Annotated in this window: 64 protein-coding genes and 1 tRNA gene; 36 read left to right on the forward strand and 29 right to left on the reverse strand. The window is 58.4% G+C overall.

Features of this window, described 5'->3' with window-relative positions; all coding sequences use genetic code 11:
- The 5 genes from KQ296_RS03970 to KQ296_RS03990 form a co-directional block, all read left to right on the forward strand.
- Window positions 1-1228 (forward strand): MFS transporter (locus KQ296_RS03970; RefSeq protein WP_259726359.1); only part of this gene is annotated, 1228 nt, incomplete at its 5' end.
- A gap of 9 nt (window positions 1229-1237) precedes the next feature.
- Entirely contained in the window at window positions 1238-1915 is a 678-nt protein-coding gene (locus KQ296_RS03975) for a hypothetical protein (RefSeq protein WP_011933310.1), read from the forward strand.
- Between the two features lie 52 nt (window positions 1916-1967).
- Window positions 1968-3296 (forward strand): O-acetylhomoserine aminocarboxypropyltransferase/cysteine synthase family protein, encoded by a 1329-nt coding sequence (locus KQ296_RS03980; protein WP_011933311.1) that lies wholly within the window; start codon window positions 1968-1970, stop codon window positions 3294-3296.
- A 17-nt stretch (window positions 3297-3313) separates the two neighbouring features.
- The gene (locus tag KQ296_RS03985; RefSeq protein WP_011933312.1) at window positions 3314-4207 is read left to right on the forward strand and encodes a homoserine O-succinyltransferase; all 894 of its coding nucleotides are present in this window, start codon (window positions 3314-3316) and stop codon (window positions 4205-4207) included.
- A 19-nt stretch (window positions 4208-4226) separates the two neighbouring features.
- A complete protein-coding gene (locus tag KQ296_RS03990) occupies window positions 4227-4469 on the forward strand; it encodes a hypothetical protein (protein ID WP_011933313.1) in 243 nt (80 codons plus the stop codon).
- Here the strand turns inward: KQ296_RS03990 and KQ296_RS03995 are convergent.
- Window positions 4466-4762 (reverse strand): hypothetical protein, encoded by a 297-nt coding sequence (locus tag KQ296_RS03995; RefSeq protein WP_011933314.1) that lies wholly within the window; start codon window positions 4760-4762, stop codon window positions 4466-4468. The genes KQ296_RS03990 and KQ296_RS03995 overlap by 4 nt on opposite strands.
- Window positions 4763-4827: 65 nt before the next feature.
- Here KQ296_RS03995 and KQ296_RS04000 point away from each other — a divergent pair, with 65 nt between their 5' ends.
- A complete protein-coding gene (locus KQ296_RS04000; protein WP_041428524.1) occupies window positions 4828-5388 on the forward strand; it encodes an alpha-ketoglutarate-dependent dioxygenase AlkB in 561 nt (186 codons plus the stop codon).
- On the opposite strand, the gene KQ296_RS04005 is transcribed toward KQ296_RS04000, so the two are convergent.
- Window positions 5372-6256: an AEC family transporter gene (locus tag KQ296_RS04005; protein WP_011933316.1), complete on the reverse strand. Its 885-nt coding sequence runs from the start codon at window positions 6254-6256 to the stop codon at window positions 5372-5374. The two genes, KQ296_RS04000 and KQ296_RS04005, sit on opposite strands and share 17 nt — an antisense overlap.
- 98 nt (window positions 6257-6354) lie before the next feature.
- Here KQ296_RS04005 and KQ296_RS04010 point away from each other — a divergent pair, with 98 nt between their 5' ends.
- Complete coding sequence (locus KQ296_RS04010) at window positions 6355-6570, forward strand: hypothetical protein (RefSeq protein WP_011933317.1); 216 nt, start codon at window positions 6355-6357, stop codon at window positions 6568-6570.
- Here KQ296_RS04010 and KQ296_RS04015 read toward each other — a convergent pair.
- The 5 genes from KQ296_RS04015 to KQ296_RS04035 are packed head-to-tail and all read right to left on the reverse strand — an operon-like array spanning window position 6555 to window position 10809.
- The gene (locus KQ296_RS04015) at window positions 6555-7298 is read right to left on the reverse strand and encodes an amino acid ABC transporter ATP-binding protein (protein ID WP_011933318.1); all 744 of its coding nucleotides are present in this window, start codon (window positions 7296-7298) and stop codon (window positions 6555-6557) included. The two genes, KQ296_RS04010 and KQ296_RS04015, sit on opposite strands and share 16 nt — an antisense overlap.
- Window positions 7295-8305, reverse strand: a complete 1011-nt coding sequence (locus tag KQ296_RS04020; protein WP_083833638.1) for an amino acid ABC transporter permease — start codon at window positions 8303-8305, stop codon at window positions 7295-7297. The genes KQ296_RS04015 and KQ296_RS04020 overlap by 4 nt, the downstream gene beginning before the upstream one ends.
- Window positions 8306-8338: 33 nt before the next feature.
- Window positions 8339-8839 (reverse strand): HdeD family acid-resistance protein, encoded by a 501-nt coding sequence (locus KQ296_RS04025; protein ID WP_011933320.1) that lies wholly within the window; start codon window positions 8837-8839, stop codon window positions 8339-8341.
- 24 nt (window positions 8840-8863) lie between these two features.
- Entirely contained in the window at window positions 8864-9763 is a 900-nt protein-coding gene (locus KQ296_RS04030) for an ABC transporter permease subunit (protein WP_011933321.1), read from the reverse strand.
- Window positions 9760-10809 carry an amino acid ABC transporter substrate-binding protein gene (locus KQ296_RS04035; RefSeq protein ID WP_050815929.1) on the reverse strand — a complete coding sequence of 350 codons (1050 nt, stop codon included), beginning with the start codon at window positions 10807-10809 and terminating at the stop codon, window positions 9760-9762. The genes KQ296_RS04030 and KQ296_RS04035 overlap by 4 nt, the downstream gene beginning before the upstream one ends.
- Before the next feature lie 111 nt (window positions 10810-10920).
- On the opposite strand from KQ296_RS04035, the gene KQ296_RS04040 reads away from it, so the two are divergent.
- Window positions 10921-11250 (forward strand): hypothetical protein, encoded by a 330-nt coding sequence (locus KQ296_RS04040; RefSeq protein ID WP_011933323.1) that lies wholly within the window; start codon window positions 10921-10923, stop codon window positions 11248-11250.
- Between the two features lie 4 nt (window positions 11251-11254).
- On the opposite strand, the gene KQ296_RS04045 is transcribed toward KQ296_RS04040, so the two are convergent.
- Window positions 11255-12847, reverse strand: a complete 1593-nt coding sequence (locus tag KQ296_RS04045; protein WP_011933324.1) for a SulP family inorganic anion transporter — start codon at window positions 12845-12847, stop codon at window positions 11255-11257.
- A gap of 30 nt (window positions 12848-12877) precedes the next feature.
- Entirely contained in the window at window positions 12878-14107 is a 1230-nt protein-coding gene (locus KQ296_RS04050) for an FAD-binding oxidoreductase (RefSeq protein WP_011933325.1), read from the reverse strand.
- 50 nt (window positions 14108-14157) lie between these two features.
- Here KQ296_RS04050 and KQ296_RS04055 point away from each other — a divergent pair, with 50 nt between their 5' ends.
- Window positions 14158-15279 (forward strand): sirohydrochlorin chelatase, encoded by a 1122-nt coding sequence (locus tag KQ296_RS04055; protein WP_011933326.1) that lies wholly within the window; start codon window positions 14158-14160, stop codon window positions 15277-15279.
- A 388-nt stretch (window positions 15280-15667) separates the two neighbouring features.
- Window positions 15668-15934 (forward strand): DUF2811 domain-containing protein, encoded by a 267-nt coding sequence (locus KQ296_RS04060; protein ID WP_011933327.1) that lies wholly within the window; start codon window positions 15668-15670, stop codon window positions 15932-15934.
- Here the strand turns inward: KQ296_RS04060 and KQ296_RS04065 are convergent.
- From KQ296_RS04065 to KQ296_RS04090, 6 genes are all read right to left on the reverse strand, one after another.
- Window positions 15909-17570, reverse strand: coding sequence for a GMC oxidoreductase (locus tag KQ296_RS04065; protein ID WP_011933328.1), 1662 nt, complete (start codon window positions 17568-17570; stop codon window positions 15909-15911). The genes KQ296_RS04060 and KQ296_RS04065 overlap by 26 nt on opposite strands.
- A 171-nt stretch (window positions 17571-17741) precedes the next feature.
- A tRNA-Met gene (locus KQ296_RS04070) sits at window positions 17742-17818 on the reverse strand.
- A 53-nt stretch (window positions 17819-17871) separates the two neighbouring features.
- On the reverse strand, window positions 17872-18840 hold the full coding sequence (locus tag KQ296_RS04075; RefSeq protein ID WP_011933329.1) for an asparaginase: 969 nt from the start codon (window positions 18838-18840) through the stop codon (window positions 17872-17874).
- A gap of 22 nt (window positions 18841-18862) precedes the next feature.
- Window positions 18863-19357 (reverse strand): CGLD27 family protein, encoded by a 495-nt coding sequence (locus KQ296_RS04080; protein ID WP_011933330.1) that lies wholly within the window; start codon window positions 19355-19357, stop codon window positions 18863-18865.
- Between the two features lie 8 nt (window positions 19358-19365).
- Complete coding sequence (rsfS, locus tag KQ296_RS04085) at window positions 19366-19731, reverse strand: ribosome silencing factor (protein WP_011933331.1); 366 nt, start codon at window positions 19729-19731, stop codon at window positions 19366-19368.
- Window positions 19724-20359, reverse strand: a complete 636-nt coding sequence (locus KQ296_RS04090) for a DUF3318 domain-containing protein (RefSeq protein ID WP_011933332.1) — start codon at window positions 20357-20359, stop codon at window positions 19724-19726. Before KQ296_RS04090 ends, rsfS begins: the two co-directional genes overlap by 8 nt.
- A gap of 118 nt (window positions 20360-20477) precedes the next feature.
- On the opposite strand from KQ296_RS04090, the gene carB reads away from it, so the two are divergent.
- The 3 genes from carB to KQ296_RS04105 are packed head-to-tail and all read left to right on the forward strand — an operon-like array spanning window position 20478 to window position 25865.
- Entirely contained in the window at window positions 20478-23801 is a 3324-nt protein-coding gene (gene carB, locus KQ296_RS04095; protein WP_011933333.1) for a carbamoyl-phosphate synthase large subunit, read from the forward strand.
- 25 nt (window positions 23802-23826) lie between these two features.
- Window positions 23827-24498, forward strand: a complete 672-nt coding sequence (locus KQ296_RS04100; protein WP_011933334.1) for a DUF3386 domain-containing protein — start codon at window positions 23827-23829, stop codon at window positions 24496-24498.
- Window positions 24498-25865, forward strand: coding sequence for a sodium:alanine symporter family protein (locus tag KQ296_RS04105; RefSeq protein WP_011933335.1), 1368 nt, complete (start codon window positions 24498-24500; stop codon window positions 25863-25865). Before KQ296_RS04100 ends, KQ296_RS04105 begins: the two co-directional genes overlap by 1 nt.
- On the opposite strand, the gene KQ296_RS04110 is transcribed toward KQ296_RS04105, so the two are convergent.
- Both KQ296_RS04110 and KQ296_RS04115 read right to left on the reverse strand, forming a co-directional pair.
- Window positions 25840-26070: a DUF6447 family protein gene (locus tag KQ296_RS04110; protein ID WP_011933336.1), complete on the reverse strand. Its 231-nt coding sequence runs from the start codon at window positions 26068-26070 to the stop codon at window positions 25840-25842. The two genes, KQ296_RS04105 and KQ296_RS04110, sit on opposite strands and share 26 nt — an antisense overlap.
- 36 nt (window positions 26071-26106) lie before the next feature.
- Window positions 26107-27849, reverse strand: coding sequence for an ABC transporter ATP-binding protein (locus KQ296_RS04115; protein ID WP_011933337.1), 1743 nt, complete (start codon window positions 27847-27849; stop codon window positions 26107-26109).
- Window positions 27850-27864: 15 nt separating this feature from the next.
- On the opposite strand from KQ296_RS04115, the gene KQ296_RS04120 reads away from it, so the two are divergent.
- From KQ296_RS04120 to KQ296_RS04135, 4 genes are read left to right on the forward strand one after another with little or no spacing between them, the layout of a single operon-like run.
- On the forward strand, window positions 27865-28086 hold the full coding sequence (locus KQ296_RS04120) for an RNA-binding S4 domain-containing protein (RefSeq protein ID WP_041428527.1): 222 nt from the start codon (window positions 27865-27867) through the stop codon (window positions 28084-28086).
- 33 nt (window positions 28087-28119) lie between these two features.
- Complete coding sequence (gene tpiA, locus KQ296_RS04125) at window positions 28120-28851, forward strand: triose-phosphate isomerase (RefSeq protein ID WP_011933339.1); 732 nt, start codon at window positions 28120-28122, stop codon at window positions 28849-28851.
- Window positions 28852-28858: 7 nt separating this feature from the next.
- Window positions 28859-29692, forward strand: a complete 834-nt coding sequence (gene folP / locus KQ296_RS04130; RefSeq protein WP_011933340.1) for a dihydropteroate synthase — start codon at window positions 28859-28861, stop codon at window positions 29690-29692.
- A 43-nt stretch (window positions 29693-29735) separates the two neighbouring features.
- Window positions 29736-30143 (forward strand): thiol-disulfide oxidoreductase DCC family protein, encoded by a 408-nt coding sequence (locus KQ296_RS04135; RefSeq protein WP_011933341.1) that lies wholly within the window; start codon window positions 29736-29738, stop codon window positions 30141-30143.
- Window positions 30144-30166: 23 nt separating this feature from the next.
- Here the strand turns inward: KQ296_RS04135 and KQ296_RS04140 are convergent, their stop codons facing one another.
- Window positions 30167-34180, reverse strand: a complete 4014-nt coding sequence (locus KQ296_RS04140) for a magnesium chelatase subunit H (RefSeq protein WP_011933342.1) — start codon at window positions 34178-34180, stop codon at window positions 30167-30169.
- 121 nt (window positions 34181-34301) lie between these two features.
- On the opposite strand from KQ296_RS04140, the gene dapB reads away from it, so the two are divergent.
- The 5 genes from dapB (at window position 34302) to KQ296_RS04165 (ending at window position 37535) form a co-directional block, all read left to right on the forward strand.
- Entirely contained in the window at window positions 34302-35153 is an 852-nt protein-coding gene (dapB, locus tag KQ296_RS04145; RefSeq protein WP_011933343.1) for a 4-hydroxy-tetrahydrodipicolinate reductase, read from the forward strand.
- Between the two features lie 6 nt (window positions 35154-35159).
- The gene (locus tag KQ296_RS04150) at window positions 35160-35807 is read left to right on the forward strand and encodes a hypothetical protein (protein ID WP_011933344.1); all 648 of its coding nucleotides are present in this window, start codon (window positions 35160-35162) and stop codon (window positions 35805-35807) included.
- A gap of 64 nt (window positions 35808-35871) precedes the next feature.
- A complete protein-coding gene (locus tag KQ296_RS04155) occupies window positions 35872-36123 on the forward strand; it encodes a hypothetical protein (RefSeq protein ID WP_011933345.1) in 252 nt (83 codons plus the stop codon).
- 16 nt (window positions 36124-36139) lie between these two features.
- Window positions 36140-37402: an FAD-dependent monooxygenase gene (locus KQ296_RS04160; RefSeq protein ID WP_011933346.1), complete on the forward strand. Its 1263-nt coding sequence runs from the start codon at window positions 36140-36142 to the stop codon at window positions 37400-37402.
- Complete coding sequence (locus KQ296_RS04165) at window positions 37323-37535, forward strand: DUF2949 domain-containing protein (protein ID WP_041428529.1); 213 nt, start codon at window positions 37323-37325, stop codon at window positions 37533-37535. Before KQ296_RS04160 ends, KQ296_RS04165 begins: the two co-directional genes overlap by 80 nt.
- Before the next feature lie 4 nt (window positions 37536-37539).
- Here KQ296_RS04165 and KQ296_RS04170 read toward each other — a convergent pair whose 3' ends face one another.
- A complete protein-coding gene (locus KQ296_RS04170) occupies window positions 37540-38103 on the reverse strand; it encodes an adenine phosphoribosyltransferase (RefSeq protein WP_259726360.1) in 564 nt (187 codons plus the stop codon).
- Between KQ296_RS04170 and KQ296_RS04175 the strand changes: the two genes are divergently transcribed.
- Genes KQ296_RS04175 through KQ296_RS04190 form a run of 4 tightly spaced genes read left to right on the forward strand, consistent with a single transcriptional unit; the run spans window position 38102 to window position 40009 of the window.
- Window positions 38102-38659, forward strand: a complete 558-nt coding sequence (locus KQ296_RS04175; protein ID WP_011933349.1) for a DUF3038 domain-containing protein — start codon at window positions 38102-38104, stop codon at window positions 38657-38659. The genes KQ296_RS04170 and KQ296_RS04175 overlap by 2 nt on opposite strands.
- 5 nt (window positions 38660-38664) lie before the next feature.
- Window positions 38665-39300, forward strand: a complete 636-nt coding sequence (locus KQ296_RS04180) for a DUF4335 domain-containing protein (protein ID WP_011933350.1) — start codon at window positions 38665-38667, stop codon at window positions 39298-39300.
- Between the two features lie 56 nt (window positions 39301-39356).
- Window positions 39357-39602 carry a hypothetical protein gene (locus KQ296_RS04185; protein ID WP_259726361.1) on the forward strand — a complete coding sequence of 82 codons (246 nt, stop codon included), beginning with the start codon at window positions 39357-39359 and terminating at the stop codon, window positions 39600-39602.
- On the forward strand, window positions 39599-40009 hold the full coding sequence (locus KQ296_RS04190; protein ID WP_041428532.1) for a hypothetical protein: 411 nt from the start codon (window positions 39599-39601) through the stop codon (window positions 40007-40009). The genes KQ296_RS04185 and KQ296_RS04190 overlap by 4 nt, the downstream gene beginning before the upstream one ends.
- A gap of 13 nt (window positions 40010-40022) precedes the next feature.
- On the opposite strand, the gene KQ296_RS04195 is transcribed toward KQ296_RS04190, so the two are convergent.
- Window positions 40023-40490 carry an EF-hand domain-containing protein gene (locus KQ296_RS04195; protein ID WP_011933352.1) on the reverse strand — a complete coding sequence of 156 codons (468 nt, stop codon included), beginning with the start codon at window positions 40488-40490 and terminating at the stop codon, window positions 40023-40025.
- 156 nt (window positions 40491-40646) lie between these two features.
- Here KQ296_RS04195 and KQ296_RS04200 point away from each other — a divergent pair, with 156 nt between their 5' ends.
- The 5 genes from KQ296_RS04200 to KQ296_RS04220 all read left to right on the forward strand — a co-directional run bounded on the left by KQ296_RS04200 (window position 40647) and on the right by KQ296_RS04220 (window position 44245).
- Window positions 40647-41357, forward strand: a complete 711-nt coding sequence (locus KQ296_RS04200; RefSeq protein ID WP_041428534.1) for a response regulator — start codon at window positions 40647-40649, stop codon at window positions 41355-41357.
- Window positions 41358-41366: 9 nt separating this feature from the next.
- Window positions 41367-42716 carry an ATP-binding protein gene (locus KQ296_RS04205; protein ID WP_011933354.1) on the forward strand — a complete coding sequence of 450 codons (1350 nt, stop codon included), beginning with the start codon at window positions 41367-41369 and terminating at the stop codon, window positions 42714-42716.
- A 69-nt stretch (window positions 42717-42785) separates the two neighbouring features.
- Window positions 42786-43742, forward strand: a complete 957-nt coding sequence (ppk2, locus tag KQ296_RS04210) for a polyphosphate kinase 2 (RefSeq protein ID WP_011933355.1) — start codon at window positions 42786-42788, stop codon at window positions 43740-43742.
- Window positions 43743-43761: 19 nt separating this feature from the next.
- Window positions 43762-44007, forward strand: coding sequence for a hypothetical protein (locus tag KQ296_RS04215; protein WP_011933356.1), 246 nt, complete (start codon window positions 43762-43764; stop codon window positions 44005-44007).
- 10 nt (window positions 44008-44017) lie between these two features.
- Entirely contained in the window at window positions 44018-44245 is a 228-nt protein-coding gene (locus tag KQ296_RS04220; protein WP_011933357.1) for a hypothetical protein, read from the forward strand.
- Between the two features lie 196 nt (window positions 44246-44441).
- Here the strand turns inward: KQ296_RS04220 and KQ296_RS04225 are convergent, their stop codons facing one another.
- The 6 genes from KQ296_RS04225 to KQ296_RS04250 all read right to left on the reverse strand — a co-directional run bounded on the left by KQ296_RS04225 (window position 44442) and on the right by KQ296_RS04250 (window position 50451).
- Window positions 44442-44693: a hypothetical protein gene (locus KQ296_RS04225; RefSeq protein ID WP_370593909.1), complete on the reverse strand. Its 252-nt coding sequence runs from the start codon at window positions 44691-44693 to the stop codon at window positions 44442-44444.
- Between the two features lie 16 nt (window positions 44694-44709).
- Entirely contained in the window at window positions 44710-45255 is a 546-nt protein-coding gene (locus KQ296_RS04230) for a thermonuclease family protein (protein WP_011933360.1), read from the reverse strand.
- A complete protein-coding gene (locus KQ296_RS04235; RefSeq protein WP_259726362.1) occupies window positions 45255-45884 on the reverse strand; it encodes a hypothetical protein in 630 nt (209 codons plus the stop codon). The genes KQ296_RS04230 and KQ296_RS04235 overlap by 1 nt, the downstream gene beginning before the upstream one ends.
- Window positions 45885-45959: 75 nt before the next feature.
- A complete protein-coding gene (locus tag KQ296_RS04240) occupies window positions 45960-48131 on the reverse strand; it encodes a glutamine synthetase III (protein WP_011933362.1) in 2172 nt (723 codons plus the stop codon).
- 47 nt (window positions 48132-48178) lie between these two features.
- Window positions 48179-49432 carry an organoarsenical effux MFS transporter ArsJ gene (arsJ, locus tag KQ296_RS04245; protein WP_011933363.1) on the reverse strand — a complete coding sequence of 418 codons (1254 nt, stop codon included), beginning with the start codon at window positions 49430-49432 and terminating at the stop codon, window positions 48179-48181.
- Window positions 49429-50451 carry an ArsJ-associated glyceraldehyde-3-phosphate dehydrogenase gene (locus KQ296_RS04250; RefSeq protein WP_011933364.1) on the reverse strand — a complete coding sequence of 341 codons (1023 nt, stop codon included), beginning with the start codon at window positions 50449-50451 and terminating at the stop codon, window positions 49429-49431. The genes arsJ and KQ296_RS04250 overlap by 4 nt, the downstream gene beginning before the upstream one ends.
- Window positions 50452-50572: 121 nt before the next feature.
- On the opposite strand from KQ296_RS04250, the gene KQ296_RS04255 reads away from it, so the two are divergent.
- The 5 genes from KQ296_RS04255 to KQ296_RS04275 all read left to right on the forward strand — a co-directional run bounded on the left by KQ296_RS04255 (window position 50573) and on the right by KQ296_RS04275 (window position 53269).
- Window positions 50573-50905 carry a helix-turn-helix transcriptional regulator gene (locus KQ296_RS04255; protein WP_011933365.1) on the forward strand — a complete coding sequence of 111 codons (333 nt, stop codon included), beginning with the start codon at window positions 50573-50575 and terminating at the stop codon, window positions 50903-50905.
- Window positions 50906-50910: 5 nt separating this feature from the next.
- Window positions 50911-51534 (forward strand): DUF938 domain-containing protein, encoded by a 624-nt coding sequence (locus tag KQ296_RS04260; protein ID WP_011933366.1) that lies wholly within the window; start codon window positions 50911-50913, stop codon window positions 51532-51534.
- Between the two features lie 15 nt (window positions 51535-51549).
- The gene (locus KQ296_RS04265) at window positions 51550-52512 is read left to right on the forward strand and encodes a hypothetical protein (RefSeq protein WP_011933367.1); all 963 of its coding nucleotides are present in this window, start codon (window positions 51550-51552) and stop codon (window positions 52510-52512) included.
- 122 nt (window positions 52513-52634) lie between these two features.
- Window positions 52635-52871, forward strand: a complete 237-nt coding sequence (locus KQ296_RS04270; RefSeq protein ID WP_006041641.1) for a hypothetical protein — start codon at window positions 52635-52637, stop codon at window positions 52869-52871.
- Window positions 52868-53269 (forward strand): hypothetical protein, encoded by a 402-nt coding sequence (locus KQ296_RS04275; protein WP_011933368.1) that lies wholly within the window; start codon window positions 52868-52870, stop codon window positions 53267-53269. Before KQ296_RS04270 ends, KQ296_RS04275 begins: the two co-directional genes overlap by 4 nt.
- Here KQ296_RS04275 and KQ296_RS04280 read toward each other — a convergent pair.
- From KQ296_RS04280 to KQ296_RS04290, 3 genes are read right to left on the reverse strand one after another with little or no spacing between them, the layout of a single operon-like run.
- On the reverse strand, window positions 53266-53541 hold the full coding sequence (locus tag KQ296_RS04280; protein WP_011933369.1) for a hypothetical protein: 276 nt from the start codon (window positions 53539-53541) through the stop codon (window positions 53266-53268). The genes KQ296_RS04275 and KQ296_RS04280 overlap by 4 nt on opposite strands.
- A gap of 11 nt (window positions 53542-53552) precedes the next feature.
- Window positions 53553-53786, reverse strand: a complete 234-nt coding sequence (locus KQ296_RS04285; RefSeq protein WP_011933370.1) for a hypothetical protein — start codon at window positions 53784-53786, stop codon at window positions 53553-53555.
- A gap of 35 nt (window positions 53787-53821) precedes the next feature.
- Window positions 53822-54490 (reverse strand): GDSL-type esterase/lipase family protein, encoded by a 669-nt coding sequence (locus KQ296_RS04290; protein WP_011933371.1) that lies wholly within the window; start codon window positions 54488-54490, stop codon window positions 53822-53824.
- Window positions 54491-54510: the final 20 nt, after the last annotated feature.

The following is a 54510-nucleotide window of genomic DNA, read 5'->3' on the forward strand; positions in this document are numbered from 1 at the left end:
GATCGCTGCCGCGATCGGCAACACGGTGGAGTGGTTCGATTTCGCTGTGTATGGCTACTTCGCGGAGTCGATTGGATCAGCCTTCTTCCCACAGGATTCACCCACCCTGCAATTTCTGAGCGCCTTCGGGGTGTTTGCCGCCGGCTACCTGATGCGCCCAATCGGGGGTCTGTTGCTCGGCCCCATCGGCGACCTCTTCGGACGGCGAATTCTGCTACTGCTGAGTGTGGCCATCATGGGCAGCTGCAGCCTCTTGATCGCGCTGCTGCCCACAACAGACCAGATCGGTCCCATCGCAGCCGTGTTGTTGGTGCTCCTGCGGATGATTCAAGGTCTTTCTGTTGGTGCGGAGTACTCGAGCTCAATCGCCTGGAGTGTGGAGACATCTCCCCAACAAGCGCGTGGATTTCTCGCCAGCGTGACTGCAGCTGGGGCCACCGTGGGCTTCATCTCCGGCTCGCTGGTGGCCACCGTGATTGATCACTTCATCCCGATCACCGCCATGAATGCAGGGGGCTGGAGAATCCCATTCGTCATCGGCTCTCTGCTGTCCCTGCTAGCCCTGATGCTGCGCAGATCGATTCAGGACAGCCGGCCTGCCGGGGCTTCGCGTTCGATTGCCGGTCAATGGCGTCAAGTGATTGCGGACTGGCCAGCCATGCTGCGCCTGATGGGAACCGTGGGGGTCGCAACGGCGGTGTTCTACGCCGTTGGGGTGTACTACGTCGACGAGGCATCCAGGCTTGATCCAAGCAATGCATCGCTTTACAACGGTATTAATACGGTCGTTCAGATCGCTGGACTTGGCATGGCGCTCCTGGCAGGGCGCTGTGCCGATCGCTTTTCTCCCCTTCCTCTGGTGCGGCGCTCGCTGCTGATCAGCGTGGTGTTGATGATTCCTGGCCTGCTGATCCTCGCCAAAGGAGGAACGATTCACTTTGCGATCGGCCAGGCCATGGTTCTGCTTCCAATCTTTTTCTATTCCGGGGTGACTCCACTGCTTCACCCGCTGTTCTTCCCTGGGGGGTCGCGATGTGCAGCTTTCTCCTTTTCTTACAGCCTGGTGGTGGCCGTCATCGGAGGCACCGCACCGCTGATCTCCACCTGGCTGAAGGATCTCAGGGGCTGGCCCAACGGCCTCATTTTCTATTTGCTGATTCTGGCGATTCCTGCGTTCTGGGCCTGGTCGACAGGCCCCCGGCATTTACGCTTCGAGGAACAGGACTGAACAAGCTGCGTGGCCAAGGAACTCACCCATCGCGCCGATGAACTGGCTGCTCTCGGTTGGTCAGCGGAAGACGTAAACCGCTACGCCGAGCTGTGGGACTACAGGCAGCGCTGGGGTGCGATGAACCTCGAACGGGAAGACCGTCTGTTTTTGCGCAAGGCAGAAGCAGCGCTCCCAGAACTTGTCACTGGCAAGGCCGCGGCGAAGAAAAGCACCAAAGACAAGTCGTACTACCGCTGGCTTGCTTTCCATCTGGATGCCATGACAGCGTCGGAGGCACAGATGTCCCTTTCCGAAGGAGCCAGGGGGGCATGGCCGATCCTGCTCGAGGAGGAACTGCGGCTTCTTGACCACTATCAGCCCGTCCTTGGCCTGCCCGACACCCTGAAAGCCAAGGCCTTCGATGCATTCCGTGAGCTGATGGCTGAGCAGGCCGCTGCGCTGCCGGAGGAGAGCATGCAGATGGGCCGTTACGACTTCCAGAACGCTCTGCTTGAACTCAAGGAGAAAGAGAACAGCAAATGGCGCCACCTGCGCGAGCGCAGTGGGGAGCAGCCCTATCCGATTCTGTTGCAGGGTTCTGTCGACAACTTCCGCGCCGACGTGCGCAGTCAGTTCACCCCCCTGCTGCGTGAGACTCTTCCGTCGCTCAAGGACAGCGACAAGCCGGAACCAAGCGAAGATTGAGTCGGGGCAGCACCGCCTGTGGCTAAAACTGGAGAAAGACAGCAGTGACGTCGTGACGGATCAGCGATTCGAAACTCTCCAGCTCCATGCAGGTCAGGTTCCAGATCCCACTACGAACTCCAGGGCGGTTCCGATCTATCAGACCAGTTCCTACGTGTTCAACGACGCCGAGCACGGCGCCAATCTCTTCGGCCTGAAGGAATTCGGGAACATCTACACCCGGTTGATGAATCCCACCACCGACGTGTTCGAGAAGCGGGTGGCCGCACTGGAAGGGGGAGTCGCTGCCCTGGCGACCGCTTCAGGTCAGTCCGCTCAGTTTCTGGCCATCACCAACTGCATGCAGGCTGGAGATAATTTTGTCTCTACATCGTTTCTCTACGGAGGCACCTACAACCAGTTCAAAGTCCAGTTCCCTCGCTTGGGAATCAATGTGAAGTTCGCCGAAGGGGATGACGTCGACAGCTTTGCAGCACAGATCGACGAGAACACGAAGGCGATCTATGTGGAAGCCATGGGCAATCCACGCTTCAACATCCCCGATTTTGAGGGACTTTCAGCCCTTGCACGGCAAAACAACATCCCCCTGATCGTGGACAACACGCTCGGGGCTTGCGGTGCTCTGCTTCGGCCCATTGAGCATGGCGCGGATGTTGTGGTGGAAAGCGCCACCAAGTGGATCGGTGGCCATGGCACCAGCCTTGGCGGCGTGATTGTGGATGCCGGCACCTTCAACTGGGGCAACGGCAAGTTCCCTCTGATGAGCCAGCCGAGCGCCGCTTATCACGGACTCATCCACTGGGACGCCTTCGGCTTCGGCAGTGACATCTGCAAGATGCTGGGTCTCCCTGACAACCGCAACATCGCCTTTGCCCTGAGGGCACGTGTGGAGGGACTGCGGGACTGGGGGCCTGCAGTCAGCCCCTTCAACAGCTTTCTGCTTCTCCAGGGGCTCGAAACGCTGAGTTTGCGTGTGGAGCGCCATGCACAGAACGCCATGGCCCTTGCCTCTTGGTTGCAAGCCCATCCCCAGGTCTCGGACGTCAGCTATCCCGGACTGCCCGGTGATCCATACCATCCAGCGGCAAAGAAATACCTCACCGGTCGCGGCATGGGCTGCATGCTGATGTTCTCGCTCAAGGGCGGCTACGACGATGCTGTTCGTTTCATCAACAGCCTGAAACTGGCCAGTCATCTGGCCAACGTTGGCGACGCAAAGACCCTGGTGATCCATCCAGCTTCAACAACCCACCAACAGCTCAGCGAAAGTGAACAGGCTTCAGCCGGAGTCACCCCCACCATGGTGCGGGTCTCGGTGGGTTTGGAACACATCGACGACATCAAGGCTGACTTCGATCAGGCCCTTGCATCAGGTGATTGATGGAGAGGCGTAGCTGAATGGCGCTGATCCTCCCCCCCAACTATCACAAGATCACAGCGGTTGAACGCAACCGAATCTCATGGATCGAACCAAAGGAAGCTGAACGACAGGACATTCGTCCTTTGCGCATCGGCATTCTGAACATCATGCCGCTGGGAAAGCAGTATGAATTCAATCTGTTGCACCCCCTCGGTCTCTCAGTGCTCCAGATCGAGCCAATCTGGATCCGACTGCAAACCCATGCTTACAAAAGCTGGGACCAGTCCCATCTCAACGACCTGTATGTGAGCTGGGAGGAAGCCCTCTCCCAGGGACCTCTCGACGGTTTGATCATCACAGGTGCACCTGTGGAACATCTGGCCTTTGAGGATGTCACCTACTGGAAAGAATTGGTCGCCGTGGTCGAGGAGGCGCGCCAAACCTGCGCTAGCACTCTTGGGCTCTGCTGGGCCGGATTTGCTCTGGCCTATCTGGCCGGTGTGAACAAGACGGCTTTCAAGCGCAAGTTGTTCGGGGTCTATCCCCTGCGCAGCCTTGTTCCAGGTCACTCATTGATGGGAACGCAAGATGATCAATTCCTCTGTCCCCAGAGCCGCCATGCCGGCTTGCCCGACGCAGCCATGGAATCAGCACAACGGCAGGGACGGCTGCGCCTGCTCGCCCACGGTGAATCCGTCGGTTACACCATTTTCGAAACCCCGGATCAGAGGCAGCTGATGCATCTCGGCCATCCCGAATACAACGTCGGCCGGATCATTGCCGAGATGGAGAGGGACAAAGCCCGTGGCGACGTACCACCGCCTGAAAATTTCAATGCCGACCATCCCAGAACGCTGTGGCGATCCCATCGCAATTTGCTGTTCCAGCAGTGGCTCTGGTTTTGCTACCAGCGCGTTTCACTGCAGGGATAAGCAGCCTTTGAGCCTTCTGATGCATCCACTTGATCTCTATGACCAATGGCGACGACGCTTGCTTCGTTGGCTTCCTGTTCGCCAATCCTTTGACCGCTCTCCCGATGCTGTAGCGCCCCATGGCTCTGAGGATTGGTTGTTGGAGCCCATCGATGCCGAGGAAGCCTGTCGACTCTTTCCGCACCTTGAAAAGCAACGCGCTGTTGTGCAATATCAGAAGCTGCGTTTGCAGATGCGAGAGCAGGACGGGCGCGGGTTTTAAAGCGAAACCGTTTCTTTGGGTGACTGTTGGGCTTCCTTCGGTTTCGCCGCAGCCCGGTTTAACTCACGCTCCAGTGCTTCCACCCGCCGCTCGCGCAGGCAATGCCGACAGCCCCCTGTGGTTTGCAGATGCTTTTCGGGAGTAATGGTGATGGGCTGAACAGGATGCTTGCGGCAGCGGATTTTTATCGGGCTCTTGTAGCTGCGCCACTGGATCTCCGAATAATCGAAACGATCGCCGAAGCGCTGCTTCGCCCGCTCCAGAAAGAGTTCGAGGGTAATCCGTGCTGCCATGGCGGCAATCTATGGACGAATGGATTCAACGTTGCTCTGCTGTTATCCGTCTTCACGTCGACACCATGAATTGGTCCCTTCACTCCCGCTGGCTTCCGCCAGATCGTTCTCAGGAATGGATGGAGCGCTGCAATCGGGAAATCAACTGGGAGCAGACGGATGTCAGGGTTTACGGCCGATGGCACAAGGTGCCAAGACTCACCGCATTCCTGGCGGAACGGTCAGTGACCTACCGCTACAGCGGTGCCCTTCACCACGGAACTGGCTGGCCGCAGTGGTTCCTGCCTCTGCTCGAGACCATCTCAAGCCAATGCAACGCCCCATTCAACGGGTGCTTGTTCAATTGGTATCGAAACGGCGAAGACCGAATGGGCTGGCACGCCGATGACGAACCTGAGATCGACGCATCCTTTCCGATCGCCTCACTCTCGCTTGGAGCAACACGCGATCTTCACTTTCGCCATCGAGAAACGGGGCAGCGACACAATCTTCCCCTCTGCGATGGCGACTTGTTGCTGATGGATCCTGCATGCCAAAGCCTTTGGATGCACGCACTGCCAACGCGACGCAAGATCACAACGCCGCGATTGAATCTCACCTTTCGTGTTTTCAGAACAAACGATTGAGAACGAAACTCCAGAGAGGGACGCTGACCAAGGCAATGAGCGTGCTGCGCAGGATCAACTGGGCGGATGCGGAGGGATCGCATTGCTCAGATTCCGCCATCAACAACACGGAGATCGCTGTTGGAGCCGCTGCCTGAAGCACCAAGGCTTTCTTGGCAAGGAGGGACAGGGGCAGGGGCAGACAGATCAACAACATCAGAAGAGGAAACAGCAACAGCTTGCACACCAGAGGAGCGTGCAAACCGCTTGGCGACGTCGCGCGCGCGCGCGCTGCAATGCTTCCCAAGCGCATCCCCACCACAGCAAGTGCCAAAACGATCACCACCCGCGAAGGCAACCAAAGGCCTGCACTGATGACGTCATGCCATGGCGTGGCCATCACGATCAGAGCACCGATCAACCCCCGCGTCGCAGGGCTCGCCATGAGGTGACTGGCCAGTGCCCTCCAGTGGTCACCATGACCGTGATGGTTGCTCTGGTGCAACCAGAGAGGGCCCAGTCCCCAAGCCAGGAGCGTGGCTCCGACGTCGTAGCCGATGCTGACTGGAAGCGCCTCGGCTGGAAGCAATGCCAAAGCAGCGGGAATGCCGAAGTAGGCCGTATTGCCGATGCAACTGGCCAACTGTTGATCAGGCATGGCCAAGGCATCAGTGATGAAGCGGCAGCCCCGCAACAGAACCAGCATGAGCCCGATCGCTGTCACGGACAGCAACGCCATCAACAGAAGAGAGCGGTTGAGCCCACCGTGAAGGAGCAGCCCCATCAAGCTCACGGGAACGCCGTACCGCACCAAAGGTGTGGCCAGGGGAGTGATCCATTGCGGACGCCAACGGCCGATCAGAGCTCCGACCAACAGGCAGGGAACCATCTCCCAGAGCAGCCTCAGCACTGTGCACCTCCAGCAAGAACCAACCCGAACACCTGGCCCTGTGCCAAAATTCTCACCGTCCTTGCTTGACCGGCAGCATGACCGTGGCTGCGCCGTCCTGTTTGATCCAACAGCATCTCCTGCAACTCAGCACTGCGCTGATGGAACGCTGTGAGCAGCTGCAACTGCATCTGTCCGAACAGATCGACCAACTGCCCCTCGGCAATGAAAGCTGGCTGCAGACGGAGCGTGAGCTGGTCGCCGCTGAACGCGCTCTGGATCGCCTGCATCATGCGTCTCAGTGGGCCATCTGATTGAGAAAACGTTGAGAGCGTTCTTCCTTGGCATGGGTGAAGAACGTTTCGGCATCGGTTAGCTCAACAACCCGTCCTCCATCCATAAACAACACTCGGTCGGCCACCTCACGGGCGAAGCCGAGTTCATGGGTGACCACCACCATCGTCATTCCATCGTCAGCCAGTTGACGCATGGCATCGAGAACCTCTTTCACCCGTTCAGGGTCCAGGGCACTGGTGGGCTCATCGAACAGCATCAACTCTGGATCCAAGGCCAAAGCCCTGGCAATGGCGACGCGTTGCTGCTGTCCACCACTGAGCTGAGCTGGATACTTCAAGGCCTGATCGGCGATTCCCATCTGGTCGAGCAACGCGTGCGCTCGGCGTTCTGCCATGGGCTTTGGGACCGACTTCACTTGAATCGGCGCCAAGGTGATGTTCTGAAGAATGGTGAGGTGGGGAAACAGATTGAACTGCTGAAACACCATGCCCACACGACGACGGATTCGGCGGATCTGACGCTCGTCGTGATCGCAATCAAGGGGGATGCCCACCACATCCAGGGAACCGGAATCAATCGATTCCAAACCGTTAAACGTGCGAATGAGCGTGCTCTTCCCTGAGCCCGAAGGCCCCATCACCACGAGAACCTCGCCATGGCGAACGCTGAGACTGACATCATCGAGAGCGCGAGTCCCGGCAGCAAAGCTCTTGGTGACGGACTCTGCGCGAACAGCAACAGTCATGAACGGCGGGTTGCAATGAGATTGGAAGGGTCTTGGCGCTCAAACTGGCGCGCCATCAGTGCCATCGCTGTGCAGAGCAACCAATACAGGGCTGCCAACCAGACATAGACCTCAAGGTGCCGACCGATGTAAGCCGGATTGGCGAGCAAACTCTGGCTGATGCCCAGCAATTCCACTAAACCGAGAATCGCCATCAAGCTGGTGTTCTGAAGCAGTCCCACCGCCTGGTTGGTGAGTGCAGGGACGGCGATGCGTAGAGCCTGGGGAAGAATCACTAAGCGTTGAATCTGCCAGGGGCCAAGTCCGAGAGCTGCTGCTGCCTCGCTCTGCGTTGGCGGCACCGCCTGCAACCCCCCTCTCACATCCTCCGCCACATAGGCAGCTGCAAACAAGCCAAAGGCCACAACGGCACGCAGCAAACGGTTGATCTCAATCTGAACAGGAAGAAACAGCGGCAACAAAAGCTGGCCAAAAAAGAGAACAGCAATCAACGGAACAGCACGCATCCCGTCGATGTAAATCTTGGAGAGTTGGCGCGCTGTGGTCAGCTCGCTGCAGCGCCCTAGGGCGAGAAGAACACCGAGTGGAAGCGCGATCACTCCACTGAATACGGTCAGCAAAAGCGTCAGCACAAGGCCTCCCCAGAGACGGGAGGGCACGGGATCCAGCACACCACCACCAGCCAGAAGCCAGAGCCCGAGGGGCATCATCAACAACCAGCTCCAGGACAGGATCGTGCTGTTGAGGCCGATCCCTCGTCGCAGGAGTAGAGGCTGGGCCAACGTGAAGAGCGTGAGCAGCAGCAGCGAACCAAGCCAAAGAATTGGCCTCCATCGCGACGCCTCCGGGTAGCTGCCAATCGCAAAGAGCGGCAGATTCCCCGAAACCACCGACCAGTCTGCTCGCTGCACAAGCCAGAAGCCTGTTGACCAGAGAGCCCAGGCGATGAGTGCCAGGAGAACGACACTGAAACAACTTTGCAAGGGATGGCGACGAAAATGACGCAACCCAGCGCGAAGGGACGACGACCTCGTCAAATCTCAGACACCAGGCTGATTGGACGGAGACCGGAACAAATTCAGCGCTGAAAGGAACAGGGCGACACCGAAAAGGGTTCCAAGGGCCCAGAGGCTGTCGGAGGGCCACTCAAGAACCAACAGCAAACCCAAAATGGAGGTGACAACACCATCCACAACCGTCAAACCAGCCGCAGCTCCAGGGGTCGTCGCACCTGAGGCTAGTTCCATGACCCCTTCAATCAGAAGCAGAACACCTGCAAACAGCGTGAGGCTGATTTCACTTTCGATCGGATCGAGCAGGATGAATACGGCGCCTCCGATGTACAGAAGCGCAGACAGCACACGGAAGAGCTTGGCCTGTGTGGAGGCCTCAGAACCCAGACGAAGAAACTGTCCGATCCCAGCGGCGAAAGCAATGCCTCCGATGCCAATGGTCAGCAGCGTGGCGGAAACAAAGGGGAGAAGAATGGCAGCAACAGCCGCAACAACGAGAAGTACAGCAGCAATACGGCGTGAGGTCATGGCTCCAACCAGGGTCGCCGAATGTTAAGTGCGTTGACCCTTGTTGAGCACAGCGTGATTGAGGATCTGCATGCTTCCGTTGATCAGCAGGTTGAGCAGAAGAAAGCTCAACAACAAGAGCAGAAAGCCTTCGATGGCACGTCCGGTCTGGGTGATGGCCGTATCACTGACGGCATAAAGATCGGCGTAGCCCACCGCGATCGACAAGGTGCTGTTCTTGGCGAGGTTGAGGTATTGGCTGCTGAGAGCCGGGAGAATGGCTGGAAGGGCCTGAGGCAGAACCACACTTTTTAGCCCAAGCCCCTCACCGATTCCCAGGCTGCGAAACGCTTCCCACTGTCCCCGCGGCACGGCATCCAACCCCCCACGCACCACCTCAGCGATGGAAGCTCCAGTAAACACACTGAGCCCAACCAAAACAGCGGCAAATTCAACGCTGAGATTGAGACCCATCACGTTGATGGACTGGTTGGAAATCCGGATCAGTGCCCCAAGCGGAGCGAGCGGTTCGGATGGCAGACCCAGAAAAGCCACGAAATACCAAAAGAGCAGTTGCAGAAGCAGAGGGATCTGACGAATGAGCCCCACATAAAGACCAGCGAGCGCGCTGAACAGTGGGTTGTTGCTGCGAGAAGCAGCGCCTGCCACAACGCCCAGCACCGTGGCCAGAGCAATGCTGCAGGCGATCACCCGAAGACTGTTCAACCAGCCCATCAAGAGGGCCCAGGCCATGCTGTCGCTGGGTTGGAACGGCAGAAGATGCTCACTAATCGCAAATCCCGCTGGCCTGCTGAGCCAACGGAAACTCAACCCCAACCCTGTACGGATCAGATTGACGGTGAGGTTGTTGATCAGAATTCCAGCCAGCGTGAGCACGGCCGCCAACAGAAGAACCTGGATCCACCAGCGTTGACGCCGCGTCATTGGAATGGCGGAGCAATCAAGACACCACCGTCTCGGTGCAGCTGATTGAGTCCTCGCGGGATGGGCACAGCACTCTGCGGACCGAGATGGCGGTTATAAATCTCGCCGTAATTGCCGGTGGCCTTCAACACACTGACCACAAAATCATTCGGAAGACCCAGTTTGGATCCAAGCTCTCCCTCAACCCCCAAGAAACGCCTTAACGCTGTTTTGCTGGGATCGTTGATGGCCTCCTGAAGCTTGGCATCCACATTGTTTTGCGTGATCCCCATCTCCTCAGCGGTCACCAGGGCATACACAACCCAGCGCATGGCATCAGCCAGGCGCTGATCTCCACCGGAGGAGAGGGGAGCCAAGGGCTCTTTGCTGAGCACCTCAGGCAGGATTTGATGATTGCCCGGCTGTTCAAAGCCAGAGCGCGCTGAGGCCAGTTGCGAGCGGTCGGAAGTCATCGCTGCGCAACGTTTCTGCAAGTATCCCGCCACAAGCTGATTCAGATCCTGATATTTGACTGGCTTGTAAGGAATTCCCTTGGCCTGAAATACATCGTTGAGGTTCTGTTCTGTTGTGGTTCCAGAACCAACACAGATTGTTTGATTTCTGAGGTCCTCGAGCCTTTTGATGCCGGAATCCCGGCGTACCAGAAGACCCTGACCATCGTGAAAAACAACTGGGGCAAACGCAACGCCATTTCCCCCCGATGCATCACGGCTGAGATTGAAGGTGGTGTTCCTTGAAAGAAGATCAATTTCACCCGTTCTCAAAGCCGTGAAACGCTCAGGAGCCGTCAAAGGTCTGTACTCAACCTTATTGGCATCTCCCACAAAAGCCGCCGCAAAGGCTTTGCACATGTCCACATCCAAACCTGCATAGCGACCCTCTCGGTCGAGAAAACTGAATCCAGGAATTTTGCCGCTGACACCACAACGCAACTCCCCCCGTTGGCGAACCAGATCCAGGCGGGAAGCGCCCCCTTCTCCGAGCGTGGCACAAGCCTGCAAGCCGACCAGCAAGACTCCGAATGAAAGACAAAAACCCTGCTTCATGAAGACGCCCTGAGCCAGAGCCAGTGTGTCAGAGGTTGCACACAACGATGGCTGTGATTGCAAATCCCAACTGAAAGCAGATTGAATGAGCGCATCTTTTCATTCAATGGAATGCTCCGATCCCATCGGGGATCAGTTGCGGCAGTGATCCTTGGGGTCTGCCTCAGTGTTTCGCCCACTGCCGCCTGGGCCTGGGAGATGGGAGATCGCCAGGCCTACAACAACAAGATGGCCATTCTCAAGGTCATTCTCGAAAGTGCAAGGGAGCGAGCCATTGCCAGCGATGACCTTGAGACGATGTGTCTCATCATGAGCATCGGCAATGATGTAACCGAAACCTATTTGCGGGTTCGTGCTGACGACGCCTTGATCCAGAAGCGGCTCAAGGGCATGCGCAACGACCTCACCGCTTGCCTGGCACTGCTCTACAACCGTCGATGATCCTTCAGCCGTGGGAGGCTTCAGGTTGAGCACCGATACGCTCAAACAGGTCAAGGCTTTCGTTGTTGAGCCCCACCACTTCAACCTCTGAGCCACCTTGCCTGAGTTTCCTGATCAGCTGATTGAGTGCTCCCACACCGCTCTGGTCCCAGATGTGCGCTGAAGACATATCGATGATGATCTTTGCCGGGTGATCATGCACATCAAAGCCTTGAAGGAAATAGATCTTGCTCACAAAAAACAGCTGCCCCGTCACCACATAACGACGCAGATCTGGAGCCACATCCACCGGCTCCACGCGAATCACCTTGGCAACCTTTCTGCTGAAGAGAATGCCCGCCAGCGCCACTCCCGCCAACACACCCAGAGCCAGGTTGTGGGGGGTGGTGAGCATGGTCACAGCAAAGGTCATCAGCATCACGGCCGTATCGCTTTTGGGGATGGAGCGGATCCTGCGCAGGCCCGCCACATCAGCGGTACTGACAGCGATGCTGATCATCACGGCCACCAGCGCAGCCATCGGAATCTGCTGGAGCCAGGGTCTGGCCAGCAGGATCATCGCCAACAGGCTGATTCCTGAAAACAGCGTGGACAGTCGCGTTCGCCCTCCGTTGTCGATATTCATCACGGACTGCCCCACTAGAGCGCACCCCGCCATACCGCCAAAAAGCGACGACGCGATGTTGGCAATGCCTTGCCCCCGTGCTTCCACGTTCTTATTGGAGTTGCTGTCGGTGCGGTCATCCAAGATGTCCTGGGTGAGGAAGGTCTCCATCAGCCCCACCAGTGAAATGGCCAGGGCTGTGGGCAACACAATTCCCAGGGTTTCCAGGCTGAAGGGCACTTTCATGGTCTCCGGCGAACCGAAGGGCCAGCTCGGCATCGGCAGTCCTGTTGGCAGATCACCGAGGCTGCTAACGGTCGGGATACCGAAATTGTCCGCCAGGTTGAACACCACGGAAATGACCGTCAGCACAACAATCGCCACCAGCTGAGACGGCAAGACCCGCGTCAGCCGCGGCAGGCCGTAGATGATCACCAGACCCAGCAAAACCAGTCCCCAGATGATCGGCAGCTGCAATCCGCTGAACACCACGTCATGGGCATGATCAGCCGCCTTGGTTTCGCCGAAATGAAGATTGATGCCTAGTTGAGGCAACTGCGCCTGAAAGATCAGCAGGGCCAGAGCGTTGACGAAACCGCTCAACACAGCCAGCGGCACAAAGCGCATCTGATAAGCGAGCCGCATCCACCCCCAGAGGATCTGCAGAATGCCGGTCACCACGCCGGCAACCAGGAGATAAGCCAGGCCAAGGCCGGGTCCTCGTGCTTCGCCGGTCGCCACAAGCCCCGTCATCAAAAGAGCTGTGGAGCCCGTGGCGGACGTGATCATTGCCGAACGTCCACCCACGAAGGCGATGGTGATCGACAGGCAGAAGGCTCCAAACAAACCAACCTGAGGATCAACGCCTGCAATCCCGGAGAAGGCAATGGCTTCGGGAATCATGGCGAAAGCCACCACCAAACCGGAAAGAAGCTCCTTGCTGGGGTTACCGATGAAGGACTCCAACCGCAGCGCTGCGGGTCCGCTAGCCATAAATCAATCAGTACGTTCGGCGACCGTATCTCAAAGCGGGCACAGCCGCTGATCAGGATCAATCTCGGCCTTCAGGCGCTGTAGCGATGGCAACCAGGATCCGAATGCATCGCTCAACTCCTGGGCATGACCGGGAAGATGGTCATGGATCTGAGCGAGATGAACCCCGGGATTGAGGGCCCGCAACGCCGTGCTCACGCAATCCATCCAATCCAGAGCCCGCGCACGACCCTGCAGATCACCCGGTGCCCAGGCTGCGGTGATCCAGGGTTTCCACTCAGCGTTGCGATGGATGAATGATGTCGACGCTGGGGACACAGTCCTGGTTGCCCCACCCAGTTGCTGAGCGCTGATTCGGCAGGACGGATGGGGTCGTCGCAGCATCCACTCGCGCAGACAATCCACAACGGCCTCGGCGTGTTCACCCCAACGCCCTCCAAGCCGGCCAAGCACCTCACAGTGGGATGGCAAAGGGGCGTGATCACTGGTCAGCCTCCCGAAACCGGGCTGTGACAGCTGATCCGCGCAGCGTTCAGCGGCTTGCTCCGCCAAGGCCCCAAACCAATGGTCTGAGCCTCCATCGGCACCACTCTGCACGGCGTAAATCTCGAGTTGGTCACCCCAAGACCATTGGAGGCTGGCAGAGGAGGGCCATTCCTCAGCTGCTCGAATCCAATTCGGCAAGGCCTCAATAGCAATGCGCTGCTGCAGAACAGCAAGCGGCTCGATGGGGTGTGTCCTGAGCTCCACAGCTGTCACAACAGCCAGGAAAGGAGCGGCACCAAGCAGGCCCCTCCAGCAACACGCGGTGTGTTGATCACCGATGGTGTCATCACGGTGAATGTTGAACGGTTCACCATTGCCCCAAACCCCTTCAATCCGCTGGATGTGATCCATCGCCAGCCCTTGGGATCGGCTCAGGGGGCCCATGCCTCCTGTCAGGAGAAATCCAGAACCGGGTAAACCCGACAGCCCGATCGGCAGAGCGCGTTGCTCGCTGCGCAGGCCTTCGAGGACTTCAGCCATGGTCAATCCTGTTCCGATCCTCACCTCAGAAGCCCCCTCCTGGTAGCAGAACTCCCGGTAACGCTGTTTCAGATCAAGCGTCCAAAGTCCATCACCGGCACAACGACTGCTGGTGCCCCCTGAACTCACAAGCAGCGGAGTGGCATGCAGAGAATGCCCCAACACAGCTGACAGAAGCTCAGGGCCAAGATTGAGTCGTCCTTCCGACCGTGCATCCTTCGCCAAAGCATTCATGACCTCACTCCTCCAGGGACGAATAGGTTCGGTAGAGATGCCGACTCAGTGTGACCCTGGCGATAGATGCTTGTTCGGATCGGAAACATGGTGTTCTGATCTGCGGTCATGGGAGCCGGAACCGTCTCGCGGTTGAGGAATTTGAAGGCCTTGCCCGTGGATTGAAGGCCAGAATTCCCGACCTTCCCGTGGAGTACGGCTTTCTTGAATTTGCCCAGCCCATTCTCCGTGAAGCACTCGATCGCCTTCGGGCCCAGGGAGTTGAAAAGGTTCTGGCCATCCCAGCCATGCTCTTCGCTGCTGGGCACGCCAAAAACGACATCCCATCAGTTCTCAACACCTACAGCGCTGAAACGGGTCTGGAGATCGATTACGGACGGGAGCTGGGCGTTGATCGTTTGATGATTGCGGCAGCAGGCGCTCGCATTCGCGAGGCGCTCATGGCGGCGGAACCCTGCCCAGCAGCCGACACCCTGCTGGTGGTGGTGGGACGGGGATCATCGGATCCCGACGCCAATTCAAATGTGTCCAAAGTGACGCGGATGCTGGTGGAGGGCTTCGGCTTCGGTTGGGGTGAAACCGTGTATTCCGGCGTCACGTTTCCTTTGGTGGATCCTGGGCTGCGACACGTTGTGAAACTCGGGTTCAAACGCATCGTTGTCTTCCCCTATTTCTTGTTTTCGGGCGTGCTGGTGAGCCGTATTCGTCAACACACCCATGGTGTTGCCAATGACCATCCCAACGTCGAATTCATTGACGCTCCCTACCTCGGTGACCACAGCTACGTGCTGGACACGTTCCTTGAACGGGTGAACGAAGTGCTTGGAGGAGAAGCGGCCATGAACTGCTCGCTCTGCAAGTACAGAGCCCAAGTGCTGGGTTTCGAGCAGGAAGTGGGCTTGGAGCAGGCCAGTCACCACCACCATGTTGAGGGCCTTACTGAAGCCTGCAATCTGTGTGAGAGGGAGTGCACTGGCGCTTGCCAGCCTGATGGCGTCCCGATTCCGCTCGGCGGCGCTCATCACCACGACCACGACCACGGCCATGACCACGGCCACAGCCATGGGCATGAGCATGGACACCACCATCCCTATCCCCACGCAGAGCACCCCCTCGGCCCCAGCACACTGCGAGCCAGCTCACAAAAAGACACAACTGAGCCCAAAAGCTGAAGCAATTGAGACAAATTCCCATGCTCAGTCGTCTCTGTCTCAATGCGTCGCAAAAGACACGCAATCATTAGAGGGACTGATCAATGCCAGCGCCTGTGGAAAGAGCGGTCCCTTTTCCACAGGTTTGAGGCTGTTTTCCACGGCAAAGCCGCAAACGTTTAAGCGTTCACGGTGTGCCTGTGAATCATTCGGGTTCAAGCGCCAGGCGGTTGACAACTGAATCGTCGGCAGCCAAGAGGGGCACAACCTTCACAGAGCGCTGCCGGGAAGCAGGCAGGACCATGAGTCTCAATCAAGATCAGGATTCGATGGCATTCAGAAAGGCGCTTTGACGACAGGGGGTGAACTGTGGCTTCCTATCGGTGACTGAACACGCCTGAAAGGCTTGATGGACAGGAATCATCTCGAACGTTGCATCGACGCACAACCACCCAGCAGCGAGTCCGAATCGCCCTACGTGAGCCTTGAAGCAGAGATCCCTGAGGTTCTCTACGAAGGCATGAAGACGTTCATTGGCTCCAATCCCTCCTGGGACCAATACCAGGTGATGAGTTCAGCCTTGGCCCAGTTCCTCTTCCAGAACGGATGCTCGGAGAAAGCTGTGACGCAGCGGTACCTCGATGATCTCTTCAGCCGCAGTCGTTCGCAGGCCTGAGAGCCTCCAGGCAGGCACGACGGGTCACCGCCATCATCGTGAGTGTGGGGCTTTGCCACGCGGATGAAGGCCAGCAGGCTCCATCCACCACGAGCACATTCCTGCAGCGCCAGAGACGGTTGTAAGGGTCAACAACACTCGTGTCTTCACAAAGACCCATGGGTGCTCCGCCCACTTCATGGATGTAGTAACCCGGAGGCGGGGCGTCGTCTTGAACAGCGAGAGCGCCGCGAACGAAGGGTTCAACAAACGGAAAATGCAGCAAATCAGGGAGTGATGCGGGGGTTCCACCTGCCACACCGATGCAGTCCAAGATCGTGTCTTGCATGTGTGTCACCATCGCCTTTTCGTTAGCCCCCCAGCGGCAGCTGATCATGGGCATCGGCACCCCGAGCGGATCACAGCGATCAGACAATGTGACGCGATTGGTCTTGGAGGCCAACACCTCGCCATGGCCGATCAAAAACCCCAGGCGTTGATCCGGTTGCCGCTTGAGCCACCAGGGTGGATCAAAGCGATTGATCGCACCCCAGAGTCCATAGCCCCGTAGGAATGAGCGCCCCTTGCAATGGGCAGGATCATTGCCGAAAGGAAGAAAAAAGCTTCCCGCCCCGGACAGCACACTCGATGGATCGCGCTCCTGCATCGCCGTCCGCCCGGAGAGCGATGGCACTGAAAAGAAGCGGCAGCAAGACACATGATCCATCAGGCCTTGACCCAGCAAGCCAGAGGAATCATGGAAACCGCGGGAATTGTGGCTGTGCTCCGATTGCAGAAGCAACCGGAGGCTTGCGATGGTGGACGCGCACACCACGATCAGCTCAGCTTCGAGCAGGCGCTGTTCGCCACTGGAGCGGTCCACCACAACGACGGCTCTGGCTTTGTCCTGCCCGGGATGCAGCAGCAAATTCACAGCCATACAACCGCTGAGCACTTCCACCCGGCCTGTGGCCAGGGCTCGCCGCAGCGTTGAACCATTACTGCTGGACATGGGCCAGCGCGATGCGGAACCTGGAGGGCTGGCGGCAAAACCACGGGAGTGAATCAATGCAACATCCCGATCTCGAAGCAGGAGATTGCGGAAATGCTCTTCCTCCGGAAGAAAAGGCAAAGGCGACTCCAGTTGGCCATCGGGAAGATGCTGAAGACCGTCTCGGTTCCCTTTCACCTGAAACAAGCGCTCAAGAGCGCTGTAGTGAGGGTCGAGATCGCCGTGACCAATCGGCCAGCTTTGTCCGTACCCATCGAATTCAGCAGCCTTGAAGTCAAAGTCAGACAGGCGAAGGGTGATGCCTCCCCAGGTCAGGCTGCGGCCTCCCACCTGACGGCCCTGGGTCCAAAGAAAGGGTTGGTCCGCTGGCGTGCAGTAGGGATCTTGATATTCATCGGCGTACAGGGCCGGATTTTGCTTCCAGTACCCGGGATGTTGGGCTTGCCTTTGATGCCGGCCACTGAGCAGACCCTCCGCTCGACGCAGACTGTTCGCCGGTTCTGATCCGCGTGCCTGTTCAGGAGACCGGTCAGGGCCTGCTTCCACAACAAGCACGCGCACTCCTGCTTCGGCAAGGGTCATCGCAGCCACTCCCCCGGTGGCTCCGGAACCGATCACGATGGCCTCGAACGGATGGTGCGGCATTCGGTGAGAAGCAAACCATTTCTGGTCGCTTGATCGTTAGAAAAAAAACAGGGTTTGCGATTTTGGCTTCAACAACAAGCTGTACAAACGCTCTCCCTCGTGCAGAGACAATCGCACCACAATCGCAAGAAAGCAATAAAAAAACCCCACGACTGCGGGGCTTTTTGAAATTGGTGGCGGGGGGGAGATTTGAACTCCCGACCTTCGGGTTATGAGCCCGACGAGCTACCAGACTGCTCTACCCCGCGGTGACTCAATCACTATACAACTTGGTGTCGAACGACACCACGAATGTGATCGATCAACGCAGTTCCCCCTCCACCGCAAGGTGCACGCCAGGGTTGAGAACCAGCAATTGCTCTTCGAGCTCCTGAAGACCTGCTGGCGTGAGCCAATCCAATTGGCGCAACACGTGCAAAGCAACAGCTTGCTTGGCACGACGGGCTCCATCCACAACTTTGATGGCAACGCCGAGGCCGTCTCCTGTTCGGCTGAGGCACTGAACACCCTCGGCACCTCCCTTGCTGATGACCTGATTGTGGGAACGGCGCATCAGCTCGGTGTCGAAACGGCCCTCACCAGCCACAAGTTCGGGATGCGCCAGCATGGCGCGGCTGATTTGCTCCATTTCTGCATGGGTTGAGGCGCCCAGATGGGCATAGAGCAGGCCGATTTGAGCGAGTTGAAGCCTGAGGGTTGGCGCTCCACAGTCGTCCCGTTCTGCCACAAGCTCTTCCGCAGGCAAACCGAGCAGCTCAGCGACACGACGGTTGACTTCCTGCTGGACGGGATGATCGCCACGCAGGTAGGTGTCGAGAGGCCAACCCATCTTCTTGGCCGTGATTAAAAATCCGGCATGTTTCCCGGAACAGTTGTGTTCGAGAGGACTGCGAGCCCCAACGGGGATTGGGCATTGCAGATGGTCGCTCTCCAACTCGGCATTCCACAACAGCCGGAACGCCTCCCGAGCATGGGACGGGGTACCGGCATGAGAGGCACAGCTGATCGCGATTCCCCGCTCTCCACAGCTGTAAGCCTCCGATGCTCCACTGCTGAGCAGGGGCAACGCCTGAAAGGGCTTGAGCGCTGAACGCACGAATGTTTCATGGTCTGGCTCTCCGGCTCTCATCAGCACACGGCCGCGGCTGTCACAGACCACCACATGAACCCGATGACTGGATTCAATCGATGCACCTCGCCTGAGCTGCACGTTCAAAGGAGGGATGACGGGTGCGCGTGCTGAACCTCTGTATCCGGATGGAAGCGGCATAAAGAGACGAGTTCCCTCGAATTCAGAGAGCTTGACAGATGCTGGCGCCCCCGAGCATCAAGCCGGTGACCAGGGCCATGGCCCGAGCGAGGCGACCGAGAATTGGACGCACTTCGTGTTGAGCAAGCAGGAGATCACGCTCCCGCCAGGACAGAGGCTTCTCCCACACCTGACCGTCGTACCAGCCTGACTCTTCATATTCAACTTGCTCTGACAGCAAGCGTTTGTGCACATAACTCCATCCCAGCCATTGGCGCACCAACAGCAACATCGGCAAGACGAGTGCAGCAACACCCCCTGCCAAACAAAGCCGGATTGGATCGTGACGCAGAGTCCAGCTGCCACTCGCGACTAGAACGCTCACCGGTGAGATCAACAACCAGCTGATCAGAAGGGCCCGATCGAGATCATTCTGAGACTGGCATGGCCAAGTAAAAAACCAAGACCGGGTGAGCTCTGTGAATTCCTCCTGAGGACGCTGCTCAGGAGGCACAGGGCAGGACACGCTAGAGACCATTCCAGGACTCAGTCCTTTGAGGGATTTGAGGCTAAGTGGGGGCGACGCTGGCCGTGGCTCCAGAACGCCTCCAGGTCGTAATAACGGCGCTCGGTTGGCTGAAGAACATGAACAATCACCTCTCCGTAATCCAACAGGGCCCAACGTCCTTCGTTGATGCCCTCCTTGCGGAGCGGGAGGCGCTGCGCTTCGTCTTCGAGCCGATCTTCAACAGATCGGGCGATGGCGCGCACCTGAACATCGCTTTGCCCACCTGCAATCACCATCCAGTCGGCAAGGCTGGACACTTCATCAACGCGGATGAGCTGGATATCCACAGCCTTGCGGTCATCACAGGCCTCGGCTGCCAGTTCAGCCAGTTGCTCACTATCCATAGACGTTTTCACTCGTGACGGATTGACGGGACCCCTGCTGCTGAGCCATTTCAGCTCGAGCCTTGCTCGCACTCTTGCGCAGTGCCTCCAGGCGATCCTCGTAAAACCCCCTCTTCTTCTTTTTTCTGGTCTTCTCGACGAGATCCTTGAGGGCACCGCCGAGGCTTTTGTAGGCATTCGGAACGCTGTAACCGAAGCGGCAGGCGAGATCGATCGCACGCTCATCAGCAGCGATTGCATCACGCAAGCGCTTTTCAGCGTTGTTTTTGAGGTAGAGCCGGTATCCGGCAAATCCGGACAAGCCCAGGGCCATCACCAGCAACAACCCGTCTTGAACCCAGAGTTCACCGATGGCACCCCCGAGACCGATGGCAAGAGCAGCCATCTCCCAACCATCACGGGGAATGGTGTCGTTCTGAATCCGGCCCACCTCATGCCAGAAGAGCAAGTTGCGGTAGTCCAGCGCCAGGCTGTCCCAGGCATCGAGGTCAACCTGGATTTCCACTTCGTCGCGACCGATTTCCTCCAGCGTGATCAGAGCGGGATCCACCGCAGCAGCAGCCTCAACGAACACCCAGCTCTGCATCTCGGGGGGCAGCAGCCCCTTCAGGCGCTGGAGTTCGCTCATGATTGTCGTTGTTTCTCCTGACCCTCAAAGTTAGCGACTCGAGCGCACTAGGTGCCGGAATCTCAGCCTTGCCCATGGGCTGCGTGGGAGACTCATAAGGTTTGGCCAGTCACCATCTATGCCCAGGCGGAACGATCTGCAGCGCATTCTTCTGCTGGGTTCCGGGCCGATCGTGATTGGCCAGGCCTGTGAATTCGACTACTCAGGAACCCAGGCCTGCAAGGCCCTGAGAGCGGAAGGTTACGAAGTTGTTTTAGTCAATTCGAATCCCGCTTCGATCATGACCGATCCGGAAATGGCGGATCGGACCTACGTGGAACCTCTCACCCCTGAGGTCGTCACACGGGTGATCGAACGGGAGAGGCCGGATGCACTGCTTCCAACCATGGGGGGGCAGACAGCACTGAACTTGGCTGTTGCACTGGCAGAGAACGGCACGCTTGAGCGTTTCGGCATCGAGTTAATCGGTGCTGACCTCAAGGCCATCCGCAAAGCGGAGGATCGCCAGCTGTTCAAACAGGCGATGGAACGCATCGGCGTGAAGGTCTGCCCTTCAGGGATCGCATCCTCGATGGATGAAGCCAAGGCTGTGGGCGACTCCATCGGCTCATTCCCTCGCATCATTCGTCCGGCCTTCACGCTGGGAGGCAGCGGAGGAGGGATTGCCTACAACCCAGAGGAGTTTGATGCCATCTGCAAGAGCGGCCTTGATGCAAGCCCGGTTTCGCAAATTCTGATTGAGAAGTCACTGATCGGCTGGAAGGAGTTCGAACTCGAGGTGATGCGCGATCTCGCCGACAACGTCGTGATTGTGTGCAGCATCGAGAACCTCGATCCGATGGGAGTGCACACGGGGGACTCGATCACCGTGGCCCCCGCCCAGACGCTGACGGATCGGGAATACCAACGTCTCCGAGACCAGTCGATCGCAATCATCCGCGAAATCGGCGTAGCAACGGGCGGCAGCAACATTCAGTTTGCGATCAATCCAGCCGACGGCGAGGTGGTGGTCATTGAGATGAACCCCCGCGTCAGCCGATCATCAGCACTGGCCAGCAAGGCCACGGGGTTCCCGATCGCGAAGATCGCCGCAAAGTTAGCCGTCGGATACACCCTCGACGAAATTCTCAACGACATCACAGGCAAGACACCGGCCTGCTTTGAGCCAACGATCGACTACGTCGTTACCAAAGTCCCCCGCTTCGCCTTTGAGAAGTTCCGCGGATCGCCAGCTGTTCTGACCACAGCGATGAAATCCGTTGGCGAGGCCATGGCGATCGGACGATCGTTTGAGGAATCCTTCCAGAAAGCGCTGCGCTCCCTCGAGACAGGCCTTTCTGGTTGGGGAGGTGATCGACCGGAACCAACCGTTCAACCCGCTGAACTTGAGCGGTCCCTGCGCACTCCCTCCCCCGAGCGAATTCTCAGTGTGCGTGCCGCGATGATTGCCGGGCGGAGCGATACCGAGATCCATGCTCTCAGCAACATCGACCCCTGGTTCCTCGCCAAACTTCGCCAACTCATCGATGCTGAGAAACGACTCCTGCACGGCAAGCGTCTGGATCAGCTCTCAGGCGATGCCCTGCTCGAGTTGAAACAACTCGGTTTCTCTGATCGACAAATTGCCTGGCAGACCAGCAGCGATGAACTGGCAGTTCGCCAGCGGCGCAGCTCGCTCGCCGTTCTCCCCGTTTTCAAAACTGTCGACACCTGCGCTGCTGAATTCGCGTCCTCAACGCCTTATCACTACTCCACCTACGAAAGGCCCGTGGCTCAGATCACCGCCAGCGGAGATCTCACCATTCAGGCACCAGCTTCTGAAGTCACATCAGACCCGCGGCGCAAACTGATGATCCTTGGTGGTGGTCCGAACAGGATCGGCCAGGGCATCGAATTTGATTACTGCTGCTGTCATGCCTCCTTCTCCGCGCAGGCCCAGGGGTACTGCACCGTGATGGTGAACAGCAACCCGGAAACGGTTTCAACCGACTACGACAGCAGCGATCGTCTGTACTTCGAACCCCTCACTTTTGAGGATGTACTCAATGTGATTGAAGTCGAGCGGCCTGCAGGGGTGATCGTTCAATTCGGCGGTCAGACACCTCTCAAGCTTGCTCTTCCTCTTCTGAGATGGCTCAACACACCGGAGGGACAGTCCACCGGCACGCAAATTTGGGGAACAACGCCTGAATCGATCGATCTGGCCGAAGACCGTGAACAATTCGAAGCCATCTTGCGGCAGCTGGACATTCGTCAACCGCGCAATGGCCTGGCACGCAGTGAAGAGGAGGCCAGAACTGTTGCGGAAACGGTCGGCTACCCCGTGGTGGTTCGCCCTTCCTACGTTCTGGGCGGTCGCGCCATGGAGGTCGTCTACGACGAGCACGAACTCAATCGCTACATGAACGAAGCGGTTCAAGTTGAACCCGATCATCCAGTGCTCATCGACCAATACCTCCAAAACGCCATTGAGGTCGATGTGGATGCCCTGTGCGATCACGAGGGCACGGTCGTGATCGGGGGGCTGATGGAACATATCGAACCAGCAGGCATCCATTCCGGTGATTCAGCCTGCTGCCTCCCCTCCGTCTCCCTGGGGACTGAAGCGCTCAACACCATCAAAACCTGGACCAAAGCCCTGGCACTGCGTCTGAACGTGCGTGGACTGATCAATCTTCAGTTCGCCGTGCAACGAGCCGAAACCGGTACAGAAAAGGTGTTCATCATCGAAGCCAATCCGAGGGCGTCACGAACCGTTCCGTTCGTCGCCAAAGCGACGGGAGTGCCCCTTGCTCGCATTGCAACACGGCTGATGGCTGGAGAAAGTCTCAGCCGTGTTGGCGTGTTGGACGAACCATGTCCCCCCCTCCAAGCGGTCAAGGAAGCCGTTCTCCCCTTCAGACGTTTCCCAGGCGCAGACTCGCTTCTTGGCCCTGAGATGCGCTCCACAGGCGAAGTGATGGGCTGGGCTCCGAATTTCGGAATGGCTTACGCCAAGGCTGAGATCGCAGCGGGTGATGCTCTGCCCACGGAGGGGACGGTGTTTCTTTCAACGCACGATCGCGATAAACCGGCCTTGATACCGGTGGCAGAGCGTTTGATCGCACTTGGTTTTGAACTGATCGCCACCTCAGGGACCGCCCAGACCCTTGCCAAAGCAGGGCTGAAGGTCACCCCCGTCCTCAAAGTGCATGAAGGCAGGCCAAACATTGAAGACCAGATCCGCTCCGGAGGAGTTCAGTTGGTCATCAACACTCCCATTGGCCGCCAGGCAGCGCACGATGATCGCTATCTCAGGCGAGCCGCCCTCGACTATTCCGTGCCCACACTCACCACTCTTGCTGGTGCACGCTCTGCCGTTGAGGGGATCGAGGCACTGCAGTCCCATCAACTCGACATTCACGCCCTACAGGATGTTCATGCAGGGGGTGAGTCCCGGTAAGGTCACTGCAGCTTGACCAAATGCAGTGATCATCAGCACTCCCTCGCAAACATCACCAGGCAGCGACTGCCGCGAGGCTTTCAGGGCTGCCTATGAGAACCGCTACACCTGGGACCCTGGCTTTTCCGGTTACAGCGGGCGTTGCATCTGGCAACAGGGAGACCGCAGCGTCGAGGGACGCTTCGAGGTTGGTGCCGATCTGAAGGCCAAGGTGACTGGTATTGATGATGCGGAAGTGGAAAAGGCGATGGCGTCCCAGCTCTGGGAAGTGGCCATTCACAGGGTTCGACGATCCTTCGATCAGGTGCACGGCGACAACACATTCACCGCGGGCTCAACGACCGATGAAGGTCTCGAAGTTCTGATCGGTGGCAAGGGGGAAGGAGACCGCTACCGCATCAAAGACCGGGTCGTGACCATGGTTCATCGCCATATCCACGGCACCGTGGTCACCATCCACACCGGCAGCACAACCGACACAGGATCCGGATATCTCAGCCGCACTTACACCAGTCAGTACGCAGACCCATCCACTGGCGAAGCCCGTGGTGGACTGAGCCGTTTTGAAGACACCTTTGTGCCACTGGAGAACAAAGGTCCCTGGATTCTTGAGCAACGGGTGATCAGCACCGATGCCCAGGGCGACTCGCCAGCCAGCACGCAGACGTTCCGCTTTCTCGACTGCTCCAGCCTTTGATGTCTGCTCTGATCGCCGCCCTGGCGAGTCTCAGCCTCGCGGACATCAGTTCGTTTGTCTGGGGACCCGCAACCCTCGTGCTCATCGCTGGAACGGGGCTCTATCTCATGGTGGGCCTGCAAGGCATGCCGCTGCGTCGTTTGGGATTCGCCCTGAAGGCGATGGTGGCGTCCATTGGATCGGGGAAGACGTCGGATCAATCTGAGGACGGGGAGGTGAATGCCTTCCAGGGACTGATGACAGCACTCGCTGCAACGATCGGCACGGGAAACGTGGCAGGAGTCGCAGCGGCGATTGGGGCCGGTGGGCCGGGTGCCGTGTTCTGGATGTGGATCGCTGCACTCCTCGGTGTCGCCACCAAATACGCCGAGTGCATGGTGGCGGTGCAGTATCGCGAGATCGATGCCCTGAACACCGTTGTCGGAGGCCCGATGTACGCCATCCGCAATGGTCTCGGTCGCCGGTGGGGCTGGCTGGGAGTCGTTTTCGCCTTGTTTGGCACCCTGGCTGGATTTGGAATCGGCAATGGGGTTCAAGCCCATGAACTTGCAAGCGTTCTCAGCAGCTACGGCGTTCCGCCCCTGGCGACAGGAATCGGCATGGCACTGATCACCTTTGTGGTGATCGTGGGTGGAATCCGCCGCATCGGTCGCGTGGCCGGTGTGGTGGTGCCGGTGATGGCTGGGTTTTATGTGATCAGCGCCCTGGTGATTCTTCTTTTGCACATCAGCGAGATCCCAGCGGCACTTCAGCTGATTGTGCAAGATGCCTTCACAGGCAGGGCAGCAGCGGGAGGGGCCGTGGGCCTGGTGATCCAGAAAGGTATCGCACGAGGTGTGTTCTCCAATGAAGCTGGCCTCGGCACAGCTCCGATCGCACAGGCATCAGCACGTCCTGGAGACCCGGTGCTTCAGGGTGCCGTGGCCATGCTGGGAACTGTGATCGACACGCTGATTATTTGCACAATGACGGCGCTCGTGATTGTGATCAGTGGTCGCTATCTAGACAGTGAACAAGGTGTGATGTTGACCAAAAGCGCATTTGATTGGGCCCTGCCTGGAAGCGGCCATCTCGTGAGCTTTGCCACCGTCACGTTTACGGCTACCACCATTCTCGGCTGGAGCTTCTACAGCGAACGCTGTCTCGAATTCCTTGCGGGTGTGCGACCGATTCGCTGGTTCCGCCTGATCTGGGTGGCGGTGGTCGTGATTGGAGCCACCGCCAGCTTCGATGTTGTTTGGTTGATTGCCGACATCCTCAATGGATTGATGGCTATTCCCAATCTTCTGTCTTTGCTGCTTCTCTCCCCAGTGATCTTCAAGCTCACCAGGGATTACAACTTCAACCGTTCTCAGGCAGAGGAGTGACGTTTTTCAGACGATCATTCAGCTGCATCGCCATGGTCTGACGTCCGACGGCCAGAACCTTGAGGGTGTCTTCATGCATCCTCAACTGTGCGTCGGCCACTTGCATCCCCCTGACAAGCTCCTTGAGTTCGTCGGGCAAGGCATTGAGGTCATAACGCTTGCCTTCAAAGGTCAGAACGGGGTTGTCGTTCGGAGTAGTAGTCATCGCTGCTCTGGAAAATTCAGTCGAAACTTACGTAACTTAGCGCTGCCGATCACGAATCATCTGTCGTTCACACAGTTCGCGATAACGGCCGTTTTGCTGCATTAAGGCGTCATGGGTTCCCTGCTCGATGATCGAGCCATTCTCGAGAACAACGATCCGGTCGGCCTCCTGCACCGTTGCCAGTCGATGGGCGATCACTAGAACTGTGCGGCCGCGCATGGCCTGACGAAGCCCAACCTGTACAGCCGCTTCCGCTTCAGCATCCAGCGCACTGGTGGCTTCATCGAGGAGCATCACCGCGGGATCTCCAAGAACGGCGCGGGCGATGGCAATGCGCTGGAGCTGTCCCCCGGACACATTGGTTCCCCTCTCCTCCAGATGGGTCGCGTATCCCTGCGGGAGCTTGATGATGAAATCATGCGCATTGGCCAAACGGGCCGCTTCCATGACCTGCTCCTGGCTCGCTGCTCGACCGAAGCGAATCGCTTCAGCAATGGTTCCTGAAAACACGCTGCTCCGTTGCGGAACGAGAGCCACCTGCTGACGCAGGTCCCGAGCCTTGACCAGGGCGAGATTCTTGCCATCGAGCAAAACCTCACCCCGCTGTGCCGTGTTGAAGCGCAGCACCAATGAAAACAGTGTGCTCTTGCCAGCCCCCGATGGCCCCACCAAAGCGACAACAGTTCCCGCGTCAATCGTGAGGTTCAGGTCATGCAGAACGGGTTGATCGGGGCGATAACCGAACTGAACATGTTTGAAGACGAGATCACCACGCAAGCGGTCAAGAGCAAGAGCAGGGTTGGGATCGGCCGGTTCAGACGGCTCCTTCTCAATCGCCCGCAAACGGCGCAACGAAGCCTGGCCCTGCTGAAACTCGTTGTAGTTCGTGGTGAGGTGGGCAATGGGATCGATCAGCACCACTAAACCGGTCACGTAACTGGTCAGCCCTTTGCTGTCGAGATCTCCATTGCTCAGCCTGTAAGCCGCAAGCACGAGAACCACCGCAATACCCAGAACCTCGATGATGCCGACGACCGGATGTTGGAGAGCGACCAGCCGGTATGTGTTGTAGCGGGCCCGCCTGTGCTGATCGATCTCTTGTTCGAAGCGGCCCTGCAACCAAGGTTCGGCCGCGAAAGCGCGAACAAGAGGCAAGCCCTCAATCGCCTCACCCAGAAGTCCGGCCAACTCACTCACCTTTTTCTGACTGCGTTCAGTGGCGGCCATGACCCTTCCACCGAACAGACTGATCAACCACACGATCAACGGCGCCAGCAGAAGGATCGCGAGGGTGAGTTTCCAGTCGAGCCAAAGCATGTAGCCGAGCACAGCCACAAGCTGAAGGGCACTGGGGATCGTGTCGTGGAGAGTTTTGTAGATGACTTCGCTGACGCGGTCGGCGTCTTCAGTCAGGCGATAGGTGAGGTCCCCAGCGGAAAGCTTCTCGAGGGCACCGAGTTCCACCTGCTGCAGCTGCCGAAAGAGATCCCTGCGCAGGCTCTGGCTCACCTGCAGTGCCGGACCAGCCAGCAGAGAGTCTTGGGCGAATTGAGCAAGCTTCTGCAGCAGAAACACCACCAGAACCAGGCCGATCACCGGAAGCACAACCGCGAGATCGCCAGAGCCGAGAGCAGGAATCAGGCGTCCAACCAGATCCATCAGCAGCGGCCAGCTGCCGACGAAGAGGATCATGCTGATGGCCCCCCAAAGCAGCTGGATGGAGTGCGGGCGCAGAAGAGGAAGAAGTCTGCGGAATCCGGCTTCGGAAGGGTTCAGCATCAGTGCACACTATCAATGGCATCTGGACGAACTGCCGCAATGAAGCTCGATCAATTCCTCAAATGGCAGGGATGGGTTGCCACTGGCGGGGAAGCCAAGCTGCGCATCCGTGATGGGCAGGTGCAGGTCAACGGCAGTGTGGAATCCAGGCGAGGACGGCAACTGATGGCTGGAGATCGTGTTGAACTCGGTGGAGAAAGCGCCACTGTTCCCGAAAATCCTCAGGCTGGGCCGTAAGTTGGCTGCTGCTGAGCAGCAGAGGAAGCAAGCGTGCGCAAACCGGTGATCGCAGGAAACTGGAAGATGCACATGACCTGTGCCCAGACCCGGGATTGGATGGGCACCTTCCTACCCCTTATCTCCGAGACCCCGGATGACCGCCACTTGGTAATCGCTCCACCGTTTACGGCGATCAGCACGCTTGCGGATGTTGGAGCTGGCAGTCGGGTTGAAATCTCCAGCCAGAATGTTCACTGGGAAGGGCATGGGGCTTACACGGGTGAAATCTCGCCGGCCATGCTTCAAGAGCACGGCGTGCGCTACGCCATCGTTGGCCACAGCGAGCCACGCAAATACTTCAGCGAAAGCGACGAACAGATCAATCATCGGGCCCGTTCAGCACAGGCGCACGACTTGATTCCCATCGTCTGCGTCGGCGAAAGCGATGAGCAGCGCAGCCGCGGTGAAGCGGAACGGGTGATCCGTCGACAGGTGGAGCAGGGCCTGGAAGGTCTCGACCCGCAACGCCTGGTTGTGGCCTACGAACCGATCTGGGCCATCGGTACAGGAAAAACCTGTGAATCGGCGGAGGCGAATCGGATCTGTGGATTGATCCGCAGCTGGGTTGGTTCACCTGATCTGATCATTCAATACGGAGGATCGGTGAAGCCAGCCAACATCGATGAGCTCATGGGCATGAGCGACATTGATGGTGTGCTGGTTGGAGGCGCTTCGCTCGATCCAGAAGGTTTCGCCAGGATCGCGAATTACAAAAAAGGCTGATCCAACGATGCGCCATCCCACCTGCTGGGGCCGCAGACCAGCTGTCATGGGGGTGATCAACCTCACACCCGATTCCTTCAGCGATGGAGGACAGTTCAACAGTGCCAAGCAGGCCAGAAAAGAGGCTGATCGGCAGATCAACGATGGTGCCGACGTGCTCGATCTCGGTGCCCAGAGCACTCGACCTGGGGCCGAAGAAGTGGGAGAGGAGGAGGAGCTCAAACGTCTGATCCCGTGCCTCCAAGCCATCAGACGCGACCATCCCGATGTGATCATTTCTGTGGACACCTTTCTCGCTGCTGTGGCCACAGCAGCGCTTGAAGCAGGTGCTGACTGGATCAACGACGTGAGTGGAGGCCGGCGCGATGCAGGCATGCTTCCTTTGATCGCGGACGCGGGCTGTCCTTACGTGCTGATGCACAGCAGGGGAGACAGCGCTTCGATGGACACCTGCACCAATTACGGCAGCGAGGGTGTGGTGAACGCAGTCCGACGAGAACTGCGGGAGAGCACCGAGCGGGCCTTGAGGCAAGGAGTGAAAGCAACGCAACTCATCTGGGATCCAGGCTTGGGATTTGCCAAAGACAATGAACAAAACCTTGAACTGATTCGCCAGCTCGAAGAATTCCAACGGGATGGCATTCCCCTGCTGCTGGGGCCCTCTCGAAAACGTTTCATCGGCGCGGTTCTAAACCAGCCACGACCCAAAGCACGCATCTGGGGTACCGCAGCGGTCTGTGCCCGTGCCCAGGCTGCAGGCGTTCATGTGTTGCGGGTTCATGATGTCGGTCCAATCCATCAGGTGGTGAGCATGGGCGAAGCCGTGGCTCGGAACACCTGATTGGCTCCGCTAGAACAGAGCTCCTTTCGAGTTTCAGACACCCATGACAGCGGAGCATGCGCTCACCCTTCTTTACGACGGCGGATGCCCACTTTGTGTGCGGGAGGTTGAGTTCCTACGCCGAAAAGATCAAGGCCAAACAATGCAGTTCGTAGACATTAATGCTGCTGATTATTGTCCTGAAACTTGGAGCGGGATCACTTACCGCCAGGCCATGGCCCGAATTCATGCCATCGATGCCGAGGGAACGGTTCTCAAAGATGTCGCTGTGTTTCGCGCTGCTTATCGCTTGATTGGTCTGGGCTGGATCTACGCACCAACCAAGTGGCCGCTCATTGGTCCGGTCATCGATGCCGTCTACACGGTTTGGGCCCGCTACCGACTGCTGATCACCAGACGACCTTCATTGGATCAGCTATGCAACGAACGTTGTGAACGAACCGGGGCATGAACCCCGGTTCGATTTGACGGCCCTCACGCTGCAGGAGTAACTCCTTCGATCCGATCCTCAACCTCCTGATAAAGCTCTTGGAGTTGTTGGATGTTTTCGTCAGACGTTTCCCAGTATCCGCGGCCATTAACCTCGAGGAGTGTACCGACGATACGCCGGAAACTGTGAGGATTCAACTCCAACAAACGCTTACGCATCTCCGGATCGTTGATGAACGTTTCGTTCGCTTCCTCATAGACGAAGTTATCAACAGCTCCACTGGTGGCACTCCATCCGAGGGTGAAGTTAAGACGCTTGGCCACTTCACGAACGCCCTCATAACCAGAATCGAGCATGCCTTCATACCACTTGGGGTTGAGGAGCTTGGTCCTTGAATCCAGGCGAATGGTCTCACTCAAAGAGCGCACCTGAGCATTGGCAGTTGTCGTGTCAGCGATGTAGCTGGTCGGAGCTTTGCCGTCGTCACGCAGACCCTTGATCAGTTTTGTTGGGTCACTATCGAAATAGTGGCTCACGTCCGTCAGTGAAATCTCTGCTGAGTCGAGGTTCTGGAACGTGACATCAGCTGTTTTCATCACATTTTCAAAGACGTCACGCTTCTGATTCATCTCGCCAGGATTGTCTGCGTTGAATGCAAACGTTTTCCTGGAAAGATACATCTCCTGCAACTCACCTTCTTCTTCCCAGGTGCTGTTTTCAACAGCAAGGTTGACATTCGAGCTGTAACTTCCGCTGGCATTCGAGAAGACCCTGCAAGCAGCATCTCGGAGTGACGTGCCTTCCTTCTCAGCTTGCTCCAAAGCATGGCGACGGACAAAATTCTGCTCAAGAGGCTCATCAGCCTCAGCAGCCATCTTCACAGCCTGGTCGATCAACGCCATCTGATTGATGAACAGATCACGGAAAACACCGGAACAGTTCACCACCACATCAATCCGAGGGCGACCCAACTCTTCAAGGGGAATCAACTCAAGCTTGTTGACCCTGCCCACGGAATCAGGCATTGGCTTGACACCAACGAACCAGAGAATCTGCGCAAGAGATTCACCATAGGTTTTGATGTTATCCGTACCCCAAAGAACACAGGCAATCGTTTCTGGCCACGTGCCCTGTTCTTCGCGCTGACGCTCAATCAGCTTATCGACCACACCTTTTGCTGCTGCAACAGCTGCACGGGTTGGGATGGCCTGAGGATCAAGGGCATGGATGTTCTTACCGCTGGGAAGAACACCTGGGTTACGGATTGGATCACCACCAGGCCCCGGAAGCACATATTCACCGTCGAGAGCCTTCAGCAGACTTTCCATCTCCATATCGGCACAGATCTGTCCCAGACAGAAGCGCAAATAGGCGAAAAGCTTGTCGAGTTCTGTGGAATCAATGCTGGTGAAGCCGGCTGCACAACAGGCTCTCAACCAGGGGGTCGGCAGCTTGAAGCCGAACTTGGTCAGCAGATCAAGAAGCCATCCGAAATTACCGCGCATATTCACTCGACCATCGAGCCCTGTGAGGGAGCGAACCATCGAGCCAATCGCAGCACGCGATGTTTCGGTGATCGTTCGGTTCAGCTCGACATCGGAGAGAACACCTTCATCATTTCCCCGATAGATGTCCTCGATGCTGCGCCCCATCGCTTCGGCCAACAGTCCTGGCAGTGAGCGAAGGCCATCTTCCTCACGCTCCAGCGCAGCGATATTCACAAGGGTGGCCACCGCTTCTTCGGCGGTGGGGGGCTTGCCGATGGTGTGAAGACCGCAGGGAAGCAGGCGGCTCTCAATCTCCATCAACTGGCGATAAACAGCACCAACAAGAGCATCCCGACCTTCAAGCTCAAGGGATGCCGCATCCTCCTCAGGAAGATCAACATCTTTATCGAGGTTGCACTGACGGGCCGTTTCAACAATCGTGTTCACGATCTGCACGCCGCGACCGCCTTCACGCAGTTGCTGATAAGAGCCAACCAGCTCGCCAAGTTCCTTGAGGCCTTTATATAAACCAGCGTTTTCAGCTGGCGGCGTGAGGTAGCTGATCGTGGAGGCATAGCCCCGACGCTTGGCGATCGTGGCCTCAGAAGGGTTGTTTGCCGCGTAGTAATAGAGATTCGGCAGAGACCCGATCAATGAATCCGGATAACAGGTTTCACTCATGCCCATCTGCTTACCGGGCATGAACTCGAGCGAACCATGGGTCCCGAAATGGAGCACAGCATCAGCGCCCCAAACCTTCTCGAGATAGGTGTAGTAGGCAGCGAAGCCATGGTGAGGACTCGCACTGCGGGAGTAAAGCAGGCGCATCGGATCGCCTTCGTAACCGAATGTGGGCTGCACCCCCACAAACACGTTGCCGAAGTGACGGCCGTAAATCAGCAGGTTCTGCCCGTCGCTGTTCAGATTTCCGGGAGGCTTGCCCCAGTTCTCTTCCAAACGCTCGGAGTAAGGAGTGAGCCGCTCATACTCCTCAACACTCATGCGGTGGGCGATTGAAAGCTCCGGTGCCCCCTGCATGGCTTCAGGGTCATTGATCACCGCTTCCATCAGGGTTTTGGAATCACGCGGTAGATCCTGAATGTCATATCCCTTCGCCTTCATCTCTTCGAGAACGCGATGAATGGATCCGAACACGTTGAGATACGCGGCGGTTCCAACATTTCCCTTGTCTGGAGGAAAGCTGAACACAGTGATCGCCAGTTTCTTCTGCTGACGCGGCTTGATGCGCAGAGATGACCAGCGGATCGCCCGTTCAGCGATGGCGTCAACCCGATCTTGGAGGGTGTGGGCCTTGCCGGTTGCATCATCACGGCCGGAAAGAACAATGGGCTCGATGGCACCATCCAGCTCAGGAATCGCGATCTGCAAGGCCACCTGCACGGGGTGGAGGCCAAGATCACTCTCCTCCCACTCTTGCGTGGTCTGGAAGACCAACGGCAACGCCACCATGTAGGGACGGTTGAGCTTTTTGAGCGACTCAATCGCCTTCGGGTGATCTTGGCGGGCCGGACCACCAACCAGGGCGAAGCCAGTCAGCGACACAATGCCGTCGACCAAAGGCTGCTCTTGGTTGAGGGGGTCATAGAAAAAGGCGTTGACCGGCTTGGAGAAATCGAGACCACCGCAGAAGATCGGAATCACTCTTGCGCCCCGAAACTCAAGTTCCTGGATGACGGCGACGTAGTGCGCGTCATCGCCGGTCACGATGTGACTGCGCTGCAACACCAAACCGATCACCGGTCCCTTGCGGGCCTCATCAGACAGATCAGGCCGGCTCGAGGTCCAGTTGAGGTATTCCTTGAGGTCCTCAAACATCGTGGGGGCCAGGGGATGCCAGATGCCCAGATCGGGGAACACCTCGGGCTCCGCCACCTCCATGACCGGACGCTCCTCGCCCTCAGCTGCTGGGAAGACGTACTTGTCGGCCAGCATCAGCAGGAAATTCCTGAGGTTTTCGGGCGTACCTCCCAACCAGTACTGAAAACTGAGCATGAAGCTGCGTGCATCCTGCGCCTTCTCCACGGGGAGGTATTTGAGGACCGTCGGAAGCGTGTTGAGGAGCTTGAGCATGGCGTCCTGAAAACCAGCACCACCGGCTTCCTTCCGCTTTTTCATGAAGCCGGCAATGGCGCTCTTGCTCTGCCCAAGCTGCGCCATTGAAAAGGAGCCAAGCTTGTTGAGGCGCATCACCTCTGGCATCGAGGGGAAGACCACAGCAGCCTTGAGTCGATCGCGATGGGGAGCGACAGCCTCAACCACTTTCTGCGCTAGGTCCTCAATGAAAATGAGGGAGGCGATGAACACATCGGCCTCGCTGACATCACGCTTGAAATTCTCGTAGTTGTCGGGATCGCGGAGTTCCTCGATCAGATATCCACAAAGGTCGATGCCCAGATCTCCCTCCGCAGCATTCAATGCGGTGGCGGCCTGGGTCAGTGCGTTCTGGTACTGGGGCTCAAGAACCACGTACACCGCCTTCATGACGGACTTGTGGTTTTGACCCTCCACAGGAGCAACGCGACGATCAGCGGAGCGGACCTGTGTGAACATCTGCACTCTTTGAGCAATGTGAAGAACATTACGGTGAGGTGAGCTCGCGGTGCGAGTGTTTAAGCGCTGGTGTTACAAGTCGCCCTCGAGCCCATAGGCTCAAGCCAGTGATTGCAGTGCCATGAGTTCAGCGGCGGGTGGATCGATCCCGGTGGTGGTCACCGGAGCCCTCGGAAGGATGGGTGCTGAAGTGATCCGTGCCGTCCAAGCCGCGGAAGACTGTCGTCTCGTGGGTGCTGTGGACACCACGCCCGGCACCGAGGGGCAGGATGTGGGCGAGCAGCTTGGGCTCGGCCCCCTCGATGTGGCCGTGACCGCTGATTTGGAAGGGTGCCTGTGTGCCTGCAGCCAAGCCGTTCGCGATGACGGTCGAGGCCAGGGAGCCGTGATGGTGGACTTCACGCATCCCTCGGTTGTCTACGCCAATACCCGCGCAGCGATTGCCTATGGCGTGCACCCCGTGATTGGCACGACTGGGCTCTCACCGCAGCAAATGAATGACTTGAGCGACTTCGCGCGCAAAGCATCCATCGGCGGCGCTGTGATCCCCAATTTTTCGGTGGGTATGGTTTTGCTGCAGCAGGCTGCTGCTGCTGCGGCACGTTTTTATGACCATGCCGAGCTCACGGAGCTTCATCACAACCGCAAGGCCGATGCACCCAGCGGTACGTGCATCAAAACGGCTGAACTCATGGAGGAGCTCGGCAAAACCTTCAACCCTGAAGAGGTCGAAGAGCATGAATCCCTGGAAGGGAGCCGCGGTGGTCGCCGCCCCAGCGGACTCCGCCTCCATTCCCTCCGCCTGCCGGGTTTGGTCGCGCACCAGGAGGTGATGTTTGGAGCACCAGGCGAAACGTATACCCTGCGCCACGACACGATCGATCGCTCGGCTTACATGCCAGGGGTTCTGTTGTGTGTGCGTCGGGTGCGTCAACTCGAAGGGCTGGTGTACGGCCTGGAACGCTTGATCTGATCGACGATGCTTCTGCCTCTGCGACCGGGAGAACTGCAGCGTCTGATTCCGGCAGTCGCCACGGGAACGCAGTTCAAAGCAACTCTTGGCAACCCCCGCAAAATCCTTCAGCGCTTGCTGATCTCAGGGATTGGCGGAGTTATCACCCTTCTTATCAGCCAAAGCCTGTCGTTCAACCGCTGGGGGTCGGTCTGGCTGATCGCAGGGGTGGTCCTTCTCCTCTACATCCTCTGGGGGCCCATTATTGAAGCGGGGCGCCGCAATGCTGAGCTGCGTCGCTACCCGGCAGCGGCTCTCTTCGAAGGCGAAGTTGCGGAGGCGTTCACCGAGGAACGCGTGGAGAACCAGCGTGAACAGGCCGATGCCAATGGACGCCTTGAACTGGTTGAAAGCAGACGAACCTGGATGGTCCTCGAGCTTGCCGATGAGGATGGTTATCTCGGAAGGATCAGCTTCCCGATGACCAAGTCCCACGGCCTGATCCGGGCAGGACTGGTGATCAGATGCATCGTGCTCAGTGATCGCAAGGATTTCAGTCGCTTGGGTGCGCTCTCGGATGCCTGGTTGCCCGAGGTCCGTCTCTGGATTGGCGACTACCCGTTCTTGCTGAGGCCTGCATTCGAAGACCTTTGCCGACTGCGCCTACGCCGATGAGCTGGCAGCTGAAATCAGAAGTTCTGAAAAGATGCGTTACGCTATGTAAAGACGCCTGAGACACATGTCTGAAGTACCTGCCAACGCTCCTGTCATTCGCGGCGCCACTGTGACCACCGAAGACGGCGGTCGTTTGAATGCGTTTGCCACTGAGCCCAGAATGGAAGTGGTGGACACCGAAAGTGGTTGGGGCTTTCACGAGCGCGCCGAAAAGCTGAACGGACGCATGGCCATGCTCGGCTTCATTGCTCTGCTTGCAACTGAGCTCGCCCTCGGCGGCGAAGCCTTCACCCGCGGCCTTCTGGGCATCGGCTGATTCCTTGCCAGTTCCGATGGCAACGGACCGGATTCTGATCGTGGGAGCCGGTCCTACCGGTTCCCTTCTCGCTTTGGGTCTTGCCCAACAGGGCTTTCAAGTCTTGTTGATCGATCAACAAGCGCGTCCTGATCTTGTTGAACGGAGCCGGGCCTATGCCCTGACCCATTCCTCGAGACGTTTGTTGCAACGTCTCAATCTCTGGGAACAACTCCACCAATTTTCCTCTCCCTTCGACTCTCTTCGCCTCGACGACAGAGTTCTGGGATTAACGGCCTGGTTCCGCCGCGGTGATCTCAGAAGCGGTAATCGAAGGTTTGAATCAATCGGCTGGATCCTGGATCACAAGCCGCTGATGGCGGAACTCCTGGATCAGTTGGACTCCAACGCGTTGGTTGAGCTTCATTTCAACGCTGATGAAGTCAGCTGCCGCCACTTTCAGCAACAGGCTGATTGGATTGTCGCCGCTGATGGTGCTTATTCAACACTGCGGAAATCCAGAGCCATGACTTTCTGGACGCATGCCTATCAACAGGGGTGCATGACCGCCAAGGTCTCCCTCGAAGGTGCGCAGGAACGCTGCGCCTACGAATTGTTCCGGGCTGAAGGACCCATGGCTGTCTTGCCCCTCGGAGGCAGCGATTATCAGGTGGTTTGGAGTGCACCTCTTCAGCACTGCCGCCAACGGACGCAGCTTCAACCGCAACAACTGCTGCAGCAACTGGCAGCGATCCTTCCTTCGGGGCTCCGTCCAACAGCTCTTTTGGATCGACCTGGGGCATTCCCCCTGGAACTCAGCCTCGCACCCCGACTCAACAGTTCGAATCTGCTGTTGGTGGGTGAGTCAGGCCATCGCTGCCACCCCGTTGGTGGACAGGGTTTGAACCTCTGCTGGCGCGATGTGAGCGATCTGCTCGATCTCACGGCATCGAAAAGGATCAATGGTTCCCTGCCAGCGCATCTGGGGCGCCTCTACAGCTGGCGACGGCTCACGGATCTAATCGGTGTGTTGATCTCCACAGACCTTCTGATCCGCCTGTTCTCCAATCGTCAGCCGCTGATGCTGCCGATGCGGTTTCTGATCATCAAGCTCCTAGCGCACGCACGGTGGATTCGTCGCATCAGCCTGTCGGCCATGACGGATGGTCCTGGCACATTGTGGTCCCGCTTGCCAGAGTATGAGCAAAGGATTGCCCGCCATGGTGATCAGCAGCGATCCCCAACCCCAGCCGAGCCCCGCTCTACTCAGTTTTCTTCAGCAAAAAATGGGGCTGAGTGACAACGCAATCAATCTGGGACTGCGCCAAGCAGCCCTGGAGCAGGCTCCTCTCCCTGTGGTGCTTTGGAGCTTCGGCCTGCTCAACCTCAACCAATATCAGGATGTTCTGAACTGGCAATACCAGCACGAGTGAGCGATCACCCGTAAATAATGAGGGATTCCACTGGAACCCCCTCAGGCAGTTTCGCCCGGCCAGCAAGATCCGCGAGTTCGATCACGAATCCACACCCCACAAGCTCTCCGCCGGCCTTGGTCACCAATTCAGCCGATGCCGAGGCCGTGCCACCGGTCGCCAGCAGGTCGTCCACAAGCAACACCTTCGGGTGATCAGACAGAGCATCAGCGTGGATCTCCAATCGATCACTGCCGTACTCCAAGGTGTAGTCGATACCGATCACCTCTCCAGGCAATTTGCCTGGCTTTCGAACCGGCACGAACCCCTTGCCTAATTGCGTTGCCAGCGCAGTTCCAACGATGAACCCCCTGGATTCGATGCCCACGATCAGATCCGGTTGCCATCGATCACACACAGCAACCAGGCGTTGGATCACCTCATGCCAACCAGCGGGGTCCCGAAGCAGGGGGGTGATGTCACGGAACAGGATTCCAGGCTTCGGAAAGTCGGGAATATCGCGAACGTACTGACGAAGATCCAAGAGGTGGTGACGGAAAGGCCTCAACCCTGGCATCATCGCAGCCATGACCGATGTTTCAGTTCCGGCGGTGTCCGATCCGTCTCAACCCGAAGCCGTTCTGGGCCGACGGGCTCTCGAGCGCCTGGATCTTCTGTTGCTGACCTTGGAGTCCCTGGATCTCAATGGTGGGGAATCCACGCTGTGGGCAACCCGTCAACTGGGGTTTGAGACGGTCTTTCCCAATCGCGTCGAACTCTGGAAGCGACGTTGCCACAACCCCCTGAGGCGATCACCACGCCGTGGATCCCTCGCAGCTGTTGAAACGGAAGCCCTGATCCGTATTCTCTGCACCATGGCGGATCGGCTCTACCCGTTCCTCCATCAACTGCTGTCGAGCAGGGAACCTGCAGAGCTCACAGACCAACGCTGGGCCCTGCTGAATCAGCGCCTTAAAGACCTGATTGAAGAGCGTATGAACCTTCGCAGGGGAGCGATTCAGCGCCTTCTTGATGGTCAACAGGCCATGCCCCTGCAGCGCCAACTCGTGCTCACCCTGGCCCTCGCGGCCGGTCCTGGTGGAGTCGATCGGCTCCGCGCCAGCCTTCTCGATCCGACCCCCTGATGGTGATGCTGAAACAGTCCTTTCGCTACGACCAATCCGCCGCACGCTTGGAGGTTGAAGGTCTTCCAGACTTTTCCGCCGACCATGGCAGCAACGCGATCGGCATTCTCTCCAGTTGGCGACTCACCATGATTGGCCACTCGGAAATGCAAGGCAAGCGGGAGCACCTCGAAGCTCTCATGGCTGCAGTCATCCCGTATGCCCGTCTTCGACTCTCGGGGGTGTCCAGAGCGCAAGGGCAGGATGGGGATCCGGTGCGAATTCTCCCTCTCGAGCAAGGGCATCAACTGGAATTGGTCAGCAGCCGCAGTGACGTTCCTCCCCTAACGCTGCAACTCGATGATGCGGATCTTGCCGACCTGGTGCGCTGTCTCGATGCCCTGCGTCACGACGCAAGAGTGCGTATCGAGTGGCCTGCGATCAGCCATGTCCCCCTGCCGAAACGGGATTTGGCAGAACGAACACCGCTGGTTCAACGCTTGGCAGCACCGGTGCTGGGCACCGGCACCTTTTTGATTCTCGGACTGGTCGGCCTGCTTGTGCCGCTCCCCAATCCTGAACCCACCCAGACCACCTCTCCGGTCGAACAGCAGGACGAGCGACGGGAACCACCGATTAGCAATCCTTCACAAGCTGATTGAGAGCATTGACCTCAGCGCAGAGGTCCTCAGAATGATCCAATCAGATCAACGTGGGAATGGCTTCAAGCTGGTCAGATCTCCGGCGCCGGGTTGCACGCATCGGAGCTTCGCTTGATGTCGTCGTCCGGAGCGATCCGGAAGTCTGCGGCCTCAGTGGTTCTGGATATCACATCACCCTTCATCACAGTGGTTACGGGGATTGCACTGTTGGCGATCTCAGCTTGATCGACTGTCCCAACGAACTTGTTGTCACGGAATTTGAGCGATGGATGCGCGGGGCAGGCCACCCAGACATGTCATGAACGCTGACAAAATCCGTCCTCTTCGCGGGAGACAGGCCAAGAGAAAAGTGTTCAGCAAGGGACGTGCATCCCAACCGATGTCCATTGGTAGGCAATGTCTCGACGGCTTTCTACTGCTGAGCTTTGGTGCTGGTGCCTTCATCTTCCTGAGTTGGCTCCCTCAGAAACTCGACGCCATGGTGGTCGTGAGCGAAGCCATCGCCGACCTGATCCGCGGTCTCAGTCAGCTTCTTGAAGCAGCTTTGGGGCTGACGGCCGTGATCCTGATCGCCCTGCTGCTCGTGCTAGCGATCGTGGCGATCGTGGCAGGAACCAATCGCCTGTTCAGAGGATGCAACCGGCTGATGCGCAAAGCCGCCAATCAGCAGATAAGAACCAATCGCTCCAGGTCGAGGATCAGGCGTTGAAAGCCTGCTTTCCTCAGGGAGTGGGCACGCGCGGGGCCAGTGAACGCTGAACAATCCAAAGCTCCTCAAGGGTCAAGCCACCATCCGCATCCAGATCGAAGCTGGTGAAGTTGCGGTTGAGCCAGGGCAAAGCACGACATTCACTGCGATCCAACTGGCCATCGCCATTCCGATCCGCCTGACGGAAGCGTTGCTGAAGACGCCTTCCACTGGGATGGGGCGTTGAGGGTCTGAGATCCTCCAGGAGCAGGAAGCCCCGGGAATCACGCCGTTGCAGTCTGCGTTCGAGGTAAGGGTCACCCTTCACTTCACCAGTTTCCAGGCGACCATCGCCATTCACATCCATGCGAATAAACAGCGCTTCCATGCGCTGCCCATAGGTGTGAACGGGTCTGGACTCAGCCCACCCAGGAAGAACCGTGAGTGGAGTCATCAGGAGCCCAAACGCCCCGACCCTCAACGATGGCAGCGGAATGACCATCCGCTCAGGTTATGGGCAACCAGAGACCAAAGGGTGTCTAAGTGGTGACAGGACCCTGATCAGCTGTGACAGGGTCAGTCCCTGGGCGACAGGACGCGGTTGCATCCATACGATCAGGTCATCCTTACAGGACTGGACACAGTGGGACGCTCCTCGATGATCTGGGTGGTGGACGACGATCCTGAGCTGCGCCAGATGGTGGGCACCTATCTGATCGATCAGGGCTACGACGTCCGCAGCCTCAGTGACGTCAAACAGCTCGAGGCGAGGCTCGAGTTCCAGAGGCCCGACCTGATCGTTCTCGATCTGATGATGCCTGGAGACGACGGTCTCACAGCCCTTCGCCGTCTACGCGACGCGGGAGACGACCTGCCAGTGGTGATGCTGACAGCCCGGGGCGAGGGCGTTGACCGCATCATCGGACTCGAACAAGGAGCTGATGACTACCTCGCCAAACCCTTTCTGCCGAGGGAACTCTCCGCGCGGATCGAAGCCGTTCTACGGCGCCGCAGTTCCCTGCCGGCCGGAACCCCCCTGGCGGAGGGTGGCGATGTGGTGTTTGGCGAGAACGTGCTCGACCTTGCAGCCCGGACGCTCACCCGCGAGGGGAAACCGGTGGTGATCACCAGCGGGGAATTCAGTCTGCTGGCATCGTTTGTTCAGCACCCACACCGTCCGTTATCAAGAGAACGGCTGATCGAGCTGGCGCGAGGGCCCGGTTGTGACACGGATAGCCGAAGCATGGACGTTCAGGTCTCGCGCGTGCGCAAACTGGTGGAACCTGACCCCACACGTCCCCGCTATCTGCAGACCGTCTGGGGCTACGGATACGTGTTTGTGCCCGATGGTCAACCCCGCTCTCGCTGACTTTCTCCCATGCCGTCTCCGTCCTGGCAGAAGCGCATCAGCTCACTGCTGGGATGGGGAAGCCTGGCGCTCGGCAGCTCGGCCTTCTGTCTGCTTGTATTCCAGGCACTGTTTGGACGCCAGTTAGAGCAACTTCAGACCATTCAGCTTGGGCGCGACCTCGCCCTCAACGTCCGGCTCACAGAACTGGCCCTTGAGCGCTACCCACCCCATCTGGTGGGGGAACTGACTGGCTTGGATCTGGTCGTTACCGTGCGACCCAAAGCATCGACCTTGAATCCTTCCCCAGGCTTCAAGCGTCAGGCTGATGCACTGCAGAAGGAACTGTGTCAGCGGTTGTCCCACTGCCCGATGGTGTATCCCCAACGCGCTGCTGGGGATGAACGCAGCATCTGGATTGAGCTGATATCCCCCTTGGAGCCCATCTGGTTGAAGGTGGATGTGCCCTCGATGATGCGTTGGCCCCCAGAGCCCACCCTGCTGGGTCTGTCACTGGTTGGAGCGGGCATCATCTGCGGTGGGCTGTTCCTGCTCGTGGAGGTTGAGGCGCCTCTGAGAAGCCTGGAGAAGGCTCTCGCCAGGGTCGGAGACGGGGGTGGACCGGATGCTGTACCGGCTCGCGGTGCACCGGAAGTGCAACGTCTCACCAAACGCTTCAACGCCATGGTGCAGCGCCTGGCCACGAGTCGCCAAGAGCGAGCCACCATGCTGGCCGGTATTGCCCATGATCTGAGGGCACCGATCACGCGCCTTCAGTTCCGCCTCTCCATGCCCCAGCTCACGGCGGAAGACAGGGAGCGCTGCGCTGGAGATCTTCAATCCCTCGAGCGGATCACGGGGCAATTTTTATTATTTGCAGGAGGTGGTGACGGTGAAGCCTCCGTTGAGGTTCCGCTTGAGCAGCTGCTGGCGGAAGTGGCCAGCAGTCATCCAGCCGATCAACTGCACCTCGACCTCACGCCCTGTTCTCTGGCGGTGAAACCGGTGGCCCTCAGCAGGGCGGTCGCCAATCTCATCGACAATGCCTTCTCCTATGGGAAAGCCCCGGTGGTTCTGCGCCTGCGGGAGTTGAACGCACGCTGCAGCATCGAGATCTGGGACCAGGGTGAAGGCATGCCTGCCCACGAATGGGAGCAGGCGCTTCAGCCGTTTCACCGCCTTGATTCCTCACGCGGTCAACAAGGCCACTGCGGGCTCGGACTCGCCATCGTCTCCCATGTGGCGACTCTTCACGGAGGGCGCCTGGAGTGTCTGCAGGGACATCTCCATCCGGAAGAGCATCCACCAGGGCACTTCGCCATTCGTCTCAGCCTTCCTTGGCCTGGGGCTCGCAACGCCCCAGCCGCACCACAAAGCTGAGAAAAACATTGGCCCTGAAGAGGTGGCCCTCGATCTCAGTCACCAATGGATGAGAGGCTTTGCCAGACCATGGCGCACAAGGACAAAGACAAGGGAAAGCACAAGGGCCACGACAAGAAAAAAGACGGTGGAGACAAGCTTCCCGATCGTGTGTTGAACAGCCTTGCCGGTAGCGAGCACGACCTTGACAGTCCGGCGGAACTCCTCGACGACTTGCTGGAAGGTCGCAATCACAAGATCGAGCGGCTGAACAAAAAGCTGTACGAAGCGGATCTGGTGAAACTCCAGACCCAGCTTGTGAAAATGCAGTATTGGATCAAAGACACCGGTTACCGGATGATCGTTCTCTTCGAAGGTCGCGATGCGGCTGGAAAAGGCGGCACGATCAAACGGCTCACAGAACCCCTGAATCCCCGAGGCTGCCGTGTCGTCGCTCTGGGAACGCCAACCGAGCGCCAGAAAACGCAATGGTATTTCCAGCGCTACGTGGAACATTTCCCGGCAGCCGGAGAAATTGTGGTGTTCGATCGGAGCTGGTACAACCGTGCCGGCGTGGAACGGGTGATGGGCTTTGCCACTCCTGAACAGGTGGAGCAATTTCTTGATGATGTGCCTGAATTCGAACGCATGTTGGTGCGGAGCGGAATCCTGCTGCTGAAGTATTGGTTTTCGGTGAGCGACACGGAACAGGAGGCCCGTTTCCAATCGCGGATCGACGACCCGACCCGACGCTGGAAACTGAGCCCCATGGACCTGGAGGCCCGCAATCGTTGGGTGGAATTCTCCCAGGCGAAAGACGCCATGTTTAACCGCACCAACATTCCGGAGGCTCCCTGGTTCACCGTTGAAGCCGACGACAAGCGCAGAGCACGCCTCAACTGCCTGCGACATGTGCTGAGCAAGGTGCCCTGGGAAGACATGACCCCACCGGCGATCGAACTTCCACCGCGGCCGGAGCAGGGCAACTACAGCCGCCCACCGATCAACGAACAGTTCTTCGTGCCCAATGCCTACCCCTACACCTAAGGAATGGAGAGGCCGTTGCATGCCCCAAGACATCCCCGCGCAGGAACAGACACGCAAATGGTTCCGCAGCCATTTGCTCGGACGGGAGGTGGAGTTGCAGGATCTCTACGAACTCCCGCAGGGAGATCTCGATCTGTTGATGGCCGAAACGGCTGAAATCCGTTCAGACCCTGAAAACAGAGCCCGAAGCCATGGACGCTGGTGCACAGCCGGCTATGTACTGGAACTCTCCCGGATCATCGATGCACGACGTCTCAATCAGTAAGGGTCCCCCCATGAACGCTGCACAACGACTGCTGCCCCTCACGACGCTCTTGGTTCTCTTCAGTGGCACGGCCGCTCAGGCAGGGTCGGTGACCGTTGGCGGCGTCAGCGAGGCCATTGCCACCAACCGTGCCCTTGCCAAGGTTCCATCAGGCAAAACCGTGACGGACACAACCTGCGAAGAGATTGGAACCGCAGGGAATTCGAGCACTTATCGCTGCACGGTCACCTGGGAGTGAGCCCGCAACGCTGAGGTCCGGCGTTGTGTTCACGGTCAGCCCCCACCGCGGAGCTGGGCAAACCAGAATCCCGCGAGCTGCCAACTGGACCACAGGAAGATTCCAAGGAAGAGCCAATTCACCCACGCGGGGCGGTTCTTGTTCTCAAACATCGACAAGCTGATCAGCTCCCCCATTCTGTGCAAACACCGCCGGTTCAGACGGGGGAGTGAAGGGGTTGTTTGCGCTTGAGATCGTGCATCCCCTCGAGCTGCTGATGCACGGCTTTGAGCTGACGCTGAATGTGATCGCTTTGTGGCAGCGAACTCAGGGATGCCAAGGCATGCTCCACGTGGTGCTTGGCATCAATCAGCAAACGGCAGTCGAGGCTTCCAGGCTCGTAACTCATGGCACTCGCGAAACTCCTTTTATTCAGGCGCAGCCTGTTGAGATCGACTGTGTCAACCACAACGCTTTCGACCTGATCAAGGCTCCAGTCGCCCTCCAGATGCCTCGATCAGATTCCATGGGCGTTCAAGGCCTCCCTCAACACTCCAAACCCCAAGCTGGGCTGCTTTGGCTTCACGCTCAAAACGGGGGTAATCGAGGTCATTGCACTGCCCCAGATAACCGTCGTAGGCAAAGACAGCACCTTGCGTGAGAAGAGGTGTGGCGACATCGGCGCCAGCCTTGATCAATCGAGCCACAACCCTGCCGTACACATCCCTGGCACGCAGTTCCAGAACAACGCGGTTTCCAGGCTGAAGGGAGCGACGAAGCTGATCCGTGGCGTTTTGCGCCCAAGGTCTCTGCTCGGCGAGCGGTGCCTGAATGCAGGCCAGCCTGACAGCACGACCCTCACCGTCAAGCTCAACAAGCACTTCCTGGCCGTTGTTCACCGTTAGAACCGTGACCTCCTGACGGGGATGCGGGTCTGCGGCAACCGTCGTGGTGGGGAGCAGCGAACAGAGCGTCGCTGCAGCACCAAGAAGAATGGAATCCCGGATGCGCCCTCGTCGCGAACGTGCCATCAGCTCGGTACCGCCTCAACGTCAATGAACTCTCCCGACTCCATGGCCTGTGCTGTGAGGTATCGGAGTGTTCGGTTACGGATCAACTGAACCTCAATCGCATTCCAGGTGCCACCGATCACGCACCCCACCAGCGGAACCGTTTTGGTGACCAAAGCACGTTGACTCACCCTGCGCCCGAAGACTCGCGTCATCACCCCATTGATCAAGGCGAGACTGCGCTTGTTGATCAGCTTCAACACCATCTCACGGGTGGCCGTGTGAGCGGCCTTCAACCCAAGCTCCACACCCACTTGGCTGATCACACTGGAGCCGAAAATCGGGAACAGCAACTCATGGCGGGCGTTCTCACTCTCGAGGAAACCAGGAATTAAAAGCTCGGCAGCGCAGGCTGCAGCAAACAACTGGGTCCGCGTTGTGACCGACAGGTCTGCGAGGGCCCCAGCCACACTGAGCACTGGATTCGCGGCCAATCCCATCGCCGCTCCTGCTGAAATCACACGCAAGCGTGCGTCGCTGAACGCGTGTTCAGCGAGTTCGTAGGTCGTGGCATTCGGATAACGGCGACGCAGGTGATCCACTTCGCAACGAACTTTCTGGGCATCAAAACTGATGACCCAGTCGAGCAAGTCAGCAACTGAATTCAGCGCCAAAGAGACAGGCCCCCCGTCTCACAACCGATCGGGATCGACAAGGTTCAATCCTCAACGAACGAAGAGCATTTCCCGGTACGAGGGCAGGGGCCAGCGATCGTCGTCAACAAGATTCTCGAGGGCATCCACGGTCTCGCGAATCTGCTGCAGGCGGGGCAGCAGAACATCCGCACAGTGCGTCATGGCGGCGGCGGTGTCGCCGTTGTGCAACTGGTGTAACTCTCCGGCCAGCGCCGTTGCATGGTCATCCATACGCCCGTGCAGCTCAGCGATCTGATGGAGTACGCGGGTTTCGGGTTGAAGTCCGATCGACTGCTGCTGTTGCAGGCTGGATGCCAGAGCGCTCAGATGGTTTTGAACAGCGGGGCTGATCTGCGTGCGCACCATGGAGAGCGCCACCTTGGCCTCCACTTCAATCGCAAGGGTGTACTGCTCTCCATACACCTCGTAGCGGCTTTCCATCTCCACCGGCGAGATCACGCCATGCCGCTGGAACAGGCTTCGCACCTCTTCACGGCGCAGCACCGGCAGAGCTTCGGCGGTGTTGCGGAGATTTTCGAGACCACGGTCGTCGGTGGCTTCGCGATGCCAGGCGTCGGAGTAGCCATCACCGCCGAACACGGCGGCGCCATGCTGATTCATGATCTGCCGAATCACGGACGCCGCTGACTGCTCGAGACTCTGGCCCGTGCCCATCTCCGCTTCAAGGCGATCGCTGATCCATTCGAGGGAATCAGCCATCACGGTATTCATGGCCACGAGGGGCCCTGCGACTGACTGACCAGAGCCAACAGCACGGAATTCAAACCTGTTTCCGGTGAAGGCGAAGGGAGACGTGCGGTTGCGATCTCCGGCATCTTTGGGGAATTCCGGAAGGGTATCCACGCCCAAGCGCATCACCCCGCCGTTGGAACTTCCTGTGGCCTCTCCGCGCTGGATCTGTTGGAAGACCTGCTCCAGCTGCTGTCCGAGGTAAACGGAAATAATCGCCGGGGGAGCTTCGTTCGCGCCGAGGCGATGGTCATTGCCTGCCGTAGCCACAACAGCACGCAACAGAGGGCCATGACAGTGCACACCGCGGATCACGGCAGCACAGAACAACAGGAACTGAAGGTTGTCGTGAGGTGTACGGCCGGGATCCAGAAGATTCCCCTGGGTGCTGTTCCCAACGGACCAGTTCACATGCTTTCCGGAGCCGTTGATTCCGGCGAACGGCTTTTCATGAAGCAGGCAGGTGAAGCCATGGCGCTTGGCGGTGCTGCGCAGCGTTGTCATGATCAGCTGCTGATGGTCCGTCGCCACATTGGCGGCTTCGTGAACCGGCGCGATCTCGAACTGGCCGGGAGCGACTTCGTTGTGACGCGTCTTGGCTGGAATCCTCAGTCTGTAGAGCTGACTCTCCACGTCTTGCATGAACACCTGCACGCGTTCCGGAATCGCTCCGAAATAGTGGTCGTCAAATTGCTGACCCTTGGGTGATGCCGCACCGAACAAGGTGCGACCGGCAAGAAGTAGGTCGGGCCTGAGGGTGGCGAACTGGGTGTCAACGAGGAAGTATTCCTGCTCAGCCCCGCAGGAGCTGTTCACCGGTGCCACCTCATCATTGCCAAGCAGGTGAAGCAACCGCTTCGCCTGGCGATTCATGGCGGCATTCGAGCGCAACAGCGGCGTTTTCTTGTCGAGCGCCTCGCCGGTCCAGCTCACAAACACGGTGGGGATGCAGAGCGTCACGCCATTGGGGGTGCGCATCAAATAAGCCGGACTGGTGATGTCCCAGGCCGTGTAACCCCGGGCTTCGAAGGTGGAGCGGATGCCTCCATTGGGAAAGGAGCTGCCGTCAGGCTCCCCCTGCACAAGAAGCTTCCCTGAGAACTCATGGATCGCCTGCCCATCACCCTGCGGACTGATGAAGCCGTCATGCTTCTCCGCGGTGGAGTTGGTGAGCGGATAGAAAACGTGGGCGTAGTAATGGGCACCCTGGGACACAGCCCAGTCCTTCATCGACTGGGCCACCACATCGGCAACAGCAAGATCGAGACGCCCACCGTCACGAATCACGCGTCGAACCGCTTTGTAGGACTCCTTCGGAAGAGCACTTTTCATGCGCGCAAGCGTGAACACGTCGCTGGCCCAGATCTCTTCAAGAGGTTGCGCAGGTGCACAGTCCACGGGCGTGCGCTGCTGGATGGCCTGAAGAGCAGCCAGACGGGCGGGATGGGGCATGGTGCAAGAAACCGCAGGGCAGCGGGATGAAGCTCGTTAACCCGACGCTAAGCCGCCGTCAGCCGAACGGCAGGAAGCCGCAGGCTGGTGAGCCAAGAGAGCAACACCAACACTGATGACGTCCAGAGGCAGGCCTGCATTCCCGAGCTGGGCGTCCCGCCGATCAGAAACACCGCTCCGGACAGCAGCGTTCCAACCAGACGACCGGCCGCATTCGCCATGTAATAGAAGCCCACGTTGAGGCTCACACTCTCCGCATCCGTGTAAGCCAACACCATGTAGGAGTGGATGGAGGAGTTCATGGCAAACACGACTCCGAAGGCGGCCAGACCACCCACGATTGCCACAGTCACATCGACCTCACGCAACAGAGCGATGGCAATCAATGCAGGAATCGCGGTGAGCACCGCGCTCCAAAACTGCACAGCCGATGCCCCAGGACTTTCACGCTGTCCCCAGAGGCGACGCAGTCCTGGCGCCGTGCCCTGCACGATGCCGTAACCGATCACCCAGAGGCCGAGAAAGCCGCCGATTTCCCAGAATCCCCAGCCAAGGGAAGCTTCGAGAAACACAGGCAGTGCCACCACAAACCACACATCGCGGGCACCGAACAGGAAGAACCGAGCGGCAGAAAGCACATTGATGCCCTCACTCTTGGAAAACAGAGAGGAAAACGCCGGTTTGGCCTTCATCTTGCCGATCTCGCCCGGCAACACCAGGGTGACGAGAAAAGCCAAGGCAAGACCTGCAGCCATCCAGGCCACAGCAGCATTGAAGCTCAAGGCTGTCAGCAACACACCCCCGAGGAAAAATCCAACACCCTTCAGGGCATTTTTCGAGCCGGTGAGAATGGCCACCCATTTGAACAGTTGCTTTTCACCCTTCTGAGCATCATCCGGCGTTTCCGGAACCACCGTTTTGATTGCGCTCTTCGCGCTCATCTTGTTGAGATCTTTGGCAATCCCACTGATCGCCTGAGCGACCATCACGTACACCACGCTCAGCAGCTTCGGCCAGGATTCCGCGACGGGAACCAGCATCAACAACGCCAAAATTTGCAGAAGCGTGCCCACCCAGAGGGTGAGCCGCAATCCATAACGCGCTCCGATCCAACCTCCATAGAGATTGGTGAGAACCCCGAAGAACTCGTAGAAGAGAAACAGGAAGGCGATCTCAAGAGTGGAGTATCCGAGCTCGTGGAAATGGAACACAACCAACATGCGCAAGGCGCCGTCGGTGAGCGTGAACGCCCAGTAGTTGGCGGTCACGATTCCGTACTGCTGCAGAGCGGAGAGCTTCACGCGTCCAGCCCCACCACGTGACAGGTGAGGTCTGCCATCCGGCAGCTGTAGCCCCACTCATTGTCGTACCAGGCGAACACCTTCAACTGGTTGTCGTCGACCACCATCGTCGACAGGGCATCGATGATCGAACTGCGGTTGTCGTTGGTGTAATCGCACGACACCAAGGGGCGCTCCTCGTAGCCCAGGATTCCCTTCAACGCGCCCTCTGAGGCGGCCTTGAACGCGGCATTCACCTGCTCGACGGTGACGGTCTGCTTGAGCTCGAACACCGCATCGGTGAGCGATCCATTCAGAAGTGGCACCCGCACGGCATGGCCGTTGAGCTTGCCCTTGAGTTCGGGGAAGATCATGGCAATCGCCTTGGCGGAGCCCGTGGTGGTGGGGATCAGGGATGTGAGGCCGGAGCGGGCCCGGCGCAGATCGCTCTTGAACGCATCGATCGGCACCTGGGTGTTGGTGATGTCGTGAATGGTGGTGATCATTCCGTGCTCGATGCCGAAGCTCTCGTGCACCACCTTCACCACGGGAGCGAGGCAGTTGGTGGTGCACGAGGCAGCCGTCACCAACTTGTGCCGCTCAGGCTCATAAAGGTCGTGATTGATGCCGTAAACGATGTTGAGTGCCTCCTCGCCGGCCACTTCACCCTTCACCGGACAGGCCACCACCACCCGTTTCAGCCCCACCTGCTCGAAATAGGGCGTGAGGGTCTCTGGCGTTTTGATTTTGCCGCTGGCCTCGAGCACCATCTCCACCCCGCGCTCCGTCCAGGGCACGGCTGTGGGGTCTTTCTCGCTCGACCAGGTCAGTGGTGATCCCTCCACGGAAAAACCATTTGCATCGCTGGTGATGTTGCGATCCCAGCGTCCATGCACTGAGTCGAACTCCAGGAGGTGAGCGGCGGTCGCAGCATCACCGGCGGGGTCATTCACATGCACCAGCTCGATGCCGGGGCGTCCCCACAGCGCTCTGAACACGAGGCGACCGATTCGCCCGAAGCCATTGATGCCGATCCGCATGGAGGTCTGCCGTGCATTCACCAAATAAACTTGATCAATCACGTGCCATCCCGCAAGTGCCTGGATCACACGAGGCGTTGTGCAAGCACCGCTAACGTTTTTCCAATAGCACGCCTCGCCGATGCCATCCATCGAGGCCAAGCACCGCTCTCTCGATGCAGCGCAGGCCTGCAGCCTCCTCAAGGCCTTGTCGGATCCCCTCCGCCTTCAGGTTCTTGAGCAGCTCTCCACAGGAGAACGCTGCGTCTGCGATCTCACCAGTTCCCTCGCGCTCTCCCAGTCGCGCCTGTCCTTCCACCTCAAGGTGATGAAGGAGGCGGGTCTCCTCAGCGACCGCCAAAGCGGGCGGTGGGTGTATTACCGGATCAGGCCGGAGTCACTGAATGCCTTGCAGGGCTGGCTCCAAGACCTCACCCACTCCTGCCAAACCCCGGCCAGCAGCTGCGCTGAATAACTGCGATGGAGCACTCCACTCACGATGCACGGCTGTTTTTCCCGGCTACGCAACGCAATGTGCAAGCGATCGGAGACGTGCTGGCCGACTCCCTCCCTTCCGCAGGACTCATTCTCGAACTGGCCAGCGGGTCGGGGGAGCACGGCGTTGCCTTCCAACAACGATTCCCCAGAATCACCTGGCAGTGCAGCGACCCAGAGCCCGACCACTGCCGCAGCATCAGCGCCTGGATTGCCCACGCGGGACTGACCTCTTCCATGCCACAACCTCTGGCTTTGGATGTGTGTGCACCCAACTGGGTGCAGGATCTGCCAACAGCACCAGCGATGGTTGTGGCGGTGAACCTTTTGCATATCTCGCCATGGGAGTGCACGCGGGCCCTGATGCAGGGCTCAGCGCGTCAGCTGTTACCCGGCGGTCGACTCTTGATCTACGGGCCATTTCGCCTTGAAGGGAAGCATGTGAGCGCAAGCAACCAACTGTTCGACACATCGCTGCAGGAACGCAATTCCAGCTGGGGGGTGCGCGATCAAGAGGCCGTGATCGAGGAAGCCCAAGGGGCAGGACTGTCGCTTCAAGACATCCGCTTGATGCCGTCAAACAACAGAATCATCCTTTTCGAGCGCTGAAAACCGAGGCTTTGGATGGAAAGCACACTGATACAGGGCTTGGGCTTTGTGCTCGTCGTGCTGGCCTGCACGGCCAATGATTCCCTGCAGACCCTCGGAACATTCCTGGTCAGCAACCGGGGACGAACACCACTCTGGCTGCAAGTGCTCTGGATCTGCTTGGCAACGGCAGCAATCCTGATGTTCGGATGGATCCGCTATCACGGCGATCCGGCCTGGGATCGCTTGGGATCATTCCCTCCCCCGGAGGCATTCAGCTGGTTTTATCTGATCCCACCGCTCACGATTGCAGCATTGACCTGGTGGGGAGCTCCGATCGGAACTTCGATTCTGGTGCTGTCTGCATTTGCACCGATGCAGACCACTGCGCTGGTGAAGACATCAGCACTGGGGTATCTGCTCGCCCTGGTGATCAGCTTGCTTCTCTATGGCCTGGGGCTCTGGCTGCTGGAGAAACGGTTCAGCCGCAGCACTGAGCCCTCTTCAACTGCGCTGCCGAAACGCTGGCTGATCCTGCAGTGGTTCAGCACAGCTTGGCTGTGGTGTCAGTGGATGATTCAAAACGCCGCCAGCCTGTATGTGTATCTGCCGAGGCGACTGAGCCTCGAGGAACTGTTGTTAAGCATTGCCGTGATCTGCGCGGCCCTCGCCCTGATCTTTGCCTGGGGAGGTGGACCGATCCAATCCATCATTCGCCGCAAGATCAACATCCACGACATCCGATCCGCAACATTGATCGACCTTGTATTCGGAATGATTTTGTTCACCAGGGCGCTCAGCATGTCGATGATTCCCCTCAGCACCACCTGGGTGTTCCTTGGCTTATTGGCCGGTCGAGAGTTGGCCCTGGTGGCACGCCTGCATCAAGCGTCGCCTGGGCAAGCCATCAAGCAGCTGGTGAGAGATCTGTTCAAAGCCAGCGTCGGCGTTGGCGTGAGTATCGCTGTGGCGTCGTCTCTGCAACTGGTCTTGATGTGAGGCCTGCGTTACTCCGGTCCCCGGAGCACGCATCAAGTCACCCCGCAGATACCCCAGAGTCACCCACAAGTTGCTCTGCAGTCACTCTGAGCTAAGATCCAAGCATTCAGCCGTCCCGCTCCATGGCCGTCCCCCGGGAAAACCAGGTGAAGCTGACGGTCTCCGTTCCGCCGAGCCTGCACGTCTTATTGCGCAGCTGGGCTCTCTGCGAGGGGCGAGAGCTCACCAGCGTTGTTTTGCAGTGCGTTGAGTTGTCGGTGCGCCAACTGAAAAGCAACGGGTCCATTCCTGCGGGTGCGATCCGCAATTACGAGATGGCTTGCGAAGAGCGCCTCACCGCTGGCGGAGCACTGTCATGACCTTGATGCAAGCCACCCTTGAGCAGGCCTTGTTGGCCCCGTGCATGGAGGCGGTGATCGCCGTGACCGAGCGGTATCAGTTTCTGGAGGATCACCAGGGTGCACGCGTGTTCACCGCCTACCGGGAGATCGACCACGTGATCCAGCTGGGCTTCAGTGAAGACCTTGGGGGACAGACCCTCGACCTGGAAAATCGCGGATTTCAACTCCTGGAAGCGCGGGAGGGAACCCGACGGGAACATCGCCTGCTGATGCTCACATTGAAAGAAATCGGTTACGCGCCCCACTACAACCCTGAGTTCTTCCAGGCTTCAAAAGGCCTGCTACGCCATCTCAGAAATCTGGGATGGCCGCTCGGCGAGCTTGCTCAGCTGCTCAAAAGCCAACGCACGCACTAATCACGCCGACGGCGGCGGATTCCGCGACCGATGAAATCACAATCCAAGGGGGACAGTTCCCCGATTCGGCAAGCTTGATCCAGCACGGCTTGCCGCTGCGATGGAGTCTGGGCATCGTGCTTTTCGAGAACATCCCTCACCGCGGGTGTGATCAGGCGCTGGCGCTGAAGCTCATCCAAGCTTTGGGCCCACGCAGTCGCGCTCCATCCTTGGCCATCAGTGCTGATCAGCACCCCCACCATCAGCAGCAGCCAGCGCAAGCGCATCAGCATCTCGCCACGGGTCAGAAGGTCTCTCCGATGCCTGGGCCATACCAACCGTCAGGCCAGAAATCATCGTCGTAATCCACACTCCACTGATTTTTGGGAATCGGTCCCGATGTCGGTTGGGTGCCATCCAGACAGCCATCCGCCGTGGTGAAGCCACTGGAAAACGCTTCACAGGTCACAGGGTCCTGCTGCGCCAGGGCTGGCAACACATGAAGAACCGCGGCCAAAGCCACAACGACAATGCGCATGCCCGATCTCATCACTGCTGGGATTCTGATGGGCGTCAGGTCCAAGTGAGCTGTGTCTGCAACTCCAGACCTGCCCAACGCTGGAGGGCACCCCACGAGCGAACCCGCTGCTCGATCCAGTGGTGACCGGCACTGTTGAGGTGAATCCCATCGGGCTCAATCCAGCCAAGCCAACCCGGCTCTGCCTGCATGGCTGCGTGGAGAGGCAAAAAAGGAACATCCACCTCAAGACAGGCCTCTTCAATCTGAGCTTCATGCACAGCGATGTCGTGGTTGCTGTACCAGAGGCAGTCGGCAAACGGCATCACCTGTTCATCCACTGCCGAGAGGCCAAGTACAAACACCTGGGTACGCGCTGTCATGGCGTGCAGCAACTGTTCGTACCCGAAGCGCAAGGCCTGAGCCTCGAGCGGCTGCCGGCCGTCGGCACGACCAACCCTGGCTGAATCGTTAAGCCCCACGGCCAGCAGCAAAGCCTTCGGCTGTTGGCGTCGAAGCTCACCACGACAGGCCCACTCCGCTTCCCATCGTTGCGACACCGACTCCAGACCGTCACCACGAATCCCCAGTGGATAGATCACCGGTGCATCGGGCAGCGCCATCCAGGCACGCCGTAAGCGCTCGCACCAGCCACCCCCCTCGGTGTCTCCCCAACCGACCACGCCGCTGTCACCAATCACCACCAGTTGACGGGGATGGCGCATGGATTCCGTCGCTCACATCG

Origin of the sequence: Synechococcus sp. CS-197 (genome assembly GCF_025128215.1) — a bacterium.
Lineage (GTDB): Bacteria > Cyanobacteriota > Cyanobacteriia > PCC-6307 > Cyanobiaceae > Synechococcus_C.

Coding starts and splice junctions, on each gene's coding strand:
- KQ296_RS03985 (WP_011933312.1), top strand. CDS start 3,314: ATGGCGCTGATCCTCCCCCCCAACTATCACAAGATCACAGCGGTTGAA.
- KQ296_RS03990 (WP_011933313.1), top strand. CDS start 4,227: ATGCATCCACTTGATCTCTATGACCAATGGCGACGACGCTTGCTTCGT.
- KQ296_RS03995 (WP_011933314.1), bottom strand. CDS start 4,762: ATGGCAGCACGGATTACCCTCGAACTCTTTCTGGAGCGGGCGAAGCAG.
- KQ296_RS04000 (WP_041428524.1), top strand. CDS start 4,828: ATGAATTGGTCCCTTCACTCCCGCTGGCTTCCGCCAGATCGTTCTCAG.
- KQ296_RS04005 (WP_011933316.1), bottom strand. CDS start 6,256: ATGGTTCCCTGCCTGTTGGTCGGAGCTCTGATCGGCCGTTGGCGTCCG.
- KQ296_RS04010 (WP_011933317.1), top strand. CDS start 6,355: ATGACCGTGGCTGCGCCGTCCTGTTTGATCCAACAGCATCTCCTGCAA.
- KQ296_RS04015 (WP_011933318.1), bottom strand. CDS start 7,298: ATGACTGTTGCTGTTCGCGCAGAGTCCGTCACCAAGAGCTTTGCTGCC.
- KQ296_RS04025 (WP_011933320.1), bottom strand. CDS start 8,839: ATGACCTCACGCCGTATTGCTGCTGTACTTCTCGTTGTTGCGGCTGTT.
- KQ296_RS04030 (WP_011933321.1), bottom strand. CDS start 9,763: ATGACGCGGCGTCAACGCTGGTGGATCCAGGTTCTTCTGTTGGCGGCC.
- KQ296_RS04035 (WP_050815929.1), bottom strand. CDS start 10,809: ATGAAGCAGGGTTTTTGTCTTTCATTCGGAGTCTTGCTGGTCGGCTTG.
- KQ296_RS04040 (WP_011933323.1), top strand. CDS start 10,921: ATGCTCCGATCCCATCGGGGATCAGTTGCGGCAGTGATCCTTGGGGTC.
- KQ296_RS04045 (WP_011933324.1), bottom strand. CDS start 12,847: ATGGCTAGCGGACCCGCAGCGCTGCGGTTGGAGTCCTTCATCGGTAAC.
- KQ296_RS04050 (WP_011933325.1), bottom strand. CDS start 14,107: ATGAATGCTTTGGCGAAGGATGCACGGTCGGAAGGACGACTCAATCTT.
- KQ296_RS04060 (WP_011933327.1), top strand. CDS start 15,668: ATGGACAGGAATCATCTCGAACGTTGCATCGACGCACAACCACCCAGC.
- KQ296_RS04065 (WP_011933328.1), bottom strand. CDS start 17,570: ATGCCGCACCATCCGTTCGAGGCCATCGTGATCGGTTCCGGAGCCACC.
- KQ296_RS04075 (WP_011933329.1), bottom strand. CDS start 18,840: ATGCCGCTTCCATCCGGATACAGAGGTTCAGCACGCGCACCCGTCATC.
- KQ296_RS04080 (WP_011933330.1), bottom strand. CDS start 19,357: ATGGTCTCTAGCGTGTCCTGCCCTGTGCCTCCTGAGCAGCGTCCTCAG.
- rsfS (WP_011933331.1), bottom strand. CDS start 19,731: ATGGATAGTGAGCAACTGGCTGAACTGGCAGCCGAGGCCTGTGATGAC.
- KQ296_RS04090 (WP_011933332.1), bottom strand. CDS start 20,359: ATGAGCGAACTCCAGCGCCTGAAGGGGCTGCTGCCCCCCGAGATGCAG.
- carB (WP_011933333.1), top strand. CDS start 20,478: ATGCCCAGGCGGAACGATCTGCAGCGCATTCTTCTGCTGGGTTCCGGG.
- KQ296_RS04105 (WP_011933335.1), top strand. CDS start 24,498: ATGTCTGCTCTGATCGCCGCCCTGGCGAGTCTCAGCCTCGCGGACATC.
- KQ296_RS04110 (WP_011933336.1), bottom strand. CDS start 26,070: ATGACTACTACTCCGAACGACAACCCCGTTCTGACCTTTGAAGGCAAG.
- KQ296_RS04115 (WP_011933337.1), bottom strand. CDS start 27,849: ATGCTGAACCCTTCCGAAGCCGGATTCCGCAGACTTCTTCCTCTTCTG.
- KQ296_RS04120 (WP_041428527.1), top strand. CDS start 27,865: ATGGCATCTGGACGAACTGCCGCAATGAAGCTCGATCAATTCCTCAAA.
- folP (WP_011933340.1), top strand. CDS start 28,859: ATGCGCCATCCCACCTGCTGGGGCCGCAGACCAGCTGTCATGGGGGTG.
- KQ296_RS04135 (WP_011933341.1), top strand. CDS start 29,736: ATGACAGCGGAGCATGCGCTCACCCTTCTTTACGACGGCGGATGCCCA.
- KQ296_RS04140 (WP_011933342.1), bottom strand. CDS start 34,180: ATGTTCACACAGGTCCGCTCCGCTGATCGTCGCGTTGCTCCTGTGGAG.
- dapB (WP_011933343.1), top strand. CDS start 34,302: ATGAGTTCAGCGGCGGGTGGATCGATCCCGGTGGTGGTCACCGGAGCC.
- KQ296_RS04150 (WP_011933344.1), top strand. CDS start 35,160: ATGCTTCTGCCTCTGCGACCGGGAGAACTGCAGCGTCTGATTCCGGCA.
- KQ296_RS04155 (WP_011933345.1), top strand. CDS start 35,872: ATGTCTGAAGTACCTGCCAACGCTCCTGTCATTCGCGGCGCCACTGTG.
- KQ296_RS04160 (WP_011933346.1), top strand. CDS start 36,140: ATGGCAACGGACCGGATTCTGATCGTGGGAGCCGGTCCTACCGGTTCC.
- KQ296_RS04165 (WP_041428529.1), top strand. CDS start 37,323: ATGGTGATCAGCAGCGATCCCCAACCCCAGCCGAGCCCCGCTCTACTC.
- KQ296_RS04175 (WP_011933349.1), top strand. CDS start 38,102: ATGACCGATGTTTCAGTTCCGGCGGTGTCCGATCCGTCTCAACCCGAA.
- KQ296_RS04170 (WP_259726360.1), bottom strand. CDS start 38,103: ATGGCTGCGATGATGCCAGGGTTGAGGCCTTTCCGTCACCACCTCTTG.
- KQ296_RS04180 (WP_011933350.1), top strand. CDS start 38,665: ATGCTGAAACAGTCCTTTCGCTACGACCAATCCGCCGCACGCTTGGAG.
- KQ296_RS04185 (WP_259726361.1), top strand. CDS start 39,357: ATGGCTTCAAGCTGGTCAGATCTCCGGCGCCGGGTTGCACGCATCGGA.
- KQ296_RS04190 (WP_041428532.1), top strand. CDS start 39,599: ATGAACGCTGACAAAATCCGTCCTCTTCGCGGGAGACAGGCCAAGAGA.
- KQ296_RS04195 (WP_011933352.1), bottom strand. CDS start 40,490: ATGGTCATTCCGCTGCCATCGTTGAGGGTCGGGGCGTTTGGGCTCCTG.
- KQ296_RS04200 (WP_041428534.1), top strand. CDS start 40,647: ATGATCTGGGTGGTGGACGACGATCCTGAGCTGCGCCAGATGGTGGGC.
- KQ296_RS04205 (WP_011933354.1), top strand. CDS start 41,367: ATGCCGTCTCCGTCCTGGCAGAAGCGCATCAGCTCACTGCTGGGATGG.
- ppk2 (WP_011933355.1), top strand. CDS start 42,786: ATGGCGCACAAGGACAAAGACAAGGGAAAGCACAAGGGCCACGACAAG.
- KQ296_RS04215 (WP_011933356.1), top strand. CDS start 43,762: ATGCCCCAAGACATCCCCGCGCAGGAACAGACACGCAAATGGTTCCGC.
- KQ296_RS04220 (WP_011933357.1), top strand. CDS start 44,018: ATGAACGCTGCACAACGACTGCTGCCCCTCACGACGCTCTTGGTTCTC.
- KQ296_RS04230 (WP_011933360.1), bottom strand. CDS start 45,255: ATGGCACGTTCGCGACGAGGGCGCATCCGGGATTCCATTCTTCTTGGT.
- KQ296_RS04240 (WP_011933362.1), bottom strand. CDS start 48,131: ATGCCCCATCCCGCCCGTCTGGCTGCTCTTCAGGCCATCCAGCAGCGC.
- KQ296_RS04250 (WP_011933364.1), bottom strand. CDS start 50,451: ATGCGGATCGGCATCAATGGCTTCGGGCGAATCGGTCGCCTCGTGTTC.
- KQ296_RS04255 (WP_011933365.1), top strand. CDS start 50,573: ATGCCATCCATCGAGGCCAAGCACCGCTCTCTCGATGCAGCGCAGGCC.
- KQ296_RS04260 (WP_011933366.1), top strand. CDS start 50,911: ATGGAGCACTCCACTCACGATGCACGGCTGTTTTTCCCGGCTACGCAA.
- KQ296_RS04265 (WP_011933367.1), top strand. CDS start 51,550: ATGGAAAGCACACTGATACAGGGCTTGGGCTTTGTGCTCGTCGTGCTG.
- KQ296_RS04270 (WP_006041641.1), top strand. CDS start 52,635: ATGGCCGTCCCCCGGGAAAACCAGGTGAAGCTGACGGTCTCCGTTCCG.
- KQ296_RS04275 (WP_011933368.1), top strand. CDS start 52,868: ATGACCTTGATGCAAGCCACCCTTGAGCAGGCCTTGTTGGCCCCGTGC.
- KQ296_RS04280 (WP_011933369.1), bottom strand. CDS start 53,541: ATGCTGATGCGCTTGCGCTGGCTGCTGCTGATGGTGGGGGTGCTGATC.
- KQ296_RS04285 (WP_011933370.1), bottom strand. CDS start 53,786: ATGCGCATTGTCGTTGTGGCTTTGGCCGCGGTTCTTCATGTGTTGCCA.
- KQ296_RS04290 (WP_011933371.1), bottom strand. CDS start 54,490: ATGCGCCATCCCCGTCAACTGGTGGTGATTGGTGACAGCGGCGTGGTC.